The sequence below is a fragment of the Candidatus Pelagibacter sp. genome (assembly GCF_052049935.1).
Lineage (GTDB): Bacteria > Pseudomonadota > Alphaproteobacteria > Pelagibacterales > Pelagibacteraceae > Pelagibacter.
In genome coordinates this window covers 57672-100075 of sequence record NZ_JBNGZA010000009.1, presented here as the reverse complement: position 1 = coordinate 100075, position 42404 = coordinate 57672, and the positions used below count along the sequence as shown (strand labels likewise).

Annotated in this window: 48 protein-coding genes and 1 riboswitch (1 of these 49 only partly in view); of the genes, 24 read left to right on the top strand and 24 right to left on the bottom strand. The window is 29.9% G+C overall.

The genetic code is table 11. From position 1 onward, the window contains the following. Positions 1-56: 56 nt before the first annotated feature. Together ACTT90_RS05580 and ACTT90_RS05575 are read right to left on the bottom strand one after the other, a co-directional pair. Positions 57-1058: a phytanoyl-CoA dioxygenase family protein gene (locus ACTT90_RS05580; protein ID WP_440937801.1), complete on the bottom strand. Its 1002-nt coding sequence runs from the start codon at positions 1056-1058 to the stop codon at positions 57-59. 6 nt (positions 1059-1064) lie between these two features. Further along, the gene (locus tag ACTT90_RS05575; protein ID WP_440937800.1) at positions 1065-1319 is read right to left on the bottom strand and encodes a hypothetical protein; all 255 of its coding nucleotides are present in this window, start codon (positions 1317-1319) and stop codon (positions 1065-1067) included. A gap of 76 nt (positions 1320-1395) precedes the next feature. On the opposite strand from ACTT90_RS05575, the gene ACTT90_RS05570 reads away from it, so the two are divergent. Next, complete coding sequence (locus tag ACTT90_RS05570) at positions 1396-1866, top strand: DM13 domain-containing protein (RefSeq protein ID WP_440937799.1); 471 nt, start codon at positions 1396-1398, stop codon at positions 1864-1866. Positions 1867-1995: 129 nt separating this feature from the next. Here the strand turns inward: ACTT90_RS05570 and ACTT90_RS05565 are convergent, their stop codons facing one another. After that, on the bottom strand, positions 1996-3060 hold the full coding sequence (locus tag ACTT90_RS05565; protein ID WP_440937798.1) for an alcohol dehydrogenase family protein: 1065 nt from the start codon (positions 3058-3060) through the stop codon (positions 1996-1998). 6 nt (positions 3061-3066) lie between these two features. Between ACTT90_RS05565 and ACTT90_RS05560 the strand changes: the two genes are divergently transcribed. Together ACTT90_RS05560 and ACTT90_RS05555 are read left to right on the top strand one after the other, a co-directional pair. Continuing rightward, positions 3067-3513, top strand: coding sequence for a hypothetical protein (locus ACTT90_RS05560; RefSeq protein ID WP_440937797.1), 447 nt, complete (start codon positions 3067-3069; stop codon positions 3511-3513). 8 nt (positions 3514-3521) lie between these two features. Next, positions 3522-4403, top strand: coding sequence for a DMT family transporter (locus ACTT90_RS05555; RefSeq protein ID WP_440937796.1), 882 nt, complete (start codon positions 3522-3524; stop codon positions 4401-4403). Here ACTT90_RS05555 and ACTT90_RS05550 read toward each other — a convergent pair. The 3 genes from ACTT90_RS05550 to ACTT90_RS05540 form a co-directional block, all read right to left on the bottom strand. Then, on the bottom strand, positions 4396-4941 hold the full coding sequence (locus ACTT90_RS05550) for a tetratricopeptide repeat protein (protein ID WP_440937795.1): 546 nt from the start codon (positions 4939-4941) through the stop codon (positions 4396-4398). The genes ACTT90_RS05555 and ACTT90_RS05550 overlap by 8 nt on opposite strands. 151 nt (positions 4942-5092) lie before the next feature. Continuing rightward, positions 5093-5296, bottom strand: coding sequence for a hypothetical protein (locus tag ACTT90_RS05545; RefSeq protein ID WP_440937794.1), 204 nt, complete (start codon positions 5294-5296; stop codon positions 5093-5095). Positions 5297-5345: 49 nt separating this feature from the next. Then, positions 5346-5573, bottom strand: a complete 228-nt coding sequence (locus tag ACTT90_RS05540; protein ID WP_440937793.1) for a hypothetical protein — start codon at positions 5571-5573, stop codon at positions 5346-5348. 91 nt (positions 5574-5664) lie between these two features. Here ACTT90_RS05540 and ACTT90_RS05535 point away from each other — a divergent pair, with 91 nt between their 5' ends. Both ACTT90_RS05535 and ACTT90_RS05530 read left to right on the top strand, forming a co-directional pair. Then, positions 5665-6639, top strand: a complete 975-nt coding sequence (locus ACTT90_RS05535; protein ID WP_440937792.1) for a hypothetical protein — start codon at positions 5665-5667, stop codon at positions 6637-6639. 19 nt (positions 6640-6658) lie between these two features. Next, entirely contained in the window at positions 6659-7510 is an 852-nt protein-coding gene (locus tag ACTT90_RS05530) for a bile acid:sodium symporter family protein (RefSeq protein WP_440937791.1), read from the top strand. Here ACTT90_RS05530 and ACTT90_RS05525 read toward each other — a convergent pair. Genes ACTT90_RS05525 through ACTT90_RS05515 form a run of 3 tightly spaced genes read right to left on the bottom strand, consistent with a single transcriptional unit; the run spans position 7507 to position 12431 of the window. Next, positions 7507-9951: a GcvT family protein gene (locus ACTT90_RS05525; protein WP_440937790.1), complete on the bottom strand. Its 2445-nt coding sequence runs from the start codon at positions 9949-9951 to the stop codon at positions 7507-7509. The two genes, ACTT90_RS05530 and ACTT90_RS05525, sit on opposite strands and share 4 nt — an antisense overlap. A 2-nt stretch (positions 9952-9953) precedes the next feature. Beyond that, entirely contained in the window at positions 9954-11072 is a 1119-nt protein-coding gene (gene ald, locus ACTT90_RS05520; RefSeq protein ID WP_440937789.1) for an alanine dehydrogenase, read from the bottom strand. Positions 11073-11084: 12 nt separating this feature from the next. After that, positions 11085-12431, bottom strand: coding sequence for an aminotransferase class III-fold pyridoxal phosphate-dependent enzyme (locus ACTT90_RS05515; RefSeq protein WP_440937788.1), 1347 nt, complete (start codon positions 12429-12431; stop codon positions 11085-11087). A gap of 196 nt (positions 12432-12627) precedes the next feature. Here ACTT90_RS05515 and ACTT90_RS05510 point away from each other — a divergent pair, with 196 nt between their 5' ends. The 7 genes from ACTT90_RS05510 (at position 12628) to hisD (ending at position 19882) form a co-directional block, all read left to right on the top strand. Continuing rightward, positions 12628-13569 carry an ABC transporter substrate-binding protein gene (locus tag ACTT90_RS05510; protein WP_440909735.1) on the top strand — a complete coding sequence of 314 codons (942 nt, stop codon included), beginning with the start codon at positions 12628-12630 and terminating at the stop codon, positions 13567-13569. An 87-nt stretch (positions 13570-13656) separates the two neighbouring features. Beyond that, positions 13657-14454, top strand: coding sequence for a taurine ABC transporter ATP-binding protein (locus tag ACTT90_RS05505; RefSeq protein WP_440937787.1), 798 nt, complete (start codon positions 13657-13659; stop codon positions 14452-14454). Continuing rightward, complete coding sequence (locus ACTT90_RS05500; protein WP_440937786.1) at positions 14455-16380, top strand: ABC transporter permease; 1926 nt, start codon at positions 14455-14457, stop codon at positions 16378-16380. Continuing rightward, a complete protein-coding gene (locus tag ACTT90_RS05495) occupies positions 16380-16574 on the top strand; it encodes a hypothetical protein (protein WP_440937785.1) in 195 nt (64 codons plus the stop codon). The genes ACTT90_RS05500 and ACTT90_RS05495 overlap by 1 nt, the downstream gene beginning before the upstream one ends. After that, a complete protein-coding gene (locus ACTT90_RS05490; protein ID WP_440937784.1) occupies positions 16571-17575 on the top strand; it encodes an Ldh family oxidoreductase in 1005 nt (334 codons plus the stop codon). Before ACTT90_RS05495 ends, ACTT90_RS05490 begins: the two co-directional genes overlap by 4 nt. Before the next feature lie 43 nt (positions 17576-17618). Beyond that, a complete protein-coding gene (locus ACTT90_RS05485; RefSeq protein ID WP_440937783.1) occupies positions 17619-18530 on the top strand; it encodes a bifunctional enoyl-CoA hydratase/phosphate acetyltransferase in 912 nt (303 codons plus the stop codon). A 65-nt stretch (positions 18531-18595) separates the two neighbouring features. Continuing rightward, complete coding sequence (hisD, locus tag ACTT90_RS05480) at positions 18596-19882, top strand: histidinol dehydrogenase (RefSeq protein ID WP_440937782.1); 1287 nt, start codon at positions 18596-18598, stop codon at positions 19880-19882. Here hisD and ACTT90_RS05475 read toward each other — a convergent pair. Further along, the gene (locus tag ACTT90_RS05475; protein ID WP_440937781.1) at positions 19879-20853 is read right to left on the bottom strand and encodes an asparaginase; all 975 of its coding nucleotides are present in this window, start codon (positions 20851-20853) and stop codon (positions 19879-19881) included. The two genes, hisD and ACTT90_RS05475, sit on opposite strands and share 4 nt — an antisense overlap. Positions 20854-20955: 102 nt before the next feature. Between ACTT90_RS05475 and ACTT90_RS05470 the strand changes: the two genes are divergently transcribed. Continuing rightward, a complete protein-coding gene (locus ACTT90_RS05470; RefSeq protein WP_440937780.1) occupies positions 20956-21711 on the top strand; it encodes an alpha/beta fold hydrolase in 756 nt (251 codons plus the stop codon). Here the strand turns inward: ACTT90_RS05470 and ACTT90_RS05465 are convergent. The 6 genes from ACTT90_RS05465 to ACTT90_RS05440 all read right to left on the bottom strand — a co-directional run bounded on the left by ACTT90_RS05465 (position 21700) and on the right by ACTT90_RS05440 (position 27330). Further along, positions 21700-22317 (bottom strand): LysE/ArgO family amino acid transporter, encoded by a 618-nt coding sequence (locus ACTT90_RS05465; protein ID WP_440937779.1) that lies wholly within the window; start codon positions 22315-22317, stop codon positions 21700-21702. The two genes, ACTT90_RS05470 and ACTT90_RS05465, sit on opposite strands and share 12 nt — an antisense overlap. A gap of 144 nt (positions 22318-22461) precedes the next feature. Beyond that, positions 22462-23007, bottom strand: a complete 546-nt coding sequence (locus ACTT90_RS05460; protein ID WP_440937778.1) for an OsmC family protein — start codon at positions 23005-23007, stop codon at positions 22462-22464. A 3-nt stretch (positions 23008-23010) separates the two neighbouring features. After that, positions 23011-23075, bottom strand: a riboswitch (SAM riboswitch). Between the two features lie 151 nt (positions 23076-23226). Then, a complete protein-coding gene (locus tag ACTT90_RS05455; protein WP_440937777.1) occupies positions 23227-24723 on the bottom strand; it encodes an ABC transporter permease in 1497 nt (498 codons plus the stop codon). Continuing rightward, positions 24716-25780, bottom strand: coding sequence for a quaternary amine ABC transporter ATP-binding protein (locus ACTT90_RS05450; RefSeq protein ID WP_440937776.1), 1065 nt, complete (start codon positions 25778-25780; stop codon positions 24716-24718). Before ACTT90_RS05450 ends, ACTT90_RS05455 begins: the two co-directional genes overlap by 8 nt. Before the next feature lie 61 nt (positions 25781-25841). After that, the gene (locus ACTT90_RS05445) at positions 25842-26804 is read right to left on the bottom strand and encodes an ABC transporter substrate-binding protein (protein ID WP_440937775.1); all 963 of its coding nucleotides are present in this window, start codon (positions 26802-26804) and stop codon (positions 25842-25844) included. A 115-nt stretch (positions 26805-26919) separates the two neighbouring features. Next, positions 26920-27330, bottom strand: coding sequence for a VOC family protein (locus ACTT90_RS05440; protein ID WP_440937806.1), 411 nt, complete (start codon positions 27328-27330; stop codon positions 26920-26922). A 73-nt stretch (positions 27331-27403) separates the two neighbouring features. Here ACTT90_RS05440 and epsC point away from each other — a divergent pair, with 73 nt between their 5' ends. The 3 genes from epsC to ACTT90_RS05425 are packed head-to-tail and all read left to right on the top strand — an operon-like array spanning position 27404 to position 29365. After that, positions 27404-27982 (top strand): serine O-acetyltransferase EpsC, encoded by a 579-nt coding sequence (gene epsC / locus ACTT90_RS05435; protein ID WP_440937774.1) that lies wholly within the window; start codon positions 27404-27406, stop codon positions 27980-27982. Next, complete coding sequence (locus ACTT90_RS05430) at positions 27982-28983, top strand: cysteine synthase A (RefSeq protein WP_440937773.1); 1002 nt, start codon at positions 27982-27984, stop codon at positions 28981-28983. The genes epsC and ACTT90_RS05430 overlap by 1 nt, the downstream gene beginning before the upstream one ends. Positions 28984-29029: 46 nt before the next feature. Beyond that, positions 29030-29365: a DMT family transporter gene (locus ACTT90_RS05425; protein WP_440937772.1), complete on the top strand. Its 336-nt coding sequence runs from the start codon at positions 29030-29032 to the stop codon at positions 29363-29365. Here the strand turns inward: ACTT90_RS05425 and ACTT90_RS05420 are convergent, their stop codons facing one another. Genes ACTT90_RS05420 through ACTT90_RS05400 form a run of 5 tightly spaced genes read right to left on the bottom strand, consistent with a single transcriptional unit; the run spans position 29366 to position 35592 of the window. Further along, a complete protein-coding gene (locus ACTT90_RS05420) occupies positions 29366-30172 on the bottom strand; it encodes an inositol monophosphatase family protein (protein WP_440937771.1) in 807 nt (268 codons plus the stop codon). After that, positions 30172-30753, bottom strand: coding sequence for an FMN-dependent NADH-azoreductase (locus tag ACTT90_RS05415; RefSeq protein WP_440937770.1), 582 nt, complete (start codon positions 30751-30753; stop codon positions 30172-30174). The genes ACTT90_RS05420 and ACTT90_RS05415 overlap by 1 nt, the downstream gene beginning before the upstream one ends. A gap of 8 nt (positions 30754-30761) precedes the next feature. After that, positions 30762-31469, bottom strand: a complete 708-nt coding sequence (locus tag ACTT90_RS05410; RefSeq protein WP_440937769.1) for a cytochrome c biogenesis CcdA family protein — start codon at positions 31467-31469, stop codon at positions 30762-30764. Further along, positions 31469-34153: a phosphoenolpyruvate carboxylase gene (ppc, locus tag ACTT90_RS05405; RefSeq protein ID WP_440937768.1), complete on the bottom strand. Its 2685-nt coding sequence runs from the start codon at positions 34151-34153 to the stop codon at positions 31469-31471. The genes ACTT90_RS05410 and ppc overlap by 1 nt, the downstream gene beginning before the upstream one ends. Next, complete coding sequence (locus tag ACTT90_RS05400) at positions 34150-35592, bottom strand: NAD-dependent succinate-semialdehyde dehydrogenase (protein ID WP_440937767.1); 1443 nt, start codon at positions 35590-35592, stop codon at positions 34150-34152. The genes ppc and ACTT90_RS05400 overlap by 4 nt, the downstream gene beginning before the upstream one ends. Positions 35593-35691: 99 nt before the next feature. Here ACTT90_RS05400 and ACTT90_RS05395 point away from each other — a divergent pair, with 99 nt between their 5' ends. Then, a complete protein-coding gene (locus ACTT90_RS05395) occupies positions 35692-36015 on the top strand; it encodes a GYD domain-containing protein (protein ID WP_014952957.1) in 324 nt (107 codons plus the stop codon). Between the two features lie 125 nt (positions 36016-36140). On the opposite strand, the gene ACTT90_RS05390 is transcribed toward ACTT90_RS05395, so the two are convergent. Next, positions 36141-36971, bottom strand: coding sequence for a phytanoyl-CoA dioxygenase family protein (locus tag ACTT90_RS05390; RefSeq protein WP_440937766.1), 831 nt, complete (start codon positions 36969-36971; stop codon positions 36141-36143). A 37-nt stretch (positions 36972-37008) separates the two neighbouring features. Here ACTT90_RS05390 and moaA point away from each other — a divergent pair, with 37 nt between their 5' ends. Genes moaA through ACTT90_RS05355 form a run of 7 tightly spaced genes read left to right on the top strand, consistent with a single transcriptional unit; the run spans position 37009 to position 41201 of the window. Beyond that, positions 37009-38001 carry a GTP 3',8-cyclase MoaA gene (gene moaA / locus ACTT90_RS05385; protein ID WP_440937765.1) on the top strand — a complete coding sequence of 331 codons (993 nt, stop codon included), beginning with the start codon at positions 37009-37011 and terminating at the stop codon, positions 37999-38001. Further along, positions 38001-38546 carry a cyclic pyranopterin monophosphate synthase MoaC gene (gene moaC, locus ACTT90_RS05380; RefSeq protein ID WP_440937764.1) on the top strand — a complete coding sequence of 182 codons (546 nt, stop codon included), beginning with the start codon at positions 38001-38003 and terminating at the stop codon, positions 38544-38546. The genes moaA and moaC overlap by 1 nt, the downstream gene beginning before the upstream one ends. A 5-nt stretch (positions 38547-38551) precedes the next feature. After that, on the top strand, positions 38552-39022 hold the full coding sequence (locus tag ACTT90_RS05375) for a thioesterase family protein (RefSeq protein ID WP_440937763.1): 471 nt from the start codon (positions 38552-38554) through the stop codon (positions 39020-39022). Next, positions 39019-39288 carry a molybdopterin biosynthesis protein MoeD gene (locus ACTT90_RS05370; RefSeq protein ID WP_440930074.1) on the top strand — a complete coding sequence of 90 codons (270 nt, stop codon included), beginning with the start codon at positions 39019-39021 and terminating at the stop codon, positions 39286-39288. Before ACTT90_RS05375 ends, ACTT90_RS05370 begins: the two co-directional genes overlap by 4 nt. Then, positions 39288-39740, top strand: coding sequence for a molybdopterin synthase catalytic subunit (locus ACTT90_RS05365; RefSeq protein WP_440937762.1), 453 nt, complete (start codon positions 39288-39290; stop codon positions 39738-39740). Before ACTT90_RS05370 ends, ACTT90_RS05365 begins: the two co-directional genes overlap by 1 nt. Then, positions 39727-40620, top strand: coding sequence for a protein-methionine-sulfoxide reductase catalytic subunit MsrP (msrP, locus tag ACTT90_RS05360; RefSeq protein WP_440937761.1), 894 nt, complete (start codon positions 39727-39729; stop codon positions 40618-40620). Before ACTT90_RS05365 ends, msrP begins: the two co-directional genes overlap by 14 nt. Continuing rightward, positions 40620-41201, top strand: a complete 582-nt coding sequence (locus ACTT90_RS05355; RefSeq protein WP_440937760.1) for a sulfite oxidase heme-binding subunit YedZ — start codon at positions 40620-40622, stop codon at positions 41199-41201. Before msrP ends, ACTT90_RS05355 begins: the two co-directional genes overlap by 1 nt. On the opposite strand, the gene ACTT90_RS05350 is transcribed toward ACTT90_RS05355, so the two are convergent. Together ACTT90_RS05350 and ACTT90_RS05345 are read right to left on the bottom strand one after the other, a co-directional pair. Beyond that, positions 41187-41756 (bottom strand): nucleotidyltransferase family protein, encoded by a 570-nt coding sequence (locus ACTT90_RS05350; RefSeq protein WP_440937759.1) that lies wholly within the window; start codon positions 41754-41756, stop codon positions 41187-41189. The two genes, ACTT90_RS05355 and ACTT90_RS05350, sit on opposite strands and share 15 nt — an antisense overlap. After that, positions 41756-42404: the 3' portion of a hypothetical protein gene (locus tag ACTT90_RS05345; RefSeq protein WP_440937758.1), read on the bottom strand. The gene runs 284 nt beyond the window's last position; only the last 649 of its 933 coding nucleotides appear in the window; its start codon lies beyond the right edge, outside the window; it ends in the stop codon at positions 41756-41758. Before ACTT90_RS05345 ends, ACTT90_RS05350 begins: the two co-directional genes overlap by 1 nt.

Below are 42404 nucleotides of genomic sequence, written 5' to 3'. Positions count from 1 at the left end.
TTTATATACAAAAATATATCCACAGAAATACAAAATAAAGATTGTCAAAACCAATATTAATAATGATTTTGTTTGAAAACTATTTTAGTGATAATTTTTTTTAGATAATAAAAAAACCAAGGAACATAACTCTCAATAAACAAAACAAATTTATTGATAAATATATTTTGATCTTTTCTTCTATAAATCAAGCTATTTCCTAAATCATCCAATTTCATATCAACAAATCTTGAATGCCACTGAAGGTGCCTTTCTTTAGATGGTATTGAATGTAGAGTAATAGATGCCCTGCTATTTGTTGTTGAGTTTGAATTTAACGATCCATGTAAGGTTTTTGAATTCCAAAGTAAAACATCTCCTTTGTCTAAAAAGGGTGCTTTAAACTCAAAGCCATTTTTTCTACAAATTGAGATTATTTCATCAACATACAAATCATGATTGGATAAAATCTGATTATAATATTTCAGTTCTTTAATATTAATTCTATGACTTTTAGAACATACAAAAAACCTACCAGCATTTGCTTTAATTTCTTCCAGCGCTATCCAGGCAGCTGTAAGATTTCCAACATTTTCTGAGTCTAAATAATAGGTATCTTGATGTTCTTGAGTGAATGAATTTCCTTCAAAAAACATTGATTGTATTATTTTAGGTTTATCAGAAAAAAAATTATTTAATATTCCACATAAATTTTTATTATTAAAAATTTTATGTTCAGACGCCTGTCTCAAGTCTCCAAATTTTTTTGGATTTAAACTTTGTAAATTTAATACTGGATTCATCACCCAATTGCTGTCATTAAATATGTTTTTTTCAGCTTTTCCAGTGGTTTGTCTATAAATTTTACCTTTGTATGTTTTAATCAATTTATTCCACAAGCTCAAAATATGATCACAATCATTTTGATCAATACACTTAGAAAATATTACATAACCATGTTCATTATAATATTCTAAAGCTTTATGTACTTCTGAAACTTTAAATCTTAAAGTTTCATCTTCATCAATATTCTCTGGAACATTTAACGGAATATTTTTTTTAGTATTTAGTTGAAGCATTATCTTCTAAGGCTTAAAACAATCTGAAATTTGTGTATTTAAGTTATAGATACATCCGATTATCTTTGGTTCAAAAATTTTTTCTTCTGATTTTTCCATGATGAGATTATATAATAATTTATCTTTATCTAATATAGATATTGATTGCACTTGATATCCGTTATCAAGGTAATCATTAATAGTTTTATTTTTTCCTAAAGATTCTGAATTAGAATTTGACGATAAAGTTAAAAAAACTAGGATAAATAAAATTTTTTTCATAAATCAGAAATATTTTTAATTAATAATATAACAATTTTAAGTGATTTATTAAAAAAAATGATTAAAAGAGCCAATTATGAAAAAAATTATTTTACTTCTATTCACGCATACTTTTGTTCTAGCAGTTGGTTTTGGCTTAGGTGTATATTTTCTTCCAATCCTAACAGCTCCAAAATCAATTGAAATAAGTAAAATAAATGAATATGAACAAAAATCACTTTATCAAGCAGAGTTTATCAGAGATTTGAGGGGAAGTGATCCTTTTCATTGGGGTGAAGCAAAAGTAACTATATCTGATAATAAGATTACTGTTAATGGTTCAATAGCACCTGGACCTGATTATAAACTTTATTTAACCAGTGAATTTACTCAACATGAAGATGAATTTTTGCCAATAAAAGAAATGGCACAATACGTAGCTGAAGTAAAAAGTTTTGAAAACTTTGTAGTAAATGTTCCTTCAAATGTTGATGTAAGCAAATTTAATACTGTAGTGATTTGGTGTGAAAGTTTTAATGAATTTATTACTGCAGCTAAATACCAATAATATTAAAATCCACCTCGCCAATTATTCTTAGACTTAAAATTCTTTTCTTCAATTTTTGAAGTAGGTCTAAATAAATAATACACAATGAATAAACCAATTCCTAAAAATAATAGAAGTTCCATCTCAGTATTATAACTCTAAAACTATCTTTCCTACAAATTTTTTTGATAAAAATTCTTTTTGAGCTTCTATAATTTTTTCTAATGGAAAAGTTTTAGCAATCAAAGGTTTAATTTCATTATTTTCAATGTATTTAATGAGATTTTTAAAAACTTCTATAGGTTGATAAGTGCAACCATAGAAAGTTAAGTCTTTGAGATATAGAGTTCTTATATCTAAATTTACAATTGGACCTGCAATCGCTCCAGCTGTAACGTATCTTCCACCTGGTATTAAAATATCCAACAATTGTTCCCAATTACTTCCCACAACTAAGTCTACAACTACATCAATTTCGTTTGTACCCAGCTTATTGATTAAATTCTCGCTCCTATCCACTACCTCATCCGCTCCAATTTTTTTAATCTCTTCAAACTTAGATTTTGAACACTGTGCTATTACAAAAGCACCTCTTCTTTTTGCTAATTGAATTGCTGCAGAACCAACGCCTCCAGATGCACCCGTTATTAATACCTTTTCTTTTTTTAAATTAACTCTATGCAGCATTCCTTCAGCTGTAGAATAAGCACAAGGAATAGATGCAAGTTCCACATCTGACCATTCAGAATTTATTTTAAAGGTTTCGGAAGACCTTACTGCAACATATTCTGCAAATCCTCCATCAATTTCAGAACCAATTACGTATGATGAAATTTTATATAAATTCTCTGGATCAGATTGCATTGATCTGACTATTACTCTTTCCCCTACTCTTGATTGATCAACATCTTTACCAACGGAAATTATTTTTCCACAAATATCGGCACCTTGAATTCTTGGAAACTTTAAAGCTTTACCAGACCAAGTAGCATCTTTGTCATTAGATGAAGAAAAACCCTTTTCACCACCATTATTAGTGTCTGTTGTAACTGATTTAGAATACCATCCTATTCTAGTATTGATATCTGTATTATTAACTCCTGCTGCAGAAACTTTAATTAACACCTCGTCATCTTTAGGTTCTGGTTTTGGTATATCCAACTTAAATACCAACTTCTCAAAACCACCATGACCAATTAAATGAACACCTTTCATAACTTAATGATTAATTTATTTTGTAGATTTTTAAATAAAAATATTTATAGGTTTGATTTTATGAACTTCTTATCAAAACTAGCTAAAGGCGAATATAGTTTACCAATGACCTTTTGGGTCTATGGAACTTTGTACCAAATATTAATTGGTGCAATTATGATTGCTACAATCTATTTTGGTGTAGCTTCTATAGACACAACTGGACTGGATTATTCTCAAGAAAAATCAAAAGTTATTGAAGAAGTCTTTTCAAGAATGGGACTTGGATATCTAATAGCGATTTTATTAGAGATATTAATTCTTGTTATCTATACAATTATAGTAACGATAGGTCTTTGGAGAAGTGCTTCAAATAGAGATGGATGGTTTTGGTCTGCTATTGTTAAAATAATGATAGCTGGATCTCTTCTTTATTATCTTTACGGTGTTCTAGTAAGTTACAGTATTATTTAATTAAAATCATGAAATTGAACAATGAATTGCTAGGTATTTTATATATGATTATTGCTCAATTTTCATTCGCAACCAATGATGCGTTAGTAAAACATATCTATCAAAGTTTTGATGAACTTGCAGTTTTAAATCAAATAATTTTTTTAAGAGGAATATGTTGTTTAATATTTATTGGAATTTTCTTAAGTATTAAAAATCAATTTAATACAAAATTAATCTTTTCATCTAGCAAACTAACATTAAGAGGATTTCTTGAAGCTTTAGCTGCTGTTGGTTTTTTTATAGGAGTTGCAAAATTACCATTTGCCATGGTTTATATTTTATTAAGTTTGGCACCAATCATAATGACAACATTTGGTGCATTATTTTTAAATGAAAAAGTAAGATGGAAAAGATGGACAGCAGTAATAGTGGGATTTGCAGGTGTAGTTGTTGTAATTAACCCTGGAGAATTAAAATTTGGTTACTACTTTATATTCCCACTTCTATCCGCATTATTTTTATCAATAAGAGATTTAGTTACAAAAAATATGAAAACTGAACATAATAGTCTTCAAATAGCATTTATAACTTGTTTAGTTGTTACAATTTTCTTTGGATTTTTATCAATTTATAAAATCTATTCATTTAATTTGGAGCAAAGTATAATCTTAATTATATCTGCATTCTTTTTATCATTTGGTTACATTTTTTCAGTTGCTACAATTAAAGCTGCATTAGTTTCTGTTACTTCAACTTTTAGATATACCGCTATACTTTGGGGAATTCTGTATGGTTATTTCTTTTTTAATGAAACGCCAGAATATTATACTTACTTGGGAGCTATAATGATTGTGATCAGTGGACTAATTATTATCTTAAGACAAAAACAATTAGGAAAAATTAAATAGTTTCTTCTTTAATAGTCTTTTCAATTTCATCCACTAAAGTTTGTGCTGCTTTGTTAGAAGGATAAATTTCTAAAACTTTTTTATAACTATCTAGTGCTTTTTCTAAATTATCTAATTTAATTTGAACCATTCCCTGTCCTGATAAAGCTCCAAAGTGTCTATTCTCTAATTCAATAACTTTATTTATATCAGCTTGAGAAAGTTTATATTTTTTTTGATAATAATATACTGTTGCTCTTTTATTCCAACCTTCAGCCCATTGCGGATCTGCATTTATTATCTTCGTAAAAATTCTATTTGCCTCATCATAATTTCTATTATTCATTAATATTGTTCCATAACTCATCATTTGAGTTAAACTATTGTCTGAATTGTGAGTAGTCCACAACTCCCAAATTTGATCTTCAATACTTCGAGCAATACTTTGGTTATTTTCACTTTTAAGTTTTTGAAATAATTGATCTAAATTCTTTTGATCAGCCTGTACAAAAGTTTGTAAGAAAAAAAATATTAATATAATTTTAATGAATCTGAACACTTTTACAGTTTATAGTAATTCGGCGTATAATTCTAACGCTCCAAATGGTTGATGGTTTTTTTATTCAAGTCTGAATTGAAAATTTTAAGAAATGTTAAATAATTACAGTTAGTTTGTAATTAAAATTAAATGTTAATTGTCTATAATAATCTTATAAAATTGCAATTATACCAGTTACTGCAAGTGTTCCTAACGCGCCAGCTGTTATAATTAAGTTTTTTTTAACTTCACTGTTTTTTTCAGCTCTTACTCTGTTAAGTAAAACATTAACATCAACTTTTTTTGTAGTATTAAAATCTTTTTCTAATAGATTATCTTGAGAAGACATTTCAGTTTGTAATTCTGTATTTCTCATAATGAAATTTAATCACGAACTTAATACTCAAACAACTATTTTTTTGAATCTACAAATACGTCACATACACACCAGCAATAACGATCACAATCATGCAGCTGATAAATATGTAAAGATTTCTTCTAAAGTGCCTGTTCTCTTCTGCTCTAATTCTAGACTTAAGAACGTTTATATCTACTCTATCTGGTGTTATCTCTTCATTATTTAAATCTTCTTCAGATACACCTTGCTCAACTTTCTTTTTCAAAAATGTTTTTGCCATTACCAATGAGAACATTTATCGAAAATTTTATCTATAAAGCTAAAGTTCAAAATGGGTCGTATTTAGATTGACGGCTGTTCATTTTGGGTCATACTCATCAATCTTAATGAAAAAAGACATCAACATATCAAAGAGAGTTCAAAGTAAAGATGTCTGTAATTGTTTGTTAGACAATTATAGTTATTTTTCATCAGACTGGATTTATCATCAGTGGAATTGGCTTCACCAAAATTACTCGGTATTTAATGATTTAGTTAAATACTTTGTAGCAATCTCTTTAGTGAGAAACACTTTAAGATTTTATGATCAAAATGGTGTTAAGTATAATTATGAAGAATATTATGCTCGTAATGAAATTCAAATAGGTGAATTTAATATTTCTGAATTAGCAAAAGAGTTTGAACTTCCAAAAGAAACAATGCGAAGAAAAGTTTTAGAACTTGAAAAAACAAAAGTAATTAGAAAAGAAGGAAAGAAAGTTATTTTGAATAGATCTAATTACAATCTAATAAAACCAATAAATCAAATTCGAATTACTTCAAAATATATTTCAAAATTGTCTGAATTATTATTTAAACAAAAGATAATTCACAAAGTTATATCTGAAGAAGAAGTCAAAACAAAAATACAAAATGAGTTTTCAAAAACTTGGTTGTGGTTTTATGAATTTCAATTGCCATTAATGATAAGTTGGAAAAAATTTTTTGAGGATATACATATATTATATATTTGGGGCACATTAGGTTTAAATCAAGTTTATAATCAAAAAAATAAATCTAAGATGGAAGAAATTGAATCTATTGTATTTGATGAGTATTTGGAAACTTTGTTGAAAGACTCTGGTGCTGGATTAAACATTATGTCAATTTCTGAAATGACAAAAATACCAAGAGCAACTGTAATTAGAAAAATGAAATATCTTGAAAATGAAAAATTAGTAAAGATGAATAAAAAAAAACAATATTACCTGTCAGATTTTACGCCTTTTAAAGTATCTCCCCTTATAAAAAAGCATTTTAAATTAAAAAGTGATTTTATTGCAAAAATAATGAATTTAATTTTAGTTGAAGAAATAAGTTAAATTAAAGTATAACTTAAAAATGGAAGTTGTTACAAAATTAGCACCTATCATTCTTGCGCTTATAATGCTTGGATTAGGATTAGGGTTAAAGCTTGAGGATTTTACAAGAGTATTTAAAACTCCTAAAGATTTTTTTGTTGGTCTTATTTCGCAATTAATAATACTTCCAGTAGTTGCATACATTTTAATTTTAGTTTTAAGAACTCCACCTGAGATTGCAATTGGAGTTATGATTATTGCTGCTGCTCCTGGAGGAGTAACATCAAATATTTTAACAAGATTTGCTAATGGTGATGTTGCTTTATCAATTTCATTAACAGCAATTATAAGTTTGATTAGTATAGTTACTGTTCCATTAATTGTTTTTACATCTGCAGATCTTTTTGGAATTACTAATATATCTCAAAATATTTCAATGACTGGAATAGCTATGAAAATGTTTTTGGTTGTAACAGTTCCTGTTTTCCTTGGAATGATTATAAGAAAATTTGCTGAAAACTTTGTGGCCTCAAAAGTTGAAATGTTTAACAAATTGAACATGGTATTTTTTGCAATTTTCTTTGTGGCTGCATTTTATGAAGAAAGAGAAAACTTAATTAATTTTATTGTACAAGCAGGATTAATTGTTTTAATTTTAAACTTAACAATGATGGCTATTGCATATTACCTTGCAAAAACTTTTGCATCTGGAGTAAAGCAACAAAAATGTATTGCTTTAGAATGTGGTCTTCAAAATGGAACTTTAGCAATTTTTGTATCTACTCAAATATTTGGAACAGATATTTTGTATGCAATCCCAACAGGAGCATATGCGTTTATAATGTATATAACTGGATTTATATTTGTTTATTTATTAAAAAATAAATCTTAATTATTTTTAAAATCAGTTTGTTTTAAAGGCTTTGTAATTAAATCAATTGGATATTTTTTCTTTTCTACTTCTACAAATAGATTTTTAGGTTGTAGATCTTCATTAGTGTGGTCATTTTTTATATATCCAAAAGTTAAGTTTTTTTTAAAGTTAAATGAATAATTTCCTGAAGTTGTTCTACCAATAATTTTATCTTCTAAATATATTGGTTCATCATGAAGTAATAATGGTGCTCCCGGCTTGTTATCTTTTAGAGTAAACATTGCAAATCTTCTATCTACCTTTTGATCTTTAATCTTTAGGAGTGCTTCTTTACCAATGAAGTCCACATCTTTTTTATAGCTAATTGTAAAATTTAAACCTGCTTGATATTGGTTTTCTTCTGGAGAAATATCATGCCCCCAGTGCAAAAATCCACTTTCCATTCTCATTGTGTCCATTGCATGCATACCGCAATTAGATAAGTTAAAGTCTTTACCTTTATCTACCAGAAGTTCATATATCTTTTTTGCATCAGCAGTTTTAACGTATAATTCGAAACCTAATTCACCAACATAAGATAATCTTTGTGTCCAGATTTTAATTCCCTCAATTTCAATATATTTAGAAGTAGCAAACTTAAATTTATCATGACTAATATCGTCTTTGGTAAGTCCTTGTAATAAAGATCTACTCTTTGGACCAAATATTCCAAACACGCAATAATCATCAGTAACATCTACCAGTTCAACACCCTCAGATAAATGTTTATTGATATGAAATTTATCTCTTTCTCTTGTTGCTGCTGAACTTATAATTCTAAAATGATTTTGATCTACACACACAACTGTTAAATCAGTTTCAATTCCACCATCTGGATTTAACATATGAGTATAAGTACATTTGCCGACTTCATGTTTGATATTTGAGGTACATATTTTTTGTAATTCTTGATGTGCTTTGTCTGATTTAATTTCAAATTTTGAAAAAGGAGTTAGATCATAAAGACCTACATTTTTAATTGTATTATTTGTTTCATACTCAACCGATGGATACCAATTTTGATAATTATAACTATATTCGTATTCAGCTTTCTCTCCATCTAATGCAAACCACATTGGTCTTTCATAACCAGCTGAAACACCAAAACATGCTCCAAAACTTTTTAAATTATCATGATAAGGAAGTGTTTTTACATTTCTTGAAGTTTTATGTTGTTTAAAAGGCCAGTGCATTCCATATAAATCTCCTAAAGACTCAGTAATTCTATCTTTAATAAAGCCAAGATCTGAATGAAAGTTTTGAAATCTTTTAATGTCATAATTAAAAATATCTTCATTGATATGACCTGTCATTAACCATTCAGCAGTAACTTTACCTACTCCACCACCACTTCCAATTCCAATACTATTAAGTCCACAACTTACAAATAAGTTTTTAACTTCAGGAACTTCTCCAAGTAATGAATTTGTATCAGGTGTAAAAGATTCTGGTCCTGCAAAAAACTTTCTTATTCCAGCTTGTTCTAAGACAGGAAATCTTTTCATCGATGCTTCTAAATAAGGTTCAAAGTGATCAAAGTTTTCTGGAAATTCACCAAAAGAAAAATCTTCAGGAACTTTATTAGTTTTATCAAATGCAGGTATTGATTTACCTTCAAATATTCCAATTAATAATTTCCCAGCATCTTCTTTAACATAAACACTACTATCAAAATCTCTAATAACAGGTAACGTAGGTGATAAATTCTCAATCGGCTCAGTAATTACATAAAAATGTTCTGCTGGATATAATGGAATGCTTACTCCCATTTTTTCTCCAATTTGTCTAGACCACATTCCAGTTGCAAGTACCACATATTCACACTCTATATCTTTACCGTTAACTCTAACTCCATGCACTCTACCATTCTTAGTTAGAATTTTTTCAACAGGTGATTGTTCAAAAACCTTTGCACCACCTTGTCTTGCGCCTTTTGCAAGCATATGTGTTACACCACTTGGGTCAGCAGCACCATCACCTGGCATTAACACACCTCCTTTTAAATCTTCAGTGTACATCATTGGATAATTTTTTTTCATTTGATCCTTATCCAATATTTGAATATCTACATCATATAACTGAGCTGTTGTTGCTTGTCTTTGCAGCTCCTGCCATCTGCTTTCAGTTTGTGCAATTGATAAAGCACCATTAATTCTTAACCCTGCAGAATGATCAACTTCTTTTTCTAATTTTTTATAAAGATCTAAAGTATATTTTCTAATTTTAGTTACTGCTGCAGTTGGACCTAACTGACTGACTAATCCAGCAGCATGCCAAGTCGTTCCTGAGGTTAGTTGATCTCTTTCTAAAAGAACAACATCTTTCCAACCAAATTTAGTTAAGTGATAAGCAACAGAACAACCAATGACCCCTCCTCCTATTACTACTACTTTAGCACTCGAAGGGTAATTCTTTTCCATTATTAATTTTTGACAGCTTCTACTGGATCTACAAAGTTATGACCAAATACGTCCGCAACTGCTTTATATGTAACCATTCCTTTATGCACGTTTAATCCAGCTAAAAAGTTTTTATCTTCACTTAAGGCTTTTTGATATCCACTGTTAGCCAATTTAACTAGATAAGGTAATGTGGCATTATTTAGTGCTAATGTTGAAGTTCTTGGAACTCCACCCGGCATATTAGCCACACAATAATGAACTACGTCATCAACAATATAAGTAGGTTCTCCATGAGTTGTTGGTTTACTTGTCTCTACACAACCGCCCTGATCAATTGCTACATCAACAATTACTGAACCTCTTTTCATACTTTTAATCATGTCTTTAGTTACTAATTTTGGAGCTTCTGCACCTGGAATTAAAACTCCACCAATTAATAAATCAGCTTCTGCTACTAATTTTGGCAAATCAATTTTATCACTTTGTTCTGGAATAATTTTATCGCCAAACATTCCAACTAATTGTTTTAATCTTGCTTCAGATTTATCAACTATATGAACTTTAGCTTGCATGCCAGTTGCGATAACAGCAGCATTTTCACCGACGACACCGCCACCTAAAATAACAACGGTTCCACCAGTAACACCAGGAGCGCCACCCAATAAAAGCCCTCTGCCTTTTTGATTTTTTTCCAAACAATGAGCACCAGCTTGAACTGACATTCTTCCTGCAACTGCACTCATGGGTGCAAGTAATGGCAATCTACCATTGTCATCCGTTACAGTCTCATAAGCAATGTTAACACTTTTGGATTTAATCAATCCTTCAGTAAGTTCTTTTGCGGCTGCTAAGTGAAGATAAGTATAGACAATCTGATTTTCTCTAATCATGTCTACTTCAACTTTTTGTGGCTCTTTTACTTTAACAATGATTTCTGCATCGTTAAAAATATCTTCTGCTTTATCAACTATTTTCGCACCAGCACTTGTGTACTGTTCGTTTTCAAAGCCAGCTTCAAAGCCACCATTGTTTTCAACTAAAACTTCATGCCCTTCCGACACTAATGTTTTAACACTGTCAGGTGTTAAACCAATTCGATTTTCTTGAGGCTTGATTTCCTTAGGAACTCCAATTTTCATATTTAGAAAAAATTAATTCTTTTTACTTTTAGAATAATTAGTAATTCCAGTTCTTAGTTTATCTATAATCTCATCAATATGTTTTTTCTCACAGATAAACATTGGAGCAATAATTAAACAGTCACCTGTTGCTTTAAAGTTAACTCCTGCTTCATAACAATGTTTGAAACAAGTATAACCTGCAGCACCTGGTTTTTTATCCATCTTAATATCTATTCCACCCATCATTCCATAACCTCTGATGTTATCAACTACATCGATGTCTTGTAATGACATTAAACCTTTTTGGAAATACGGCGCCAATTCTTTTGCTCTGTTAAAGATATCATCTTTTTCAAAAATATCTTGCACTGCTAAACCAGCTGCAACTGAAATTGGGATTCCAGAATAAGTATAGCCGTGGAATAACTCAACTGAACCTTTTGGAGCTTCATCTAAGATTGCATCATAAATTTCTTCTTTACATGCAACAACTCCTAATGGGCTAATTCCGTTAGTAGTTGCTTTTGCCATTGTTATTAAATCTGGAGTAACTCCATATTCATGCGAAGCAAATGGTGAACCCGTTCTTCCCCATCCAGTAATTACTTCATCAAAAATTAAAAGTATTCCATGTTGATCACAAATTTCTCTTAATCTTTGCAAGTATCCTTTTGGTGGAACAAGTGTTCCAGTTGAACCTGCAATTGGCTCAACAATACATGCTGCAATATTTTCTGCACCAAAGTTCATGCAAATTCTCTCAAGATCATTCGCAAGTTCAGCTCCTGTTTCAGGTTGACCACTAATAAATTTGTGCTCAGGTAAATGTGTGTGTCTCATGTGAACGACACCTGGCATTAAAACACTTGCAAATGTTTTAACATTGTTAACCATACCGCCTACAGAAGTAGCACCAATGTTCATACCGTGGTAACCTCTTTCTCTTCCAACAAATCTAAATCTTTGGCTGTCGCCTTTTGCTCTGTGGTATGCGATACAAATTTTAATAGCTGTTTCAACTGCTGTAGATCCACAAATTGTATAAAAAATTCTATTTAAGTTTCCTGGTGTATGTTTTGCAATTCTTGTTGCAAGTTCAAATGAACCTCCATAACCTTGTTGGAATGGTTGGCAATAATCTAAAGTTTTTAATTGATTAGTTATCGCTTCAATGATTTCAGGTCTACCGTGTCCCAAAGGATTACAAAATAATCCAGAACTTGCATCTATTTGCGTTTGACCTTGATGGTTCTTTAAATATACACCCTTTGCTTCAACAATTAATCTTGGGTTTTCTTTAAAATCCTTATTGGATGTAAATGGCATCCAGTGTTCATTTAATGAATTAGGTATCGCAGTTTTATTTTCTGAACTCATATTTTTTTTCTCTCTTTTTAGTTTTATAAATTTGTTGAAACAATCAATCTGTAGACTAAAAACAACGCTAAAACCATAAATTTGTTATACAACCTTAAGTTGTCACATGTGCTACTTTGTGGTGCTACTTTTTTGTTTTACTTCTGGTTGAAATTAATTTTAAGTAGCGGAATTATAAAACAACAAAGAGGGATAAATGAAAAAAATAATTAGTTTTATTCTTGGATGTTTCGTAGCTCTTAACCTTTCAGTTTCAGTTGCTAATTCTGCAGCAAACGAAGTTAGAGTTGCTTACTTCTTAGAGTGGCCAACTCCAAACTTAGAAGACATGAATAAAAAAATGTTTGAAAAAGCGCTTGGTGTGCCAGTAAAATGGACTAACTTCTCAAACGGTGGTGCTATGACTGACGCAATGTTAGCAGGAGATATTGATATCTCTTACTCTCAAGGTTTAGTTCCATTTATTAACGCTGTAAAATCAAAAGCTCCACTTAAGCTTGTTGATATTGCAATGGAATACGGAATGGGTGGTACTACTTGTGTAACATCTAATGCTTCTGGTATTACAAAAGCGAATGGTTCAGAATTAGAAGGTAAAAAAGTTGCTGTACCACTAGGTACAATGGCTGAGTACGTATTTGACGAAAGTATGAAAGTTGTTGGTGCTGACAGAAATAAAATGGACATCATTCAAATGGATCCTGAAGAGGGTGCTGCTGCATTAGTAAGTGGTGACGTTGTAATGGCGTGTTTATTTGGTGGTAACTCTATTAAAGCTGCAACAGCAGTTGGATCAAGATTATTAACAGTACAAGAAGCTAGAGATGCTGGAATTTTAGGTATCGACATTACTTCAGTGACTGACAAATTCATGAAAGAAAACCCAGGAATGGTAAGAACTTTCATCGAAGTTACTCACGAAGCAAATGCTAGATATGCTGCTGGTAAGAGTGATCTTAACGCAATGGCAAAAGAGTCTGAAATGAAAGTTGGAGACATGAAAGATACATTAAGTGGCTTCAAATTTTTAAATGCAGAAGAAACTGCTCAGTCTATGACTAAAGGTAATCTTCATAAATTCCTAGAAGGTATGGGGACACCTAGAGGTAACGTAGATACTAGTTTCTTACCTCTTTAATCTATAGATTAAACAAATTTAAAATAGGCGCCAATTTATAATTGGTGCCTATTTTTTTTATCAAAATTCGAATATAAAGTTAGCTTTATGAGTGATCTAGTTTCTGAAAATTTAAATATGATTTTCACAACGCCTCAAGGCGAAACGGTTCATGCATTAAAAGATGTTAACTTCACTTTAAAAAAAGGTGAATTGCTTTCAGTTCTTGGTCCTTCTGGATGTGGTAAGACAACTTTATTAAATATTACCGCAGGTTTTATTAGACCTACTTCAGGAAAAATTACTTTAAATAATAATGAGATTGATGGACCTGGTGTTGAAAGAGGAATGGTATTTCAACAAGGTGCTTTGTTTGAATGGCTGACAGTTGCTGAAAATGTAAACTTTGGTCTTAGAATGAAAAAAGAAGATACAGCTCTAACAGCAAAAAAAGTTGATGAATGGTTAGAGATTGTTGGCTTAAAAGGATTTGGTAATACACCTACTTATCAATTGTCAGGTGGTATGCAACAACGAGTAGCTTTAGCAAGATGTCTGATTAATGATCCTGATTTAATTTTAATGGATGAACCATTAGGAGCCTTAGATGCATTAACAAGAGAAAAGATGCAATCGCTTGTACTTAAAATTTGGAAAGAAACAGGTAAAACAATTATCTTAATTACTCACTCTGTTGAAGAAGCATTATTATTAGGTGAAAGACTTTATGTAATGGCACCTAGACCTGGACGTATACATAAAGAGTATAACTTACCGTTTGCAGCAAGAGGCTTGAAAGAAGATTTAAGAGAAATAAAGAAAGACAAAGACTTTTCTAAAACAAGAGAAGAAATACTTACAATGATCTGGAATATGGAAGAAGAGATCATGGGGAGAGAGGAATAAGTGTTAACTCAAATAGTAACATTTCTAATCTTTGTCGCCATTATTGGATGTATTCTTTATGGAAGAAAATTAATTAGAACTGAAAAAGTTGATGCGGTATTTGGTAATCCAGAAAGAGCTAAAGGGGGTGTTCACTGGGTAATTGTTGGAAGTAGTGCAATACTTTTAACTTGGCTTTATTATTCATGGGATATTGCTAAAGGATTTTATCCTCAATCTGCAAATGAACTTTGTCAGGTTGCTAAAGTAAACGACTCTTTACTTGGTCTAAAATATCAATTTCCAATTACTGAAAGACAATTCAAAAGCACATATCAAATTAAAAATGAAAATGAAAATCTTGAGCTAGTTTCAATTGATATACAAAATTCAACTCTTTTAAATAACCAAGAAAAAAATCAATTAATTGGCTTTGCTAACAGTACAATCAATTTACTTCCATTATTAACTAATGACGACTTAATGGAGATAGATACTAAGAGACAAATAGACGAAATTACAGAAGAAATTAAGTTTCTAACTTCAAATTTTGTAAAACCAGATTACCCATTTGAAACAGACTCTGAGAGAGCAACTAGATTAAAAGCTGTGGAAGAACAAGGTGGCTGGAGTTTAGTTAAAGTAGATGCTGGTAGTGGCTCAATTGAAAATACTATTGAAGTTCCAACAGTTGCAGCAACTGATAGAGGATTAAAGTTTCATGCAGCAGCAAAGGAATTAAAGCTGATTAGTGATAAATTTTTCAAATTAAGAAATCACAATCCTCAATTTAAAAGCTCAATTAAACAAATTAAAGATGATGTAAAAGCTTACAGAAAAAGTTTAAGCGACAGTCAAGAACTGGCCTCAACTTATGCAAAAGATATAGTGAAAATTGCAAGAAGAATTGAATTTGCAAGTATCTATCCACCTAACACATTAAATGAAATGCAAAGTGCAATTATGGAATTTAATGATGCCTTAAAAACTGAACAAGGTGGATTAAGATTTATTGATATCTTTTTATTCCCAACAGGTACAATTGTTGCAAGTGGAGACAATTGTTCTGAACAAGGTACTGGAAGATGGTTACCTAAACCGTCTGATACATTCAATAAGTTTGTACTAATGTTAAAACCAAGTGTTGGTTACAAAGATGTACCATTACTTTGGATTGAATTGGTTGATGTGAGTAAGATGATTGGTTTCTTGCTTCCTGATTGGATTGCAGACATTTTACCAGGTGAATACCCTGTTCATACTAAAGATGGAAAAGTAGAACAAAACTTTAAAGGTGGAGTATTAAAAATAGTAACAGGTGACTTTGAATTATTTAAAGTTCCAGTTCCATATGGACATATATGGGATTCATTCATGAGGGTTTTCCTTGGATTGGTTTTTGGAATTATAATTGGTGTACCACTTGGATTGTTTATGGGACTAAATAGATTTGCCAAAGGTTTCTTTGATCCACTAATTGAACTTTACAGACCAGTTCCCCCACTTGCTTGGGCACCATTGATTATTTCAGTTCTTGGAATTGATAACTCTGGAAAAATATTTTTATTATTCATGGTGTCACTATCTATTATGATCATTTCTGCAAGAGCTGGTGCTTCTGGTACGCAGTTATCAAAAATTCATGCAGCTCACTCTTTAGGTGCTTCTAAAAAACAAATTTTAAGATATGTAATTTTTCCAAACTCATTACCAGAAATATTAACAGGTATTAGAGTTGCGGTTGGAATGTGTTGGGGAACGTTAGTTGCAGCTGAATTTTTAGCAGGAACAACTGGAATAGGTTTTGTTGAAAACGTTGCTAAGAAATATTTCCAATATGAAGTAATTTGGATAACAATATTTATAATGGGAATGCTTGGTCTTTTGTTTGATGTAACTTTAAGAAAACTTATCGATAAATACATTCCTTGGCGTGGTAAAGGTTGATGGTTAAAAACATCCTTATCTTTATATTTTTAGTCATTGCTGTTGTTGTGATCATGAATTTTAGCGATCATAACTTTAAAAGAGCTGTTCAAGCCTGTATTGCTGGTAGCCAATTAGATAAAGAAGTTACATTTAAAAGTGCTGAAGAAGCAAAAGAATTTTGTGAAGAAAAAATAAGAAATAAAGGCGAATGAAGCCAAACAAAATCAAATCAATAGTAAAAGATATCTTTATCAAACATAAATTAAGTGCAGAACACGCAAAGATTTGTGCAGATGCGTTGATAAATGCTGAGCAAGTTGGAGCTTATGGGCATGGGTTATCAAGACTTAAAATGTATTGTGATAGGATTAAAAAGAAAGTTATTAACCCAAAACCTAAAATAAAGACTAAAAATATTTCACAATCAATCTCTAGAATTAATGCGGATGATAGCATTGGTTTTGTTGCAGCAGATATTGGAATTAAAACTGCAATCAAAAATGCAAAAAAAACAGGTATTGGATTAGTTGGAGTTAGAAATAGTGGTCACTATGGTTTGTCTGGTTATTATGCTGAACAAGCAACAAAACAAAATTTAGTTACTATGATTTTTACTAATGCTCCTCCAGCTGTAGCACCTCATGGAGCTTTAAAAAGTTTATTTGGTACAAATCCAATTTGTTTTGGAACTCCTACTGGATCAAAAGTTCCTTTTATTCTTGATACATCTATCTCTATGATCAATAGAGGAAAAATAAGAGTTGCTGCAAGAAACAATCAAAAAATTCCAGAAGGTGTAGCTTTAGATAGTTCAGGTAAACCTACAACTGACGCTAAGAAAGCATTAAAGGGAGTCCAGTTACCAATTGCAGGCTTTAGAGGATCAGGATTAGCTTGGATGGTCGATATTTTAAGTGGAGTGTTAACTGGTGGAAATCATGCTGGTAAAGTTAAAGATCCTTTTGATGATTTCTCAGGTCCACAAAATATTGGTCACTTATTTTTTGTGTTTAAACCAAATCTTTTTGTTGGTGATTATAATAAAAGAATTAAAGAAAATATTAGAACAATTAAAAGATTGCCTAAAATTAAAGGCGTTAAAGAAATTTTATATCCTGGTCAAAATAAATTTAAAAGATTTCAAATGAATTCAAAAAAAGAAATCAATATTCCAGCAAATATTGCTGAAGATATAAGACTTTTGCGGTCTTAAAAAAAACTATATATAAATAAAAAATAACTTATAAATAGCCTTCATGCTTTCGAATAAAGAAATTTTATGTCCACATAATTTGTTGGACCACTCTGCTAAGAAAAAAGGTGTAAAAGCTGCAATTGTTAATGCGGGTAAGCCTCTTGCAATGTTATCAGTTCAAGATGCAGTAAATGAAAAATTAATTGAACCAGTTTTTATTGGTGACAAAAAAGAAATTATAAAATGTTCAGAAGATTTAACTTTTGATATTTCACAATATGAAATTATTGATGAGCCTGTAGAAAATAACACAGCTGCCATTGCAGCTAAGCTTGCTAGCGAAAATAAAGTGAGGATAATTGTTAAAGGTCATATTCACACTGATATTTTAATGAAAGAAGTTTTAAAAAGAGATTATGGCTTAATCGGTAAAACAAGACTAAGTCACATATGGCACTTAACAATAAATAAAGATGACAAACCTTTAATAATCACTGATGGTGCTTTGAATGTTTTGCCTAATATGAAAACAAAATTACATATTTTAAGAAACGTTGTCGATTTTTCAAAAAGAATTGGAATTGAAAAACCAAAAGTAGCAATTTTATCTGCAACAGAAGAAGTTATTGAAAGTGTACCGAGTTCAATGGAAGCAGCTGAACTTACAAAACTTGCAAAATTTGAAAACATTAAAGCTGATGTTTTTGGGCCACTTGCATTTGACAATTGTATTTCAAAAAAATCTGCTGCAATAAAAGGAATTAAAAATAATGTTGCCGGTGATGCTGACGTATTATTAGTACCAAGTGTTGAAACAGGTAATTCATTAGTAAAAATGATGATTTATTTTTGTGGCGCATGTGCTGCTGGAGTTGTTGTTGGTGGTAAAGTTCCTATAGTAATCACTAGTAGGTCGGACGAAGCTCAAGCAAGATTAGCATCAATTGCAGCTGCAGTTGTAGCTTTAGACTAAAAGTTACATTGCAATAATCTTTAAATTGTCTAAAACACTTTCATTAAAAATTTAAAGGAACAATAATGGCAATAACTTATTTAAAAAAATCACCAAAGACATCTTCTACAGATGACACCAAAACAACAGGGATCGTACAAGATCTCTTAAAAGATTTAGAAAATACTAAAGAACAGGGTTGTATAGATCTTACAAAGAAATTTGATAAGTATGATGGTGATATTATTGTTTCAAAAGAAAGAATTGAAGAAATTAAAAAAACTTTAGATCAAAAAACTAAAGATGATATTCAATTTTCTTATGATCGTGTGAGAAAATTCGCTGAAGCTCAATTAAAAAATTATGGTCAAGATTTTGAGGTTGAATTATCTGATGGATTATATGCTGGGCAAAAACTAGTTCCTGTAAATACTGCAGGTTGCTATATCCCTGGTGGAAGATATGCTCACATTGCATCAGCTGTGATGAGTGTAACAACCGCAAAAGTTGCTGGTGTAAAAAATATTATTGCTTGTAGCCCCCCAAAAGAAGGTGTGGGCGCTCACCCTACTATTGTTTATACAGCTGACCTTTGTGGTGCGGATGTAATATTAAATTTAGGTGGTGTTCCAGCTATTGCTGCAATGACCAACGGATTATTTAATAATCCACCTGCTGATATTATTGTTGGTCCTGGTAATCAGTTTGTAGCTGAAGCAAAAAGAATTTTATTTGGTAAAGTTGGTATAGATTTATTTGCTGGTCCAACTGAAATTGGAATAATTGCAGATGCAAAAGCAGATCCAGAAATTGTTGCAGTTGATTTAGTAGGTCAAGCTGAGCATGGTTACAATTCTCCATGCTGGTTATACACAACAAGTAAAGAGCTTGCAGAAAAAGTTATGAAAAGAGTTCCAGAATTAATTGCTGAACTTCCAGAAGTACCAAGACAAAATGCTGATGCTGCATGGAGAGATTATGGTGAAGTAATTCTTTGTGACACTGATGAAGAGATGGTTAAAGTTAGTGATGAATATGCTCCAGAACATTTAGAAGTTCAAACAGAAAACTTAAAATGGTTCCATGAGAGATTGACTAACTATGGATCTTTATTTGTTGGTGAAGAAACTACAGTTGCTTATGGTGACAAATGTTCAGGAACAAATCATATTTTACCAACTAAAGGTGCTGGAAGATACACAGGCGGATTATTTGTTGGAAAATTTATTAAAACTTTAAGTTTCCAAAGAATGACTAAAGAGTCTACAGAGTTAGTTGGTGCAGCTGCTGCAAGAATATCTAGATACGAAGGTATGGAAGCACATGCAAGAACTGGTGATGTTAGATTAAAGAAATACGGTTATTCTAACTAACCACACCAAGAAATACTTCCAACAGTTTGATCTGTAGAATTATAAACTGGTTTATTTAAAAAACTTTCAAGTTCATCTTTATTAATAAGATTTAACTCAGATATCATTCCTGCTATTGCAGTTGATGAAGCCCTGGAGTTTCCATCAATAATTTTAACAACTGCTGCAATTTTTTGCTCTGGTATAATTGCAGCAAAAACTCCTTCTGCACCATTTTTAAAAAAAGCTTTTTTATTTAATATTTTAGTTAGAATTGAATTATCGCTTTCTTTTCCACCAGCATATTCTGGTTTACTAACACATGAATTATAAATTGTTTCAGCAATACCACTTAGCTCTCTTAATTTTTTAAAATCAGCAAAGTTTGCTAGTAACTGACCAAATTTTTTTAAAGGCATAAAGGGATTTGGAAGAGTGCATCCATCCACCCCTACTTTATCAATTTTAAATTCAGCTAAATCCTCAATAATTGAAAAAAGTTCTTTTTGTATAGTGTGATCTGGGGAATTATAATTTTCAATTGGTAGATCTCTATCTAAAGAGACAGCTAAATGAGCACAATGTTTTCCTGAACAATTATGAAAAATTTTTCTTCTTTTTTTATATTTATCATAAGCTTTAAATTTTTCTGGTAATTGCCAGGGCCAATCCTCTCCACATGCAAGTTTACTTTCATCAGTTTTTATTTCTTTTAACCATTTCAAAATTAAGTCTTGATGAATTTCTTCAGCAAAATGAGAAGAGGTAGAAAATGCAATTTGTTTAGCTGATAATTCAGCTTTATCTATATAGCCATCTTTATAGAGATTAAGAGATTGAATAGGTTTCAATGAAGATCTTGGATATATTAAATGAGAGCTATCACCCCACTCTTTTAAAATTTTACCAGACGAGTCTACAATTGCACCATGGCCATAATGTTCACTTTCGATTAATCCATTTCGTGTAATATCAACTAACTTTTTAACCATAAGATAATGTTATTATAAATTTATTGTTTTTAAAAATTTATAAGTATTCATTATATGTAATTTCAAACAACAAAGCTTAAAAATTTATGATAAAATCATTTTATGAGTGATATTTTTATTGATGATAATGGTGACGGTTATCCATTTGTTTTTGTTCATGGTTTCCTTGGCTCATCAGAAATGTGGCGATATCAAAAAGAATATTTTAAAAAAAATTATAGAATAATTTCACCAGCTCTACCTGGATTTGGTGAAAGTCATAAAGCGCAATCATTAAGCTCAATTAATGACATGGCAAAATTTATCATAAATATAATTGAGCAAAAAAATATTAATAAATTTTATTTGATAGGTCACTCAATGGGAGGAATGATTGTTCAAGAAATAGTAAAAATTGCAGGTGACAAAGTTGATAAACTAATTTGTTTTGCAACAAGTTCAATTGGTGAAATACCTGGAAGGTTTGAGACAATGGACGAGTCTATTTTGAGATTAAAAAATGAAGGCATTAAAAAATTTATAGATAGAGTACCAGCTAAATGGTTTGTTAAAGGACATGATGATAAAGAATATTATCTGTGTGAAAATGCTGCAAAAAATGCTTCTGAAGAAACTGCTAATAATGCTCTTCATGCGATGAAAAATTGGAATGGTTTTTCAAATTTAAAAAATATCAAAAATAAAACTCTTATTATTTGGGGAGATAAAGATGTTTCATATAATTATGAACAAGTAGAAACTTTAAATAAAAATATTCCAAATAGTGAACTTAAAGTTATTAATGGCTGTTGTCACAATGCTCATTTAGAAGAACCTGATAAAGTAAATAAAATTATCGAAGAATTTTTAAATAATTGAAATATATATTTCTCTTACAACATAGAGAGTTAATAAACTCATAATTCCAATAATTATCCAATTAATCACTTTCCATATTTCTTTAATATTTAAATGTTTTGAAAAATAATTTGATGCATAGCCTAATAAAAAGAAAAATAAAAATGATGCTGATGAAGCGCCTACACCAAAAATTATTTTTTGAATTAGATCAAAATTTTTTGAAAAGTTTCCTAAAATAAAAACAGTATCCGAATAAACATGGGGATTTAAATAAGTAAAACCTAATGTTTTAAGAATAATATTTGCTACTGGAATAGTTTTTTTGTTCTGATTTAAATCTACATATTCATTACGTGTTTTAAATTTTGAATAAATAAAATGGCCTAAAAAAACTAATAGTACGATATTAAATAATAACTCAATTAGTGAATTAAAATATTGGCTGAAGTAATGAAATAAAAAAATACCAACAAAGATTAAAATACAATCTGATATCGAACAGATAAGACAAACTAAAAAAACATATTGTTTTTTTAAACCTTGTTCTATTACAAAAACATTTTGAGGCCCTATGGCCAAGATTAAACTAAGGCTAGTAAAAAAACCCAATAATAAATATTCCATGAAATGTTATTATTATTTAATAATAAGGATGTAAAATTTAATTTTTTTACTTTTGAAGTATAAATTAATTAAACTGATTTTTTCATTTTAAAGACTTACAAGCCCTTAAAGAGGGGGTTTAAGGGCTTGATAGTTTTATTTAAATTATGCCACTTTTGTAACAAGTTTATTGTCAATATCTGTTACTATCGTCTGGGATAATTTAACTGGAACTTTATTTTGAAGGATATCCAGAACTGGACAATGTGCATTTACAACATCAATTAACTTATCTAATTGATCTTTTGGAGCATCAGAATCTATTTTAACTATTCCCTCTATATTTTGAAAACCAGGTCTAGTTTTATCATCTATTGCTAAAAAACCTTTTAGATCAAGTTTAGCTTCAAGTTTAACGCTAACACTTTTTAGTTTTATTCCAAGAGCTGTTGCAAAAGCTTTGTAAGTTATCTCTTGGCAAGATCCTAATGCAGCCAAAATAAGCTCTACTGGACTTGGCCCTTCATCTTTACCGCCAAACGAACTAGGTTCATCTATTGTCAGCTTGTGATTTCTTAATGTTGCTTTTGATTGAAGACCTTCTTTAAGTTTTGATAAACTGCTATAAGAAAGTATTGCTCTATCGGGATTTTCGGTAAATTCTTTTTGGAGACTACCGATGGTCTCTTTGAGATTGTCAGTATTTGACATTTTTTTCTCCTTTTTAGTGCTTCAGCTTTTGCTAGGCGCACAATATGGTTCAAATGCCTTACGATAATTAAATAAAAATATTGAGAGCAAAAAAAAACCACCTACTAAAGCGGTGGTTAACATATCGCTTTAGCAGTTATTTTTAAGCGCTCTGCAAGTTGATATTAAATCAGCGCTACTAATCTTATATATTAATTATTATTTATATCAAGAAAAAAATTATACTCTTTTCTTACCTTGCACAATCCTATCTAATAATAAAGCAACAAATAATATAGCTATACCTGCGAGTATACCTTGGCCAACATTTGCATATTGAAGAGCTTCTAATACATCTTGCCCTAAACCTTTTGCTCCAATTAAAGATGCAACTACAACCATTGCTAAACTTAACATCACAGTTTGGTTTACACCTGCAAGTATTGTTGGCATGGCAAGTGGAATATCAACTTTTGTAAGTAGATACCATTTAGATGCACCATAAGCGATAGCAGCTTCTCTAATCGTTTGAGGCACTCCTCTTAAACCTAAAACTGTTAATCTTACAACAGGTGTTCCACCAAAGATCATTGTAATAATAACTGCAGCAACCTTTCCGGTTCCAAAGAATGCAATAACTGGGATCATAAACACAAACGCTGGCATTGTTTGCATGAAATCCATAATAGGTCTTATAAAAGAATAAAATCTTGGACGTGTTGAACAATAAATTCCAAGTGGAATACCAATCACAATACTTAATAACGCAGCAGTTCCGAGTAATGCTAGTGTTGTCATCGCTTTAATCCAAAAACCTAAGAACCCCATATAAGCTAAAAATGCAGCTGAATAAATTGCAGCCTTAGCTCCAGCTGACAAACCAGTTAACAAAACAATTGCACTTATAATTACTATCCAAGGTGTTTTGACAAATAATAGTTCTAATGAGTCTAATACTGATCTAATTCCAAAAGTAATTGCATCAAATACTCTCTCTCCTTTTAAAACTAGATAATCAAAAGCTCCTTCCACTCCTGCTATTGAGTTTAATCTGATGTCTGGATGAGTTGGAAAATCTTTCATCACATCCATATAGTTTGGAAAACTATAATGAATTGTTGAAAATAAAATAATAACTAATGAAAATATTCCACTAATCAAAAAATTTTTTATTTCCATTCCAGGACTTAAAGTTTTGTTTGATAACCATTCAGAAAATCTCTTTTCTAGAATAGTATTTGCAAACATTCCTTGAATAATTCTAATGACAATAAATAATAAAATTCCACTAATTGCTATCCAAACTCCTGAAGCTTCTACTCGTTGAGCTTCAGCTAAAAATTCACTTACTGATTTTTCCAAAGAAGCAATTGTCCTCTCAAACATTTCAACTTTATCAGGGTTATTTTCTATTGCTGCCTGAAGTTGCTTCTTTCTAAAAGCAATCGTTGCCTCAATTTTTTCTATTTTCTCATAGGCTTCAGCACTAATGTTACCAAAAAAACCTCTTATTATTTGAACAATCGCGAATGTCTCAATTATTAGAAAAGCTAATGCATAATTCCAAATATTTCTAATTCCAAACCAAACAGAGCCTAATAAAGATGCAGCGATATTAAATGAGAATACATATTTTGAGCTATTACCAATAGCTTCAAAATTGTTGATGTAATAATCTTGATTAGTTTTTACAAAATTTCTTATTTCATCTTTATTTTGTATTTCTAGATTACTCATCTTGTCCTTCTACTGCTGATTTAAGTAATTCTTGTTGAGTAATAACTCCAACATCGTTATCATTTTTATCAGTAATAATTAATGAAGCGTTATTTGTTACTGACTGCTCAATTAATTTACTCAGAATATCACTTTCTTTCATTTTAATTGTTTTATCTGGAAGTTTGCCATTCTCTTTTTTAAACTGATCAATCGGTGTCATAATTGATTTAGCTTCAACAACTTTTAATCTTGAAATACCTTTTACAAAATCTTCAACATATTCATCAGCTGGTTTTGTTACAATTTGCTCAGGTGTTCCAACCTGAATTACCTTTCCATCTCTCATAATTGCAATTCTATGTCCAACTTTCACTGCCTCATCTAAATCATGAGTAATAAAAACAGTTGTTTTCTTCATTTGTTTTGAGAGTTTAATAAACTCAAATTGTAATTGTCTTCTAATTAATGGGTCTAACGCGCTAAAAGGTTCATCCATTAACAATACTTCTGGGTCTGCAGCTAAAGCTCTTGCTAAACCTACTCTTTGTTGCATACCACCAGATAGTTCGTGTGCATATTTGTTTCCCCATCCTTGAAGCTCTACAATATTTAATATTTTATTAGCTTGATCATATCTTCTATTTTTGTTTACTCCTCTTATTTCTAAAGGCATTGCAATATTATCAATCACTGACCGATGAGGCATTAGAGCAAAGTTTTGAAAAACCATTCCAATTTTTTTATTTCTAAAATCTTGAAGCTTTTCTTTTTCAAGTTTCATGACATCTTGACCATCAATTAATATTTTTCCAGATGTAGGTTCTAATAACCGATTGATATGTCTAACTAATGTTGATTTACCACTTCCTGATAAACCCATAACACAAAAAATTTCACCTGGGTTTACATCAAATGAAACATTTGAAACACCAATAACTGAATTATATTTTTCTAAAGCTTCTTGTTTTGAAATATTTTTATTTTGAATAGCATCTAAAGCGTCTTTATCAGTATTACCAAAAACCTTCCAAACGTTTTCGATTTTTATTTCACAACCGACTGTTTCTTTAGACATAAGAAAATTTTATATGAAAAACCCGGCAGTTAGACTGCCGGGTCTAAGATTTGTTTTAAAATTATAAACCTAACCAACCATCAACAGTAGATTTATTTGCATCCATCCAAGCTTTAGCAACTGCAGCTGGATCTTTTTTCTCAACTGAGATTGCATATGCCATAGATGAAACATCATCTGCTGTTAATTGAAAGTTGTTGAAAAATTCAACGATAGCTGGTGATTGTTTTTCTAAAGATGTAGCCCATCCAATTTGAATTTGCTTTAGAGCATCTTTAGAAGCAACATAAGATTTTTTCTTCCAATCAGGATCTGCTTTTGGTTGTACCATTTTATATTTAGCAGGATCATGTTTTGGTTCTTCTAACATTACTACATCAGCCATTCCCCAGATTGCATGAGGTTTATAACAATAGAATGCGTAACCTTCACCTTTTTTAATAGAGTCTAGTACTCTTGCATTCTTAACTGCTTCTGCTGCTCTAATAGGCTCAATTCCAGCATCAAGTAATTTGTAATCTCTTACTTTGATTTCGTTTACGTTAGCTGAAGCCCAACCATCTGCACCAATCCAAAACTCACCTTTACCATTTCCATCACTGTCCATAGCTTTAACTACTTCTGGTCTACCCAAATCAAAGATAGAAGTAATATTCATTTTTTTAGCGAAGTCTTGAGTTACACAGTAACCTTGGTTTCCTTCATAAGGTTTGCTACTTAACTTTAATGCTCCTTTTGGAACTAAGTCATTAGTATAAGCTTCTTGGTTTGGTAACCAGATATCAGGGTGAACATCGATTTCACCTTTGCCTCTTTCAATGGCTGCATAGATTGCAGTATTGTTACCTGGTACTAACTCAGCTTCTCCACCCATTTTATCATTAACTACTGCCGCAAGTAAATTTGCGATAGCAGTTGCACCTGTCCAACCTGGATCTCCAATTTTAACTTTTTCAGCAAATGATGAAAATGCAGTTAACAAAGAAATTAATCCGGCTACAAGTGTAGACTTAATTATTTTCATTTTATCTCTCTCCTTAATTATAATTAAAAACCAATGTTAACTAGAATTGAAGATACTAGTCAAAGATTTAATTTGTCTCTCTGGACAAAATAATACCTTGTTTTTCTTTGAAAAATTATTCTGGATTTGATGTTAGAGTTTTGATCTCTAAAATATTTTCATTAGGGTCTTTTACAAAGAAAGTTTCTTGCTCATACTTAGTCCCTTTAAATCTCAAATAAGGCTCATCGTAATACTTAACACCTCTTTCTTTCAATCTTGCTTTTAAAGCATCAAAATCTTTTCTAGATAAATGTACCCCGAAGTGTGGAACTGACACATTTCCCATATCTACGTCGTGTCTTTCATTATCTAATTTATGTTCACTTGCATGAAGAGTTAGTTCATTACCCCAAAAATCAACATCAGCCCATTCTTGATCAGCATTATCAAGTCTACAACCTAATGACTCGCTATAAAATTTCTTCGCTTTTTCTAAATCTCCACATGGTATAGCTAAATGAAAACAGTTAGTATTTTTGTACATATTTTGTCTTTTAATTACTTGATTAGTCATTATATATGCATCTTCCGATTGATATCAACCGGACAAAATTGTTATGAATGATTATTTACAATCAATAATTGATAGAGATCCAGCTGCTAAGTCAAAAATAAGTTTAATCTTAACTTATCCAGGTGTTAAAGCAGTATTTTTTCATAAGATTTCAAATTTTTTCTATCAAGCAAAATTTGATCTAGTTGCAAGAATCATATCTCAATTCTCAAGATTCTTAACTGGTATTGAAATTCATCCTGGAGCCAAGATTGGAAAAAATTTATTTATCGATCATGGTATGGGTGTTGTGATAGGTGAAACATCTGAGATTGGTGATAATGTAACAATTTATCATATGGTAACCTTAGGTGGAATTGCTCCAAGCATAAATTCAAATGGACAAAGAAATACCAAGAGACATCCAACTTTAAAAAATAATGTTGTAGTTGGATCAGGTGCTCAAGTTTTAGGTCCAGTAGTTGTTGGTGAAAACGCTAAAATTGGAGCAAATGCTGTGATTACAAAAGACGTACCAGAGAATGCTGTGATGGTTGGGATACCTGCAAAAAACGTTGGCACAGCTACAAATGAGTTTAAACCTTATGGTATAGCACCAGGTGGTAATACAAGATTAGACTAATGACAAAAATCCAAAATGATTTCATTTCTGGAATAGGTAACACTCCATTAATAAAACTAAGAGCAGCATCAGAAATTACTGGTTGTAATATCTACGGTAAAGCTGAATTTTTAAACCCAGGTGGTTCAGTAAAAGATAGAGCAGCACTTGCTTTATTAAAAGATGCTCAAGAAAAAAAATTAATTTCTAAAGGTGGTATTGTTGTTGAAGGAACAGCGGGTAATACTGGAATTGGTTTAGGTCTTTTAGGTAATTCATTGGGATATAAAACAATTATCGTAATGAATGACAATCAAACACAAGAAAAAAAAGATACTTTAAGAAATTTAGGAGCTGAACTTAGATTGGTTGCACCAAAACCATACAAGGATGAAAATAATTTTGTTAAAATTGCTGGAAGACTTGCAGATGAATTAAGACCAACTAATAACAACGGAGTAGTTTGGGCTAATCAATTTGATAATACAGCGAATGCTAAAGGGCATTACGAAGGAACAGGAACAGAAATTTGGGAACAATTAGATGGGAAAATTGATGGGTTTGTTTGTTCATCAGGAACTGGTGGAACAATTTCTGGAGTAAGTAACGCACTCAAAGAAAAAAATAAAAATATCAAAATTTATTTATCAGATCCAAAAGGGTCTGCTCTTTACAACTACATAAAGAATGGTGAATTAAAATCTGAAGGTGGATCTATAACAGAAGGAATAGGATCAAGCAGAGTTACAAAAAACTTTGAAAATGCAAAAATAGATGATGCTTATTCAATTGAAGACACAGAAGCTTTACCAATTTTATATGATCTAATTCAAAATGAAGGTTTAAGTTTAGGAACAAGTTGTGGAATAAATATTGCTGGTGCAATCAGACTTGGGAAAGAATTAGGACCAGGAAAAACAATTGTAACTATACTTTGCGATAAATCTGACAAATACAACTCAAAAATGTTTAATAAAGAGTTTTTAAAGTCAAAAAATTTACCTTTTCCTAATTGGCTTTAACTAAATTAGTCTTTTTAATTACTTCAAATTAAATTAAGATATTTTAATGAAACCACTTCTTGGTTATTTATTTTTAGCAAATGGAATTATCTTTGGAATAGCTTCAAATAGTTTTGCTAAAATTTCAGAGGGTTTTACAAAATTAACACCATCAATTTTATGTATTCTTTTTATGTGTGTTACTATGTTTTCGATAGCTAAAGCAATGTCAGCTCTACCAGTTGGTTTTGCTTATGCAACCTATAGCGGATTAACAGTAACAGGTGTTGTTTTATTTGCGGTGATTAAATTTAATCAAGTTCCTAATTTGTATGGCACTATTGGTATTATTCTAATTATTATTGGTGTTGTAATGGTAAATTATTTAGGAAAACTAAATTAATTATTCTGCAACAGGTTTTAATAATTTTAAAAAATTGTTGTGTAATTTTTTATTGGCTGAACAAAGTATATGTCCAGCTTTAGCAGGGTCTTCATTTTTCCATGTTGTAACAATTCCACCAGCTGCTTTAATGATTGGAATTAATGGGTGGATATCCCAAATTTTATTTGAACATTGTGCAACTATATCAAGTTTACCGTCAGCAAAATGAGAATAGCTTAATGCATCAGCACATGGAAATTGCATAAGTTTCAATATTTTTGGAATTTTTTTTAATTTATTTGGGGTTAAATAATTATGAAAAGCAGCTGAAACCTTAACATTATTCATTTTTGCTGAAGAATTTACTTTAAGTTTTCTCTTTTTTCCATTTTCAACAACAAAAGAGATTTTATCTGAAGCATTAAAATAAAATTTTTTTAAAATTGGAAAATTTGCCAAACCAACTATAGGCTGACCTTTGTAATTTAATGAAATTAAATTACTCCAAGTTGGATTACCAATGACATAAGATCTGGTTCCATCTATTGGATCAATCACCCATGAAAAATCACTTTTAGATTTTTTTAATCCAAATTCTTCTCCTATAATTTGGTGATCTGGAAATTTTTTACTAATTTTTGATCTTATAAATTTTTCAAATGCTTTATCAGATGTTGTAACAGGATCATAACCTCTGCCCTTTAATTTATTAGAAATTTTAAATGTTTTATTTAATTTTGAATAATAAAAATTAGTTAATTCTCTAGCTAAATTTCTTAAAAAACTAGAATATAGTTTATAATTAATTTTTTCTAATTTTTTCATTATTTCAAATTTTCAATTTGTTTTTCAGCATCAGATATAGATTTTTCATAATCCAAAGCCATTTGATCAGCACTAATGACATCTATTTTTTCAATACCAAAAAAATTTAGAATAAACTTTAGCCACGGTGTTAGAAAATCTTCATTACTATTTAATTTTGTTCCACCAGAAGTAATAACTAAATATGCTCTTTTATTTTTTAACAATCCTTCTCTTCTTCCATTAGGTTTAAATCTGAAAGTTTCACCTACTCTTGCAGCAAGATCAGACCATGCTTTAAGCGTTGCTGGAGGACCATAATTATATATTGGCGCTGAAATAATTATAATATCACTTTCTTTTAGTTCTGAGACAAGTTTGTCAGACAACTCAAACATCTTTTTATGTTCAGGTGTTTGATCTTTTTCATCTATATTCATGCCTGATTCTGTCAATCCAGATACAAAAAGCATTTCATCATCTAAATCTCTATAAATTATTTTATCTTCTGGCTTTTTAATTTTATCTAAAAGTTTTTTTGCTAGTGCTCTTGAAGTTGAGCCTTTTTTTCTAGCGCTTGAATCTATTTGATAAATTTTCATAATAGTTTTTAACCGATACTTTGTAAGAATGGTAAGGTGTTTAATAAATAAAATCCTAGGAATTGCAATTTATTTGTTAAAATCAATATTCCAGTGATTAACAATAAAGTTCCTCCAACTTTTGAAATCGTATTGATATGTTTGCTCATATTTTTTGAAAAAATTAAAAATCTTTGAATTAAGTAACCTGATATAATGAATGGCAATGCTAATCCTAATGAATAAAAAGATAGAAGTAAAATAGCTCTAGCTAATGTTTCTTCAATCGAAGCTAATGCTAAAATAGATCCTAAAATTGGACCAATACATGGTGTCCATCCAAAACCAAAAGCAAATCCAATAACAACAGGAAAAAAGAAACTATCAAATTTTTTAAAATCAAATCTTTTGTCCATATTCAAAAAACCAAAATTAAAAACACCCAATAATTGTAGTGAAAAAAATATTATTACTAAACCTGCAATCAATCTAAATGACTGTGAATTTTGAAGTAAAACTTTTCCTAAAAACGATGCTGATGCTCCAAAAATTATAAATACTATAGAAAATCCAAAACAAAATTTTATTAAAGGGCTTAAATCAAAATGTTTTTTTTCAGTTATATCTTTTAATGATTGACCAGAAACAAATGAAATGTATCCTGGGATTAATGGTAATACACATGGTGAAAGAAAGCTGATTAAACCAGCTCCAAAAGCTATAGTTAATTCTAACATTATCCTGTATTTTTAATTGCAGCAGATATACCTGCTATAGAAGTCATTAAAGCATCTTCAAGAAATTTTCTATCTAAATTACTTAATTTTTTTGAATTTAATTTACCCATTATTTTTGCCTGTAAAATATTTAATACTTCTGTGTAATTATTTCTCAGATATAGAGATTTTCTAAATTTTTTCCTTTCATTAGAGATCTCTTTTGGGGTAATTTTTTTATGTAATTTAACTAAATGATCAAATTGAAATCTTAATTTTTTACCTACTCTTTTTAACTTTTTATCAGCTAAATTATTTTCATAAATTATTGATATTTCAGGATCAACCTTAGAAATAACCATATCCAGAATATCCATTGTTGAAGAGAAGAATGGCCAATTTTTTTGCATATCATTTAAGTTTTTTTTAAATTTTTTAATTCCTGCATATCTTAAAGCTTCACTTGTTCCTAACCAGGCTGGTAACAATAATCTAATCTGTGTCCAAGCAAATACCCAAGGTATAGCTCTTAAACTTTGAATATTATCTACATTTTTTCTTTTTGTTGGTCTTGAACCAATTGAAAGTTTTCCAAGCGCCTTATGTGGCGTTACTGTTTTGAAGTATCTTATAAATTCCTCATTTGCATTTATACTTCGTCTGTAAGATACAGTTGATAATTCTGTCATTCTCTCAATTAAACTTCTCCATTGTGGTTTTGACTTTGGGGGAGGATTTAAAGTTGCTTCCATTACACTACCTATGTAACTACATAAGTTATATTCTGCCAAAGGTTTGTAACCATACTTTTGTTGAATAACTTCACCTTGATCAGTAATTCTAATTTTTCCATTAACTGTATTAGATGGTTGTGATTTTAATGTAGATTGAATTGGTCCACCTCCTCTACCAGGAGAGCCTCCTCTTCCATGAAAAAATGTTAGTGAAATTTTATATTTTTTTGCAATATTTCTTAAGTCTTCCTGAACTTTATATTGATTCCAGCTTGAAGATAATTTTCCAGCATCTTTACTAGAGTCTGAGTATCCAATCATTACCTCCTGTTTATAGTTAGTTAATTTTCTATACCAGCTTAAAGAAAAAAGTTTTTCCATTATTTTCTTGCCATTTTTCAAATCATCTAATGTTTCTAATAATGGAACAACTCTCAAAGGTTGTTTGATCTCAGCTAATTTTTGCAAATAATAAACATTTAAAATATCTGATGAGCTAGATGTCATTGATATCACATATGCACCCAAACATTCATTTGGTTGTTTAGATATAACTTTAAACGTATCCCAAACCTCTTTATTAAGTTTATTTTTGATCTTAATATTTTTTATTTTTTTCTTATTATTTATTAATTTTAATATTAATTGAATTTTCTTATCTTCATCAAAGTTTTCATATCTAATATTAAAATTATTTTTTAAAATTTCTGAAACTAATTGAGAGTGTCTAGAAGATTCTTGTCTAATGTCTAATTTAGCTAAATTTATGCCAAAACATCTTGCTCTTCTTAATAAATCAAGAAGTACCGAATTACCAATTCTTTTGTCTTTATTTTCATTTAAAGACTTCCTTACATCCCTCAATATGTTTATTAATTCATATTTGTCTTTAAATAATAAATCCTGATTAAGTTTTTTATTTTCATTCAAATGTTCTTCTATACTAATATATGTGGCTCTAATTTTATCTCTGATAGGTCTTAAATAAACTCTATAAGGTTCAAACGAATTTTTTGATATTTTTTTAATTTTAGTTGAACAATTTTGCATAGATAAATCTTGAATCAGTTTAGTTAACTCTCTCTCATATAATTTTGCTGCTTGCCATCTAGAAAACAAAATTACTTTTTCAGTTACCTTTGAGGTCACGTTTGGATTTCCATCTCTGTCACCGCCCATCCAAGATCCAAACTCTATTGGATTGAAACTTCTAGGAAGATCTTTTCCATAGTTTTTCTTAAAAATTTTATTTAATCTTTTATAAACTCTTGGGATAGTATCCCATAAACTATCTTCAATAATTGCTAAACCCCACCTTGCTTCATCTAAGGGAGATGGTTTTGATCTTTTAATATCATCAGTTTTCCAAATAATTGTAATCTCATTATATAAAGCTTTATCTATTTCATTTATTTTTTTTTGATAATTTTTGTATAGATATCTTTGCTCAAGTAATTCAATTAAATTTGCATACTTTTGAATTAAAGTTCTTCTTTTAACTTCAGTTGGATGTGCGGTAAGAACTACTCCTATTTTTAGATTTTGAGCCAAATCATAAATTTTTTTATTAGGAATAGACTTGTCTTTAAAAAAATTTTCAAAAATATCTTCTATAAAAAGGCTGTCACTTTTTTTATTTTTATTTTGCTCTATTTCATTAAGAGTGTGAGAAGTATCATGAGCCTCAGCAAGGTTCATCAAATTACAAAAATGATTGAATGCTCTTGTTAATTTAAAAATAGTTTTTGAATTTAAACTTTTTATCTTTTTTGAGAGTTTTTCATGGGGATTTTTTGAACCATAATTGTTTAAATTTGGTTTAGATAATAGTCTAATTTCTTCAACTAATTTAAAAAATTTATCACCTTCTTGCTCTTTTAAAACATCTCCAAGTATTTTTCCTAGGAGCCTGATATCTTCTCTTAAAAACTTTGTGGGAATTCTATCGTAATATAAGTCTCTTTTCTTCAACCTTTAATACCAAGATGCGTATACTTTACATTTAAATAATCTTTGATAGCCATTGATCCACCCTCTCGACCATAACCAGTTTGTTTTATTCCTCCAAACGGTGCTTCTGCAATAGCAACTAATGGTGTATTCACTGCTACTGTTCCAGTTTCCATTAACTCAGATGTTCTATGAGCTTTCTCCATTGAGTTGGTACAAATATAACTACATAAACCCAAATCATTATTGTTTGCTCTTTCAATAACTTCATCGAATGACTTAAATGATAACATTGGAACTAAAGGTCCAAATGGTTCTTCTCTCATAATAGTAAAATCATCTTTTACATTATCAAAAACTGTTGGTTCATAATAAAAACCTTTATTAAAACCTGATGGTCTTTTTCCACCTAATAAAACTTTAGCACCTTCTTGTTTGGTTTTTTCAACCAATGCCTCAACTTCATTCAATCTTTTTTGTGTTGTTAAGGGCCCAAGTTGTGTTTCTGGATCCATTCCATCACCAATTTTTAATTTTTTAATTTTATCAATAAATAAATTCGTAAATTCATCTTTTTTATTTTCTTGTACATAAAATCTATTAGGAGAAATGCAAACCTGTCCATTATTTCTAAATTTTGCAGCAATAGCCATATCTGTTGCTTTATTTAAGTCAGCATCATCAAAAACTATGAATGGTGAATGGCCACTTAATTCCATAGTAACTCTTTGAACTTTATCTGCAGCTTGTTTTAGAATTAATTTTCCAACTCTTGTAGAACCAGTTATTGAAATTTTTTTAATAATATCAGATGAAATCAATTGAGAAGCAATAGCCGGTGGATCACCTGATAATAAATTAACAACACCAGGGGGAACTCCACACTCTCTGCAAATATCAACCAGTTCCATTACGGTTCCTGGAGTGATTGTATCTGGTTTAACTATTACTGAACAACCTGCAGCTAATGCTGTAGAAATTTTTCTCGAAGATAAAACTAAAGGAAAATTCCAAGGAGTTAAAGCTGCAACAACTCCAACTGGTTGATAGTAAACATGAACTCTCGTATCTTCAAATCTACTTTCTACTGTTTGACCATAAATTCTTTTTGTTTCTTCAGCGTTCCATTCAAAAATATCTGCAGCTGCACCTACCTCACCTTTTGCTTCTGCAAAAGGTTTCCCTACTTCTAATGTCATCCATTTTGCTAACACATCTTGTTTTTCTCTCATCTTGTCAGCAATTCTTCTAATAATATATGAACGTTGCCAAGGTGAAGTTTTTTTCCAAACTTCTAAACCTTTTTCTGCAGCTTTTAATGCTCTATCAACATCTTCAGATGTTGCTTTAGATGCTTTTCCTAAAATTTCTTCATTTGCAGGATTAATCACTTCATACGTGTTATTGTCTGAAGAGGGAGACCATTTTCCATCAATAAACTGTCCAAATTTTTCGTACATAAAATAATTAATATCAGACGTTGTATCAGATTTGCAATTAAAACATAATAACATTTTTGTAAAAATGTTAAGATAAGTTACTAAAAAAAAGGAGGTAGAATGAAGTTTGTTGTATTAGGTAAATACTCAACACAAGGTCTTGCTGGTTTTGTAAAGAACCCTTCTGATAATAGACAAGAAGCTGCAAAAAAAATAACTGAAGCAGCTGGTGGAAAACTTATTGATATGATGACTCTAAGAGGAGCATATGATTTCATCGCTATTATAGATGGGCCAGATTTTGAAACTATGGCTGGAATGAAAATGTTGATGCAATCAACTGGCACAATTGAAGATATGAATATAATGGAAGCTGTTGATTTCAATAAAGCTGCAGAGAAAGCTGCAAAAGCTGCATCTGCTTACAGACCTGTTGGTAAATAATTTAGTTAAAAAATTCCCCTTTTGAAGAAACAAAAGGGGAATAAGGGTAGAGAAAAAATAAAAATTTAATTAAAAATTTTGAGCTCTATTTACTAATTTTTTTTGAAATGTGAAGACTTTTTTTGTTAATTTTTAAATAAAGTAGGAAACATTTTACCAGCTAAATCATCCCCATTTTTATAGCCATTTTGCTCCATAATTGTTCTTTCATCACGAGCCCAATCTCCTCGATATTCAATTTTTGATTGTTCTTTAGCCATTCTAAGAGTGAACCTATGAATATCTGATTTTGGAGAACTTTCATGTAATCCTCCATGCAAAGTTCTAATGTCAAAATAAACACAATCTCCTACCTCAAGATCCCACTCTAAAAACTCGTAATCATTTTTATTTTTCAAAATATCAGGCGTAGCTTCATATTTTTTTCCATTAACTATACCAGCTTCACCATCAACCATATGACCATCATTAAATCTTGTTCTTAAAAATAATTTATTCCATAGATGAGAACCTTTAACCCAAGCAATCCCCTCTTCTTTTTTAACTGGCTCTAGAGGTAGCCATAGAACACACATTGAGCCCTCAAAATCAAAGTAAGAAATATCATGATGAAAAGGTGGTTTCGATTTAGAACCCGCTTCTCTATAAAACCAATTATCCATAACTAGATTTATTTCTTTTGCATTAAGAAGTTCAGATGCAATTTTTGGTGTTGGTGAATTAAAAACAAAATCATTAAACTCAGGAATTAAATTCCATGTCCAAAAATCTTCATAGTAACTTGGAGAGTTTTTATCTTTAGTGTGATTAACAAACCTTGGGCTAGGATTGGATTTTGCTTTTTTAAAACCCTCTTTTAATTTGTTTATCCAGTAATGATCAAATTTTCCTTTAATTAAGACTGCGCCATTTTGGTTATACTCATCAATAAGGCTTTTTTCTAATATTTGATTCATGATAATTTAATTAAATTATGCTAACCTTATATTAAAAATGAATACTCTAAAAGACAGTTTTGGAAGATCCTTTCCTTACATCAGACTATCAATAACAGATGTTTGTAATTTTAAATGTGGATACTGTTTACCAAATGGATACCAAGTAGATAAAAGTGACAATCGAACTTTTCTAAGTGCAGAAGAAATAGGAAGATTATCAAAAGCTTTATCCGAATTAGGTGTCTGTAAAATTAGATTAACTGGAGGTGAACCAACTATAAGAAAAGATTTTTTTGATATAGTAAAATTAATAAAATCAAATTCAGGTATAAAAAAAACTGTAATTACTACTAATGGATATCATCTAGATAAAATTGCATCTAAAATTAAAGATAGTGGTCTTGATGGAATTAACATTAGTATTGATAGTTTAAATAGAGAAACATTTAAAAAAATTACAAGTCATGACAGATTACCAGAAATATTAAGAGGTATTGAAGAATTACAAAAACTAAATTTTAAAAATATCAAAGTTAATGCAGTTCTTCTAAGAGGTGTTAATGATAGTGAAAAAGATTTTAATGAATGGTCTCAATTTATAAAAAACAATGAAATTGATTTTAGATATATTGAATTAATGCAAACTGGAGACAACTTAGATTATTTCAATAAATACCATGTACCAGCAACAAAGTTTACTGATTATTTAAATAAAAATAATTGGATAATACAAACACTAGGAAGAGATGCTGGACCTTCTAAGAATTATATTAATTCAGAATTCAAAGGAAAGTTTGGAGTAATTGCACCCTACTCAAAAGATTTTTGTAAAAGCTGTAACAGATTAAGAATTACTGCAAAAGGTGACTTAAGATTATGTTTATTTGGAAATACAGGAATAAACATAAGACATTTAATGCAAACTGATGAACAAATTGAAGAACTAAAAGATTTAATTTTAAAACAATTAAATTTTAAAAAAGAGTCTCATTATTTAGAACTTGGTGAAACAGGTTTAACTAAAAATTTATCAACTACTGGAGGATAATGAAAAATCTTAAAGTTGTAGACCAACAATCATTAAAAGATTGGGCAAAAGAGATATTTCAAAAAAACTCTTTTAACATGGTAGACGTATCTTCAAAGAAAGAAACTTTCAGAAGAGCATTAGCTTCAGGGAAAATTTATGTAGGCAAAGATGTATTTGAATTAATCAAAAACAAAGAAATGCCAAAAGGTGATCCTATAACTTTAGCTGAAGTTTCTGCTGTATTAGGTGTAAAAAAAACTAGCGAATTAATTCCTTTATGTCACCCACTTCCAATTGATCATACCGCTACAAAAATAATTATGAATGAAGAAGATAATTCTTTAGAAGTATTCTGTGTGGTGTCTGCAGTTGCAAAAACTGGAGTTGAAATGGAAGCGATAATGGGTGTGAATGCTGCTTTAACAACGATTTATGATTTAAGTAAAATTGTTAATCCTCATTTAAAAATTGATAATGTTAAGCTTCTTATTAAAGAAGGTGGAAAAAGTGGTTTATGGACCAATCCTGATGGATTACCTAAATTTCTTGAAAATATTTTTTAATTTAAATGTCAGTTCATCTTAGTTCTCAAAAAATTATTAAAGATTGGATAGATTATAATGATCATATGAATGTAGCTTATTATCTTTTAATTTTTGATAAGTTTGGAGCAGATAATTTAAATAGAATTTTTAAGATGGGTGAAGAGTCTGCAAAAAATACAGGTATGAGCACTATGATTGTTGAAACAAATATAACTTACAATCAAGAACTTAAGCATGATGATGAAGTAGACATTAACTTATTATATTTTGATCATGATAAAAAAAGACTTCAATACAAAATGGAAATGATAAACAAAAAAGAGGGGTATTTAGCATCAACTTTTGAAGCACTAGCGCTTTATGTAAATTTAAATACTCGTAAAGTTTCAGAATTTGAAGAAGAAAAATTAAAAATAATGGATGAATTTATAAACAAAAATCAATCAAGCTTTGTTAATGAGAATTTAAAATTTTCATCTAAATTAAAGAAATGAAAATAATATTAGAATTATTTGGTGCTAGTAGAGACTTCAGTGACAAAAATATTTTAGAATTTGATTTAAAATCTCAAATAACAATTAAAGATTTTAAAGGTATTCTCTTAAATTTTATTGATGAAACTTTCAATGGAAATGAAAATTTTAAGAAAATAATTAATTCATCTGCTTTTTGTTCTGAGGATAATGAAATTATAAGCGACAATTATAAAATCACAAAAGATCAAAAAATTGGTATTATCCCTCCAATCGGAGGAGGTTAATGCTTCACACTAAAATCATAGACACAGAAAAAACAAAAATAGAAATTTCTAATGCTGAAAAATTTATTGCCTCATCAAAATTTGGGGCATCAATTTTCTTTACTGGAACAGTCAGAGATTTTAATGAAAATAAAAAAGTCACAGGAATAACATATGATAGCCATGATGCTATGGTTATTAAAAGCTTTAAAGAAATCTATGAAGAAACTGAACAAAAACTTAATATTAAAGACAAAGCAGTATATATTGAACATGTAAAAGGTTACGTAAAACTTGGTGAGATGAGTATTATTATCGCTGTTGCTTGTAAACACAGGGATCAAGCATATGTCTTATCAAGATATATAATTGAGGAAATTAAAAAAAGATCACCAATTTGGAAAAAAGAACATTATGAAAATGAAGATAGTAAATGGCTGAAAGGTAATCCAATAAATAATGAAAAAATTTAAATATTCAGAAATCACACCAGAAAAAATTTATAATAATAGAAGAAAATTTTTAAAAAATTTAGGCTATGGAATTGGTGGTATTGCTTTTGCAAATAGTGCTTTAGCTAATACAGATTTATCTAAGCCAACCTCATATAAAGATATAACTACCTACAATAATTATTATGAGTTTGGTACTGGTAAAGGAGATCCTTATAAAAAATCTCAAGATTTTAAAACAAGACCATGGACTATAAGAATTGAAGGTGAAGTTGAAGAACCTATAGACTTATCAATAGATGAAATTATAAATTCTTTTCCATCAGAAGAAAGAGTACAAAGACTAAGATGTGTAGAAGGTTGGTCGATGATTATACCTTGGATGGGTTTTTCTCTAAGTGAATTATTGAAAAAAGTTAAGATTAAACCAGAGGCTAAATATGTAAAATTCATAAGTGTCTATGATCCTGAGAATATGGTTGGTCAAAGACGAGCAGTTTTAAATTGGCCTTACGTTGAAGGATTGAGATTGGATGAAGCAATGCACCCTTTAACAACAGTCGTAACTGGATTATATGGAAAACCATTACCAAATCAAAATGGAGCTCCTCTAAGAATATTTATTCCATGGAAATACGGATTTAAAAGTGGAAAGGCTATAGTAAAAATAGAATTAGTAAAAAAAATGCCAATGACCGCCTGGATGTGGGCATCACCTAGGGAGTATGGATTTTATTCTAATGTAAATCCAAATGTTAATCATCCAAGATGGTCTCAAGCAACTGAAAGAGTTATTAATGGTGATATTTTTTCTCCAAGAGTAGAAACTTTAATGTTCAATGGATACGGCGATGAGGTTGCTCATCTCTATTCCGGTATGGATTTAAAGAAAAACTTTTAATGAGAAAAATATATAAGCCGTCACTATTTTTTCTTAGTTTAATTCCACTAATAGTTATTGTTTATAAAACATTCACTAATAATTTAGGGCCAGAACCAATTAAGGAAATTACGCATCATACTGGTGAATGGGCATTGTTGTTTATTGTATTTACACTTGCAATGTCGCCATTAAAAAAAATTACTAATTTAAACATTTGGGTTTCATTTCGAAGGATGTTTGGTTTATTCGCCTTTTTTTATGCATCTTTGCATTTAATGACTTATGTTGGTCTAGATTATCGTTTTGATTTAGAAAATATCTCAAAAGATATACTTACAAAAAAATTTATCTTCATAGGTTTTGCTGCATGGCTATTATTTGTTCCTCTTGCAATTACATCATCAAAAAAAATGATGGGTATTTTAAAACATAACTGGAAAAAACTACATAGATTAACTTACGTAATTGCAATTTTTGCTGTAGTTCATTTTATTTGGTTAGTAAAAAGAGATCTTACAGAACCTTTAATTTATTTTTTTATAATTTTAGTTTTATTAGCATTTAGAATAAATTTTAAATTTTTCTCAAAAATCAGTTAATTTATCTAAATCTTTAAATATTTTTTGAGATTTTACTTTAATTATAGCTGCATCTTTTTTTAATCTTTTCACCATAAACTTTGCTCCAACATCACCATTAATTTTTTTAAATTTTGAAATTACAGATGAGTTAAATCCAATTGGATTGCCAATTTTATTTTTATATTTAAGTAAATGAACAGGATTATCTTTTTTATCAATAGAGTTATAAATTTTATTTATATGAGTTTTTTTAATATAAGGCATATCAGATTGAACTATTAAGAAACCTTTTGAAAATTTATTGATTTTTTTAATTCCTGTTTTTATTGAAGATGAAATTCCAGATTTATAATTTTTATTTAATGTAAATTGAATTTTTTTATTTTTATTTATTGCTTTTTTAACTAATAAATGCTCGTGACCCAAAACAATTACAATTCTTCTTACTTTGCTTTTAATTAATTGATTTAATATATGATTGATTAGTATTTTATCTTTAAATTTTTTTAGTAATTTATTTTCTTTAGGAATTCTTTTTGATTGCCCAGCAGCGAGTAGTATTGCTGTTATCATTAAATAATTTCCTCCAAAAATTTTATTAGATAATTATTTTTTTCTATAAATCTTGTGAAACAGGATGATTGTGGAATTTCATGACCATCTGCAGCTCCCATATTGTGCATTGCATCTGCCCATTTACAATTAGCTGGTTTAAGTTCACTGTAATCAATAAAATTTACACCTTTAATATCTCTAAAAAAAGAGAGTGTTTCTGGAGTTTCAAATTTATCCTTATTGTGAGTAAATATAATTGAATTTAATGACTTAGATTTTTTTAAATAATCAAAATTTGTTTTTCTAAAAAATCCCCACTCAGGATATTTTTTATTCCAAATAATTTTTTTTCCAAATGCAGCTGGGTTTATTGCTATTACGCCTTTTATTTTATCTGGATATTTAGATTGCAAATTTAAGGATGCCCATGCTCCTGCTGAAAAACCGGATAAAACAATATTTTCAAAACCTTCTTTTTGAAATTTTTCTAATTCTTTAAATATAATTTTTTGTCTTTTGATATTCTTGGTTTCATCTTCAATATTTGAAATTGTTCCATTATTCTCTAATTGATTTCTATATTTTTTCATTGTCTTTAAAGACATTCCTTTTACCCCTGAACAAAGACGGTAAATTTTAATTGTTAAATCTTTTATTTTTTTGTTA

Bases quoted from the DNA above. Each gene is read 5' to 3' on its own strand.
- msrP (WP_440937761.1), top strand. From the start codon at position 39,727: ATGAAAAAATTTAAATATTCAGAAATCACACCAGAAAAAATTTATAAT.
- ACTT90_RS05455 (WP_440937777.1), bottom strand. From the start codon at position 24,723: ATGAGTAATCTAGAAATACAAAATAAAGATGAAATAAGAAATTTTGTA.
- ACTT90_RS05450 (WP_440937776.1), bottom strand. From the start codon at position 25,780: ATGTCTAAAGAAACAGTCGGTTGTGAAATAAAAATCGAAAACGTTTGG.
- ACTT90_RS05515 (WP_440937788.1), bottom strand. From the start codon at position 12,431: ATGAGTTCAGAAAATAAAACTGCGATACCTAATTCATTAAATGAACAC.
- ACTT90_RS05510 (WP_440909735.1), top strand. From the start codon at position 12,628: ATGAAAAAAATAATTAGTTTTATTCTTGGATGTTTCGTAGCTCTTAAC.
- ACTT90_RS05390 (WP_440937766.1), bottom strand. From the start codon at position 36,971: ATGAATCAAATATTAGAAAAAAGCCTTATTGATGAGTATAACCAAAAT.
- ACTT90_RS05470 (WP_440937780.1), top strand. From the start codon at position 20,956: ATGAGTGATATTTTTATTGATGATAATGGTGACGGTTATCCATTTGTT.
- ACTT90_RS05425 (WP_440937772.1), top strand. From the start codon at position 29,030: ATGAAACCACTTCTTGGTTATTTATTTTTAGCAAATGGAATTATCTTT.
- ACTT90_RS05475 (WP_440937781.1), bottom strand. From the start codon at position 20,853: ATGGTTAAAAAGTTAGTTGATATTACACGAAATGGATTAATCGAAAGT.
- ACTT90_RS05440 (WP_440937806.1), bottom strand. From the start codon at position 27,330: ATGTACAAAAATACTAACTGTTTTCATTTAGCTATACCATGTGGAGAT.
- ACTT90_RS05375 (WP_440937763.1), top strand. From the start codon at position 38,552: ATGTCAGTTCATCTTAGTTCTCAAAAAATTATTAAAGATTGGATAGAT.
- moaA (WP_440937765.1), top strand. From the start codon at position 37,009: ATGAATACTCTAAAAGACAGTTTTGGAAGATCCTTTCCTTACATCAGA.
- ACTT90_RS05570 (WP_440937799.1), top strand. From the start codon at position 1,396: ATGAAAAAAATTATTTTACTTCTATTCACGCATACTTTTGTTCTAGCA.
- ACTT90_RS05535 (WP_440937792.1), top strand. From the start codon at position 5,665: ATGAAAAAAGACATCAACATATCAAAGAGAGTTCAAAGTAAAGATGTC.
- ACTT90_RS05490 (WP_440937784.1), top strand. From the start codon at position 16,571: ATGAAGCCAAACAAAATCAAATCAATAGTAAAAGATATCTTTATCAAA.
- ACTT90_RS05540 (WP_440937793.1), bottom strand. From the start codon at position 5,573: ATGTTCTCATTGGTAATGGCAAAAACATTTTTGAAAAAGAAAGTTGAG.
- ACTT90_RS05410 (WP_440937769.1), bottom strand. From the start codon at position 31,469: ATGTTAGAATTAACTATAGCTTTTGGAGCTGGTTTAATCAGCTTTCTT.
- epsC (WP_440937774.1), top strand. From the start codon at position 27,404: ATGAATGATTATTTACAATCAATAATTGATAGAGATCCAGCTGCTAAG.
- ACTT90_RS05355 (WP_440937760.1), top strand. From the start codon at position 40,620: ATGAGAAAAATATATAAGCCGTCACTATTTTTTCTTAGTTTAATTCCA.
- ACTT90_RS05420 (WP_440937771.1), bottom strand. From the start codon at position 30,172: ATGAAAAAATTAGAAAAAATTAATTATAAACTATATTCTAGTTTTTTA.
- ACTT90_RS05430 (WP_440937773.1), top strand. From the start codon at position 27,982: ATGACAAAAATCCAAAATGATTTCATTTCTGGAATAGGTAACACTCCA.
- ACTT90_RS05505 (WP_440937787.1), top strand. From the start codon at position 13,657: ATGAGTGATCTAGTTTCTGAAAATTTAAATATGATTTTCACAACGCCT.
- ACTT90_RS05370 (WP_440930074.1), top strand. From the start codon at position 39,019: ATGAAAATAATATTAGAATTATTTGGTGCTAGTAGAGACTTCAGTGAC.
- ACTT90_RS05525 (WP_440937790.1), bottom strand. From the start codon at position 9,951: ATGGAAAAGAATTACCCTTCGAGTGCTAAAGTAGTAGTAATAGGAGGA.
- ACTT90_RS05565 (WP_440937798.1), bottom strand. From the start codon at position 3,060: ATGAAAGGTGTTCATTTAATTGGTCATGGTGGTTTTGAGAAGTTGGTA.
- hisD (WP_440937782.1), top strand. From the start codon at position 18,596: ATGGCAATAACTTATTTAAAAAAATCACCAAAGACATCTTCTACAGAT.
- ACTT90_RS05400 (WP_440937767.1), bottom strand. From the start codon at position 35,592: ATGTACGAAAAATTTGGACAGTTTATTGATGGAAAATGGTCTCCCTCT.
- ACTT90_RS05530 (WP_440937791.1), top strand. From the start codon at position 6,659: ATGGAAGTTGTTACAAAATTAGCACCTATCATTCTTGCGCTTATAATG.
- ACTT90_RS05485 (WP_440937783.1), top strand. From the start codon at position 17,619: ATGCTTTCGAATAAAGAAATTTTATGTCCACATAATTTGTTGGACCAC.
- ACTT90_RS05575 (WP_440937800.1), bottom strand. From the start codon at position 1,319: ATGAAAAAAATTTTATTTATCCTAGTTTTTTTAACTTTATCGTCAAAT.
- ACTT90_RS05365 (WP_440937762.1), top strand. From the start codon at position 39,288: ATGCTTCACACTAAAATCATAGACACAGAAAAAACAAAAATAGAAATT.
- ACTT90_RS05560 (WP_440937797.1), top strand. From the start codon at position 3,067: ATGATTAATTTATTTTGTAGATTTTTAAATAAAAATATTTATAGGTTT.
- ACTT90_RS05350 (WP_440937759.1), bottom strand. From the start codon at position 41,756: ATGATAACAGCAATACTACTCGCTGCTGGGCAATCAAAAAGAATTCCT.
- ACTT90_RS05555 (WP_440937796.1), top strand. From the start codon at position 3,522: ATGAAATTGAACAATGAATTGCTAGGTATTTTATATATGATTATTGCT.
- ACTT90_RS05495 (WP_440937785.1), top strand. From the start codon at position 16,380: ATGGTTAAAAACATCCTTATCTTTATATTTTTAGTCATTGCTGTTGTT.
- ACTT90_RS05395 (WP_014952957.1), top strand. From the start codon at position 35,692: ATGAAGTTTGTTGTATTAGGTAAATACTCAACACAAGGTCTTGCTGGT.
- ACTT90_RS05415 (WP_440937770.1), bottom strand. From the start codon at position 30,753: ATGAAAATTTATCAAATAGATTCAAGCGCTAGAAAAAAAGGCTCAACT.
- ACTT90_RS05580 (WP_440937801.1), bottom strand. From the start codon at position 1,058: ATGCTTCAACTAAATACTAAAAAAAATATTCCGTTAAATGTTCCAGAG.
- ACTT90_RS05445 (WP_440937775.1), bottom strand. From the start codon at position 26,804: ATGAAAATAATTAAGTCTACACTTGTAGCCGGATTAATTTCTTTGTTA.
- ald (WP_440937789.1), bottom strand. From the start codon at position 11,072: ATGAAAATTGGAGTTCCTAAGGAAATCAAGCCTCAAGAAAATCGAATT.
- moaC (WP_440937764.1), top strand. From the start codon at position 38,001: ATGAAAAATCTTAAAGTTGTAGACCAACAATCATTAAAAGATTGGGCA.
- ACTT90_RS05460 (WP_440937778.1), bottom strand. From the start codon at position 23,007: ATGTCAAATACTGACAATCTCAAAGAGACCATCGGTAGTCTCCAAAAA.
- ACTT90_RS05465 (WP_440937779.1), bottom strand. From the start codon at position 22,317: ATGGAATATTTATTATTGGGTTTTTTTACTAGCCTTAGTTTAATCTTG.
- ACTT90_RS05545 (WP_440937794.1), bottom strand. From the start codon at position 5,296: ATGAGAAATACAGAATTACAAACTGAAATGTCTTCTCAAGATAATCTA.